38 protein-coding genes are annotated in these 47067 nt (G+C 60.3%); 9 read left to right on the top strand and 29 right to left on the bottom strand.

Translation table 11 applies throughout. The features are described 5' to 3' along the window. The coding region (locus tag VGY55_19205; protein ID HEV2972109.1) for an MG2 domain-containing protein at positions 1 to 5878 on the top strand (5878 nt) is incomplete at its 5' end. A 325-nt stretch (positions 5879 to 6203) separates the two neighbouring features. On the opposite strand, the gene VGY55_19200 is transcribed toward VGY55_19205, so the two are convergent. The 7 genes from VGY55_19200 to VGY55_19170 form a co-directional block, all read right to left on the bottom strand. Continuing rightward, a complete protein-coding gene (locus VGY55_19200) occupies positions 6204 to 7652 on the bottom strand; it encodes an HD domain-containing protein (GenBank protein ID HEV2972108.1) in 1449 nt (482 codons plus the stop codon). 474 nt (positions 7653 to 8126) lie between these two features. Further along, positions 8127 to 11117, bottom strand: coding sequence for a M56 family metallopeptidase (locus VGY55_19195; GenBank protein ID HEV2972107.1), 2991 nt, complete (start codon positions 11115 to 11117; stop codon positions 8127 to 8129). A gap of 93 nt (positions 11118 to 11210) precedes the next feature. Next, positions 11211 to 11600, bottom strand: a complete 390-nt coding sequence (locus tag VGY55_19190) for a BlaI/MecI/CopY family transcriptional regulator (GenBank protein HEV2972106.1) — start codon at positions 11598 to 11600, stop codon at positions 11211 to 11213. 148 nt (positions 11601 to 11748) lie between these two features. Next, the gene (locus VGY55_19185; GenBank protein ID HEV2972105.1) at positions 11749 to 12168 is read right to left on the bottom strand and encodes a type II toxin-antitoxin system VapC family toxin; all 420 of its coding nucleotides are present in this window, start codon (positions 12166 to 12168) and stop codon (positions 11749 to 11751) included. After that, the gene (locus tag VGY55_19180; protein ID HEV2972104.1) at positions 12165 to 12485 is read right to left on the bottom strand and encodes a type II toxin-antitoxin system prevent-host-death family antitoxin; all 321 of its coding nucleotides are present in this window, start codon (positions 12483 to 12485) and stop codon (positions 12165 to 12167) included. The genes VGY55_19185 and VGY55_19180 overlap by 4 nt, the downstream gene beginning before the upstream one ends. An 87-nt stretch (positions 12486 to 12572) precedes the next feature. Beyond that, positions 12573 to 13760: a 3-oxoacyl-ACP synthase III gene (locus VGY55_19175; GenBank protein ID HEV2972103.1), complete on the bottom strand. Its 1188-nt coding sequence runs from the start codon at positions 13758 to 13760 to the stop codon at positions 12573 to 12575. A gap of 230 nt (positions 13761 to 13990) precedes the next feature. Then, the gene (locus VGY55_19170; protein HEV2972102.1) at positions 13991 to 14380 is read right to left on the bottom strand and encodes a hypothetical protein; all 390 of its coding nucleotides are present in this window, start codon (positions 14378 to 14380) and stop codon (positions 13991 to 13993) included. Between the two features lie 42 nt (positions 14381 to 14422). Here VGY55_19170 and VGY55_19165 point away from each other — a divergent pair, with 42 nt between their 5' ends. Continuing rightward, entirely contained in the window at positions 14423 to 15169 is a 747-nt protein-coding gene (locus tag VGY55_19165; protein HEV2972101.1) for a gamma-glutamyl-gamma-aminobutyrate hydrolase family protein, read from the top strand. Between the two features lie 84 nt (positions 15170 to 15253). Here VGY55_19165 and VGY55_19160 read toward each other — a convergent pair whose 3' ends face one another. From VGY55_19160 to VGY55_19150, 3 genes are all read right to left on the bottom strand, one after another. Then, a complete protein-coding gene (locus VGY55_19160; protein ID HEV2972100.1) occupies positions 15254 to 15583 on the bottom strand; it encodes a type II toxin-antitoxin system PemK/MazF family toxin in 330 nt (109 codons plus the stop codon). Then, entirely contained in the window at positions 15580 to 15837 is a 258-nt protein-coding gene (locus tag VGY55_19155; protein ID HEV2972099.1) for a hypothetical protein, read from the bottom strand. The genes VGY55_19160 and VGY55_19155 overlap by 4 nt, the downstream gene beginning before the upstream one ends. A 64-nt stretch (positions 15838 to 15901) precedes the next feature. Beyond that, complete coding sequence (locus tag VGY55_19150; protein HEV2972098.1) at positions 15902 to 16594, bottom strand: methyltransferase domain-containing protein; 693 nt, start codon at positions 16592 to 16594, stop codon at positions 15902 to 15904. A gap of 226 nt (positions 16595 to 16820) precedes the next feature. Here VGY55_19150 and VGY55_19145 point away from each other — a divergent pair, with 226 nt between their 5' ends. Both VGY55_19145 and glgB read left to right on the top strand, forming a co-directional pair. Then, the gene (locus tag VGY55_19145) at positions 16821 to 17483 is read left to right on the top strand and encodes an RNase H family protein (GenBank protein HEV2972097.1); all 663 of its coding nucleotides are present in this window, start codon (positions 16821 to 16823) and stop codon (positions 17481 to 17483) included. A gap of 57 nt (positions 17484 to 17540) precedes the next feature. Next, a complete protein-coding gene (glgB, locus tag VGY55_19140; protein ID HEV2972096.1) occupies positions 17541 to 19751 on the top strand; it encodes a 1,4-alpha-glucan branching protein GlgB in 2211 nt (736 codons plus the stop codon). Positions 19752 to 19763: 12 nt separating this feature from the next. Here glgB and VGY55_19135 read toward each other — a convergent pair whose 3' ends face one another. Then, positions 19764 to 22355 carry a hypothetical protein gene (locus VGY55_19135; protein HEV2972095.1) on the bottom strand — a complete coding sequence of 864 codons (2592 nt, stop codon included), beginning with the start codon at positions 22353 to 22355 and terminating at the stop codon, positions 19764 to 19766. A 432-nt stretch (positions 22356 to 22787) separates the two neighbouring features. Between VGY55_19135 and topA the strand changes: the two genes are divergently transcribed. After that, positions 22788 to 25562 (top strand): type I DNA topoisomerase, encoded by a 2775-nt coding sequence (gene topA / locus VGY55_19130; GenBank protein ID HEV2972094.1) that lies wholly within the window; start codon positions 22788 to 22790, stop codon positions 25560 to 25562. A gap of 16 nt (positions 25563 to 25578) precedes the next feature. Here topA and acpS read toward each other — a convergent pair whose 3' ends face one another. The 16 genes from acpS to VGY55_19050 all read right to left on the bottom strand — a co-directional run bounded on the left by acpS (position 25579) and on the right by VGY55_19050 (position 39843). Continuing rightward, entirely contained in the window at positions 25579 to 25983 is a 405-nt protein-coding gene (gene acpS / locus VGY55_19125) for a holo-ACP synthase (GenBank protein ID HEV2972093.1), read from the bottom strand. Beyond that, complete coding sequence (trpS, locus tag VGY55_19120) at positions 25980 to 26951, bottom strand: tryptophan--tRNA ligase (protein HEV2972092.1); 972 nt, start codon at positions 26949 to 26951, stop codon at positions 25980 to 25982. The genes acpS and trpS overlap by 4 nt, the downstream gene beginning before the upstream one ends. 62 nt (positions 26952 to 27013) lie before the next feature. Then, positions 27014 to 27952 carry a dihydroorotate dehydrogenase gene (locus VGY55_19115; GenBank protein HEV2972091.1) on the bottom strand — a complete coding sequence of 313 codons (939 nt, stop codon included), beginning with the start codon at positions 27950 to 27952 and terminating at the stop codon, positions 27014 to 27016. A 214-nt stretch (positions 27953 to 28166) separates the two neighbouring features. Next, the gene (locus VGY55_19110) at positions 28167 to 28385 is read right to left on the bottom strand and encodes a hypothetical protein (protein ID HEV2972090.1); all 219 of its coding nucleotides are present in this window, start codon (positions 28383 to 28385) and stop codon (positions 28167 to 28169) included. Between the two features lie 531 nt (positions 28386 to 28916). After that, complete coding sequence (locus tag VGY55_19105; protein ID HEV2972089.1) at positions 28917 to 29345, bottom strand: HU family DNA-binding protein; 429 nt, start codon at positions 29343 to 29345, stop codon at positions 28917 to 28919. A gap of 536 nt (positions 29346 to 29881) precedes the next feature. After that, positions 29882 to 30298, bottom strand: coding sequence for a YkgJ family cysteine cluster protein (locus tag VGY55_19100; GenBank protein ID HEV2972088.1), 417 nt, complete (start codon positions 30296 to 30298; stop codon positions 29882 to 29884). Continuing rightward, entirely contained in the window at positions 30295 to 31503 is a 1209-nt protein-coding gene (locus VGY55_19095; GenBank protein HEV2972087.1) for an aminotransferase class V-fold PLP-dependent enzyme, read from the bottom strand. Before VGY55_19095 ends, VGY55_19100 begins: the two co-directional genes overlap by 4 nt. A 6-nt stretch (positions 31504 to 31509) precedes the next feature. Beyond that, a complete protein-coding gene (gene moaA / locus VGY55_19090) occupies positions 31510 to 32541 on the bottom strand; it encodes a GTP 3',8-cyclase MoaA (GenBank protein ID HEV2972086.1) in 1032 nt (343 codons plus the stop codon). 16 nt (positions 32542 to 32557) lie between these two features. Next, a complete protein-coding gene (locus tag VGY55_19085; GenBank protein HEV2972085.1) occupies positions 32558 to 32977 on the bottom strand; it encodes a molybdenum cofactor biosynthesis protein MoaE in 420 nt (139 codons plus the stop codon). Positions 32978 to 33056: 79 nt separating this feature from the next. Then, the gene (locus tag VGY55_19080) at positions 33057 to 33239 is read right to left on the bottom strand and encodes a hypothetical protein (protein HEV2972084.1); all 183 of its coding nucleotides are present in this window, start codon (positions 33237 to 33239) and stop codon (positions 33057 to 33059) included. A gap of 316 nt (positions 33240 to 33555) precedes the next feature. Further along, positions 33556 to 36525 (bottom strand): anaerobic glycerol-3-phosphate dehydrogenase subunit C, encoded by a 2970-nt coding sequence (locus VGY55_19075; GenBank protein HEV2972083.1) that lies wholly within the window; start codon positions 36523 to 36525, stop codon positions 33556 to 33558. Between the two features lie 120 nt (positions 36526 to 36645). Continuing rightward, the gene (locus tag VGY55_19070) at positions 36646 to 37113 is read right to left on the bottom strand and encodes a hypothetical protein (protein ID HEV2972082.1); all 468 of its coding nucleotides are present in this window, start codon (positions 37111 to 37113) and stop codon (positions 36646 to 36648) included. 14 nt (positions 37114 to 37127) lie between these two features. Continuing rightward, positions 37128 to 37874, bottom strand: coding sequence for a hypothetical protein (locus tag VGY55_19065; GenBank protein ID HEV2972081.1), 747 nt, complete (start codon positions 37872 to 37874; stop codon positions 37128 to 37130). A 92-nt stretch (positions 37875 to 37966) separates the two neighbouring features. Next, positions 37967 to 38617: a GTP cyclohydrolase I FolE gene (gene folE, locus VGY55_19060; GenBank protein ID HEV2972080.1), complete on the bottom strand. Its 651-nt coding sequence runs from the start codon at positions 38615 to 38617 to the stop codon at positions 37967 to 37969. A gap of 103 nt (positions 38618 to 38720) precedes the next feature. After that, positions 38721 to 39401 carry an LON peptidase substrate-binding domain-containing protein gene (locus VGY55_19055; protein ID HEV2972079.1) on the bottom strand — a complete coding sequence of 227 codons (681 nt, stop codon included), beginning with the start codon at positions 39399 to 39401 and terminating at the stop codon, positions 38721 to 38723. A gap of 52 nt (positions 39402 to 39453) precedes the next feature. Continuing rightward, entirely contained in the window at positions 39454 to 39843 is a 390-nt protein-coding gene (locus VGY55_19050) for a DUF309 domain-containing protein (protein ID HEV2972078.1), read from the bottom strand. 204 nt (positions 39844 to 40047) lie between these two features. On the opposite strand from VGY55_19050, the gene nth reads away from it, so the two are divergent. Then, positions 40048 to 40773, top strand: coding sequence for an endonuclease III (nth, locus tag VGY55_19045; protein HEV2972077.1), 726 nt, complete (start codon positions 40048 to 40050; stop codon positions 40771 to 40773). 95 nt (positions 40774 to 40868) lie between these two features. Further along, entirely contained in the window at positions 40869 to 41444 is a 576-nt protein-coding gene (dcd, locus tag VGY55_19040) for a dCTP deaminase (GenBank protein HEV2972076.1), read from the top strand. Between the two features lie 118 nt (positions 41445 to 41562). Here the strand turns inward: dcd and VGY55_19035 are convergent, their stop codons facing one another. Continuing rightward, the gene (locus tag VGY55_19035; protein ID HEV2972075.1) at positions 41563 to 43122 is read right to left on the bottom strand and encodes an AAA family ATPase; all 1560 of its coding nucleotides are present in this window, start codon (positions 43120 to 43122) and stop codon (positions 41563 to 41565) included. 341 nt (positions 43123 to 43463) lie between these two features. Between VGY55_19035 and VGY55_19030 the strand changes: the two genes are divergently transcribed. Both VGY55_19030 and VGY55_19025 read left to right on the top strand, forming a co-directional pair. Beyond that, positions 43464 to 43829: a hypothetical protein gene (locus VGY55_19030; GenBank protein ID HEV2972074.1), complete on the top strand. Its 366-nt coding sequence runs from the start codon at positions 43464 to 43466 to the stop codon at positions 43827 to 43829. 177 nt (positions 43830 to 44006) lie between these two features. Then, positions 44007 to 44957 (top strand): hypothetical protein, encoded by a 951-nt coding sequence (locus tag VGY55_19025; protein ID HEV2972073.1) that lies wholly within the window; start codon positions 44007 to 44009, stop codon positions 44955 to 44957. A gap of 195 nt (positions 44958 to 45152) precedes the next feature. Here VGY55_19025 and VGY55_19020 read toward each other — a convergent pair whose 3' ends face one another. Beyond that, positions 45153 to 46829, bottom strand: a complete 1677-nt coding sequence (locus VGY55_19020) for an AMP-binding protein (GenBank protein HEV2972072.1) — start codon at positions 46827 to 46829, stop codon at positions 45153 to 45155. Positions 46830 to 47067: the final 238 nt, after the last annotated feature.

The following is a 47067-nucleotide window of genomic DNA, read 5'->3' as shown; positions in this document are numbered from 1 at the left end:
CCGAGAGGCGGTTATCCGCGCTCACTTAAGAAACTGGCGGCTGCTGTGGAGAGCCGCCGAGACCTACCTCTCGTACGACAACTACGGCTTCCTTGTCGCCGGCAAATTCTATCGGGGCCAGCATCGCGGTGGCGGGCAGGCGGTCAACTCCTTCGAGCGCGATCGAGTTCGGGCCTTGCAACTCATGGTGCAGGCCATGCACCTCGCGGCGGCCGATTCCGTGAAAAATGACATCGCCGGATTTTACTTCGATTTTGCTCGCTTGCTTTTGGGCAATCGCGGCTATGACGAGGCCTGGCGGCTTCAGAACCTTACCGATCTGAGTCAACTTCCGGATTTCGTCGAAGGCTGGTATTACGGACACACGCCAGAGGGCGCGCCGGTTGGCGTCGATGGCAATCCCATCTTTTATCGCGTTCCCAAGTCATTCGACAAAGCGGTCAGCGACGGCGAACTCTGGCGTTGGGCATTGGAGCAAGCGACAGAGTTAGCTCCGAGCCGAAAGAACGAATCCCGTTGGCAGCTTGCCGATTTTCTGCAGAATCAGTTCGGCGTGCAAACGATGGCCTACTATGGCCGCTTCTTCGCCCGACAAGACGAAGCCGACGACTCGAAAAAGAATGGAAGTGGGACGTACGCCCTGCAAACGCTGGCCGACGGCGAAACGATCGCCCGGCTGGCGATCGGGATCAAGCGCTTCAAGCTCCCGGCCGAATTCGACTTCATCAATATCTTCGAGCAGATCGCCGCCGAACCTCAATCGGGCTATGGTGCGCAGGCGCTCGAGCAATTGTCCCAAATCTATGAAAACCGCCGGCAATATCCCAAAGCGGCAGATTACTGGCGGCGCGCGATCAAGCAATACGGCCCCGGCGATCGCAACTATCGCCAACAACGGCTCGATCAGATCGTCGGCAATTGGGGCCGCTTCGAGCCGATCATGTCGCAGCCGGCGGGCAAGGGAGCGACCGTCGAATTTCGCTATCGAAACGGCAGCAAAGTCAGCTTCGAAGCCCACGAGATCAAGGTCGCCGAGCTGCTGGCTGATGTGAAGGCCTATCTCAAGACTCGCCCCAATCAACTCGACTGGCAAAAGACCAACATTGGCGACGTCGGCTATCGGCTCGTCACCGAAAATCAGCAGCAGTATCTGGGCGCCAAAGTCGCTGATTGGGACCTGGAATTGAAGCCGCTCGCGGATCACTTCGATCGGCGCGTCACCGTAAGCACGCCACTGCAAAAAGCCGGGGCCTATCTGCTCACCGCAAAAATGGCGGACGGAAACACGAGCCACATCATCATCTGGCTGGAAGACACAGTCATTGTGAAGAAGCCGCTCGACAAGGGAATGTTCTACTTCGTTGCCGATGCGATCACTGGCGAGCCGATTCCCAAAGCGAATCTCGAATTCTTCGGCTTCCGCCAGGCGCAGGTCCGCGACAAGAACCAATTCAATCTCGAGATCAGCTCCTTCGCCGAATTCACGGATGCTAACGGTGAATTCATCGGGCACCCGAAGCAGGACGACAACCAATTTCAGTGGATGGTCACCGCGACCACTCCCTCCGGCCGCTTCGCTTACCTAGGCTACACGAGCGTCTGGTATCCGACCTATTTCGACGCCGAATACAATGAAACAAGAGTTTTTTCGATCACGGATCGGCCCGTCTATCGCCCCGAGCAAAAGGTGAAGTTCAAATTCTGGATTCGGCACGCAAAATACGACGAACCAGACGTCTCCGACTTCGCCAATCAGCATTTCACCGTCGAGATCCACGATCCGCTGGGACAGAAGGCCCTGTCGAAGGTCTTCACGACTGACGCTTACGGTGGGCTGGAAGGGGAATTTCCGCTTCCGGCCGACGCCAAGCTCGGCACCTATCAATTGTCGGTCGTCAACTTTAGCGCCGGCGGCAGCTTCCGCGTCGAGGAATATAAGAAGCCCGAGTACGAAGTGACCGTCGATGCGCCCACCGAGCCCGTCATGCTCGGCGAGAAGATCACCGCCAAGGTGAAGGCGAAGTATTACTTCGGCTCTCCGGTCACCAAGGCCAAGGTGCACTACAAGGTGCTGCGAACCAACTACTCGCAGCAATGGTATCCGACGGGCGAATGGGATTGGCTCTACGGCCCCGGATATTGGTGGTTTTCTTACGACGATCCCTGGTATCCCGGCTGGCTGGATTGGGGCTGCCGCCGGCCAATCCCATGGTGGTGGAATCAGGGCCAGGATCCGCCGGAGGTCGTCGCCGATCGACAGGTCGATATCGGCGCGGACGGCGCCGTGCCGGTCGAGATCGACACCGCCGTCGCCAAGCTGATCCATCCCGACGAAGATCATCAATACGAGATCACCGCGGAAGTGGTCGACGAGTCGCGGCGAACGATTGTCGGCGTCGGCAAAGTGTTAGTCGCCCGAAAGCCGTTTAAGGTGTTCGCCTGGGTCGATCGGGGCTACTATCGAGTTGACGACGTGGTTCGAGGTGATTTCTTCGCTCAGACGGTCGACGGCAAGCCGGTGCAAGGCGAAGGAAAACTCAAGCTGCTCAAGATCAGCTACAAGGACAACAAGCCGGTCGAAGCCTCCGTGCGCGAGTGGGACCTACCGACCGACGCCGCGGGACAGGCCAAGATGCAGGTGAAGGCTTCCGAGCCGGGGCAATATCGGCTCTCCTACAATGTCACCGATGCCAAGAAGCATTCGATCGAAGGGGGCTATCTCTTCACGATCATGGGCGATGGCTTCGACGGGGCCGACTTTCAGTTCAACAATCTCGAACTTATCGCCGACAAGCGCGAATATGCCCCAGGGCAATCCGTCAATCTGATGGTGAACACCAATCGCTCGGGCGGCACCGTGCTACTCTTCGTCCGCCCGGCCAACGGCGTCTATCTGGAGAAAGAAACCACTCTGCACCGGCTGAAAGGCAAATCGCTCGTCCAAGAAATCGCCGTCGTTCAGAAAGACATGCCGAATTTCTTCGTCGAGGCGCTCACGATCTCCGGCGGAAAGCTCTATTCGGAAACCCGCGAGATCGTTGTCCCGCCGGAGAAGCGGGTGCTGAATGTGGCGGTGCAGCCGTCGCGCAACGAGTATAAGCCGGGGCAAAAGGCAAGCATAGCCATCAAGCTGACCGACATCGCCGGCAAGCCATTTGTCGGCTCGACCGTGGTGGCGATCTACGACATGGCCGTCGAATACATCTCGGGCGGCTCGAACGTCGAGGAAATCAAGTCCTTCTTCTGGAAATGGCGCCGCAACCACACGCCGACGACCGAATCGAGCCTGTTCCGAAGTTTTGCAAGTCTGGTTCGGCCGGATCAAGCCTGGATGCAGAATCTGGGTGTGTTTGGCGAGACGGGCGTTGAAGAAGCGGAAAATGACCGACTGTCGATGGACGCGAGCGGCGCATCGGGATTGGGCAGCCGGTTCGCTGAGTCACGTTTGGCCAAAGAGGCGCCCGCCGGTGCCGCATTTCCAGCCCCCGCAAGTCTGTCGCTGGCTGCTGGAATGGCCCATGCGCCGGCGAGCGCTGAGGGGAGAGCTGACAATGGCGCGGCCGCTCCGCCGCTCGTGCAGCCCACGATCCGCACCAATTTCGCCGATACGGCGCTCTGGGTCGGGTCATTGGCGACCAATGAAAACGGCGAGGCGGAAGTGAGCCTCGACATGCCGGAGAATCTCACCACCTGGAAAGTGAAGGTCTGGGGCATGGGGCATGGCACGAAAGTCGGCCAAGGCGAAGCCGAGGTGGTGACGCGCAAGGACTTGATCGTCCGCCTGCAAGGCCCGCGGTTCTTTGTCGAGAAGGATGAAGTGGTCCTCTCGGCCAATGTGCATAACTATCTCAAGACCAAGAAGAAAGTCCAAGTCGCTTTGGAACTGCCCGGCAAGGAACTCAGTGCCGAGACCGACGGCGTCAAGGAGATCGAAGTTCCCGCCGGGGAAGAGAGCCGGGTGGATTGGCGCGTCAAAGTGGTCCGCGAAGGCGAGACAACGATCCGCATGAAGGCGCTCACCGATGAGGAATCCGATGCCGTCGAGCAGAAGTTCCCCGTCTACGTTCACGGCATGCTCAAGATGGATTCCTTCTCCGGCGCCCTGCGGCCGAAAGATGAATCGGGGCACATCACGATCAATGTTCCCGCCCAGCGCCGGCGGAGCGAATCGGTGCTGGAAGTGCGCTACTCGCCGACGCTCGCCGGGGCGCTCATCGATGCCTTGCCGTACCTCGTCGATTACCCCTACGGCTGCACCGAGCAGACGCTGAACCGCTTCCTCCCCACCGTCGTCACGCAACATGTGTTGATCCGCATGGGGCTGGACCTCAAGAAGGTCCAACAGAAGCGCACGAACCTTAACGCTCAGGAAATCGGCGACGACAAAGCCCGCGCCGCCGGCTGGAAGCGGTTCGACCGCAATCCGGTTTTCGACAGTGAGGAAGTGGGCCGCATGGCGCATGACGGCGCGCAAAAGCTCACGCAGATGCAACTTGCCGACGGTGGTTGGGGCTGGTTCTCCGGATTCGGAGAGCAATCTTGGCCGCATACCACGGCGGTTGTCGTCCACGGACTGCAAGTGGCCAAGCTGAACGACGTGGCCCTCGTGCCCGGCACGATCGAGCGCGGGATCGAGTGGCTTAAGCACTATCAAGAGCAGCAGATCGAATTGTTGAAAAACGCGCTGGTGAAACCAAAGCCAAAGGAGCCATACAAGACGGCGGCCGACAATCTCGACGCTTTCGTCTACATGGTGCTGGTGGATGGCGGAGTGAACAACGTCGAGATGCGCGAGTTCCTCTATCGCGATCGCACGCAGCTTGCCGTCTATGGCAAGGCGCTCCTGGGCCTCGCGCTCGAGAAACAAAATCAAAAAGAAAAGCTCGCGATGGTGCTCAAGAACATCGAGCAGTTCCTGGTCGAGGACAACGAGAACCAGACTGCTTATCTCAAGCTGCCGGAAGACAACTGGTGGTGGGCTTGGTATGGCAGCGAGATCGAGGCCGACGCCTATTATCTCAAGCTCCTCTCGCGCACCGATCCGAAAGGCGCCGTCGCCCCGAAGCTCGTCAAGTATTTGCTCAACAACCGCAAGCACGCCAGCTACTGGAACTCGACCCGCGACACGGCGCTGGCGATCGAAGCGATGGCCGAATTCCTCAAGACCAGCGGCGAGGACAAGCCCGATCTCTCCGTGGAAGTCTGGCTCGACGGCAAGAAACAGAAGGAAGTGAAGATCGCGTCCGAGGACCTCTTCACTTTCGACAACAAGTTCGTCCTGCAAGGCGACGCCGTGACCACCGGCAAGCACGATATCGAGCTGCGAAAGAAAGGTTCGGGGCCCCTCTATTACAACGCCTATCTGACACTCTTCTCGCTCGAAGACACCATCCCGCGGGCGGGCTTGGAAGTGAAGGTCAACCGCAAGGTGTACAAACTGATCCGCGACGACAAGACGATCCAAGTGGCCGGCTCACGCGGGCAGTCCGTCGGCCAGCAAGTCGAGAAATACCGCCGCGAGGAATTGAAAGACCTCGACACGCTCAAGAGCGGCGACTTGGTCGAAGTGGAACTCGAAATCGACGCGAAGAACGACTACGAATACTTGGTTTTCGAGGACATGAAGGCCGCCGGATTCGAGCCAGTCGAAGTCCGCAGCGGCTATGGCGGCAACGCCCTGGGTGCGTACATGGAGCTGCGCGACAACCGCGTGAGCTTCTTCCTCCGCACGCTGGCCCGCGGCAAGCACAGCGTGGCCTATCGCCTCCGCGCCGAAACCCCCGGCCGCTTCAGCGCCCTTCCCGCCCGCGCCTCGGCGATGTATGCGCCAGAATTGAAAGGCAACAGCGACGAGATCAAGCTGCAAATCGCGGACTGAAGCAGCGAAGAAAACGAAGCTCAGAAGTTTTTATGAGGAAGCCAGGAGCACAGGGAGGTAGTGGATTGCGATTGTCACCTCTCTCTCCAGGTTTCCTGGACTCCTCATAAGAATCATTAAGATTGTTCAATTAGTAGGGGGATAGGTTGCGTGAAGTCCGCGACGACGTACCGGATCTCTCTGGGCGTGCGAGCATCGAAATACGAAACAGATTGAAACGCGGAGGACGCGGAGTTCGCGGAGCAATTGAGAACTCTTTGATCGTCTCCGCGGTCTCGGCGTCCTCTGCGTTTCAATTTGTAGGGCCGTCGGGTCCACCCATCGGTTACTCGCCCAATGCCGGTGTTCGATCGATTGCCGCATTGAGCAGGTCCCCGAGCCTGCCGAGCCGCCGCAATTCGTTCGCGATTCGCGGATGCGCGAAGATGCGGACACGTTTGACGTAGTCGTCGAATTGCTCCTTGGCCAATGTGCGCACGACCGGAGAAATCTCGCCCAGCCGGCGGTAGCGGTGGTCCTTCGCAAAGAAGACCTCGAAATCGAATTCCACCTCGCGCTCGACAGGCGGGGCATCGAAGAGAAGCTCGTGCGGGGCGATCGGCTGGCCAATCGCACCGGCGGCGAGCGCCGCGAACTGCTCAGCGCAGCGCACGAGCCAAGGATAGGGCCGCCGCGCCAGCCGTCGGTACAGGTCCGCCTCCTCGAAGAGGCTATAACGGGCCAATCGCTTGTAGAGCCGCCGACTCGGGCCGAACAGCCCGTCGAGCAGCTCCGCGGCCGGTGTGCTGACGGCAGCGCGCTGGAGTTCGGCGATCATGGGCGCTTCGGCCAGCCGAAAGAGTTGCGTCAGGTCGAGCCCGCCGCGGAGTTGGTAAAACGCCCGCTGGAGCATCGCCGTCGCCGAGCGCACGCCGTGATGCCAATAGACTTCGCTGAACATCACATAGCGGGCGAAGACCATCATCTCGGCGGCCGTCTTTCCTTTGTCGGTGATCGCCAGCCCGTCCCCCTCCTCGTTCAAGCAAAGGCTGCCGATCAGCCGCTGCTGGTCGAAATTGCGGCCGTACGGGACCCCCGCGTGCAGGCTGTCGCGCTGCAGGTAGTCCATTTTGTCGACGTCGATAGGGCCGGAGAGCATGCTCGAAAGGATTCGCGATTTCGTGTCGGGACGCGCGGTGTCGGTTGCCTCTTTTGATACCAGAGCCGCCACGTCGCGCGGCTCAAGGTGCCACTCGCCGCGCAAGACGTTGGCAATTTCGCCCGAAAGCGGCCGGGGACTGTCCCCTTTTGTGAAGTCCTCGGAACAAAAGGGGACTGTCCCCTTCTCCGCAGGCCGCTTTTGGATCGGCTCGTCCAGCAAGTACCCGTTGGCAAACGACTCGTGACGCGGCACGTCGGGCAGGTGAATATCTTCGATCGGATGGCAGAACGGCCAATGCCCGATGTCGTGCAGGAGCGCCGCCGCGATGAACAACTCCGCGTCAGCCGGGCCGATCGTCGCGGCGAATCGCTCGTCGTGCGAAAGCTGCTGCAAGAACAGCAGGGCCGTCCGATAGACGCCCAGCGAATGCTCGAACCGTGTGTGGATCGCCGCCGGATAGACGAGCGGCACCAGCCCCAACTGGCTGATCCGGGCCAACCGGCGGAAATCGGCCGCATCGATCAGCCGCCGCACCCGCGGCGTGAGCGGCACGTCGACTTCCGGCGGAATCCGCACCATCCCCCGCCGCGCATCGAGCCCGGCAATCTCAGGCAAGTCGCGGATGGAGGACATGAATCGGACCCAGCAAGCGTCGGATGGTCGGCGTCAAGAACGACAGCCTAAACAAATCCCGCTTGAAAAACCACACAGGACGTCGCGCGACCGCTGGCTGCAACCGAGCGGATTTTTTATGAGGGGACCAAGAAGGCAGGAGTACGGCGGCCAGCGACGACTAGCGTCGGATTGGCCGGAAATGGACGCGAATGCACGGAGATTTGAGGGAGCCAAATGACGTCGTCATTTACGCGCATGCCATTCGCGTTCATTACCGTTCATTTCCGGCTCGCTCCTCGTAGTTTACTTGCGAGCGGCCGCGTCAGCCGCGCTTTTGGCGGGCGCGGGTTCGGGGGATGGCTTCTCGAATTTGTGCAGTTCGATTTTCACCGGCGGCGGGTCGCCATTTTCCGGAACGGTGACCGTCGCCTCGCCCGTGAATGTCGGTTGGTAGAACTCATTCGGGTGCCATTCCTTCCCTCCGTCAAGCGATTAATTCCAAGCGTCATATGCAAAGATTCGTGCCGCGAGAGTGTATTGCCCAGGGATGAGGCGCTCGGTAGTGAATTTTCCGTCGGCCGGCATTCCGTCTTTGTCGATCCGGGACAAAAGAATCTCATCGATCCTATTTTCGACCGAATCGTCGGCGTCTACTGCCTTTCGGATGGTCACGATCATCGCATAGGGCTGGGACTTGACGACCTCATCTCGATTGAGACCGACGACTTGGCCGGCGATCGGCGCGCCGCGATCCCTCACAAAATCTGCTACCGCCGTCTTTCCAGACGCGACTTTGACAACGTGCCGGCCAAGTGTCACCATCGTCCCCTCAAAGCGAAAGCCAACTTGTTTTGTTCGCAGGATCGTGTAGTCGCCCGGCGGGAGATTGTCGAAGACCACTTCGCCGTGCTGTTCTAGAACCGCATTGCGGCCGTAAATGACATTGCTCGCCAGGTCGAGCGGTCTTCCTTGCTGATCCCGGCGCGAGAACCAACCCGGCCCTGTGGGTCCGACGCCCCCGGCATACGGAAGATTTGTGACCGACGGCCACAGAGTCACTTCGGCTTCGTCGGGAGCGCCGGCGATGTCGTAGTGCGCGACCAGTTTTCCAGACTGCGGCAATCGAATCTCGAAATCATCCTGCGGCCCGCTGGCCCGTGGCGCAGGCACGACCCAGATATCGAGTTTCGGGCAAGAAACGGCGATGTAATTCGCATCCCAGCCAATTCCGGTGAGGGTGAATTTGCCGTCGGCATCGGTCGTGAATCTCGTAATGGAATCGTCCTCTGTCCAACCATCGCCTTGTTCGGTCATCGCTTTGCCACCGCCGATTTTGACTCGGGCAAGAGCCCCGACCACAAATAGACTCGCGCCGGAGACTGGTGTGCCCCGGTAATCGAGCACGCGCCCCGAAACCTTCCGACCGCGCTTCATGCGGACGACGAGTCCTTCGATTGTCGTCGCTCCGGGTTTCGGCCGTTCGGCCAGGATTCGTTGAGGGACATAACCGCCAGCCACGATTCTTGCTCGCTGCCCGGCTTCCCAGTTGAGATCCACCGTCGAAAGTGGATTGATGTACTCCATCGTGCCCCAGGTGATTCGATTCGATTCAACAAAGCCGCCCTGCTGATGAAAGAGTGCAACAGGCTGGTCGGTCTCGTCGTCAACGACTCGGAAATGCACGTCAGTTTGATTCGGCCCCCCGTGCCAAGTTCGCTTTTCGCGCAGCTCGGGCGCTTCCGGCGGCTTTTTCGGCATGTTAACGTCGGTCACGGCGATCTCGGTACGAAAGTCGTTGGCAAGCGCCTCGATTCTCGCGTTCACTTCAGACACTTGCGCGCGGTGCTCCGGGGAGCCGTCTTTTGGGATATCGACGCTGACGAGGAACTCGTTCACGCGATGCTCGGCATGTGTGAACTCCTGGAGATCCGCGAGCGGCATCAGGATGGAGTCGTTTAGGAGTGTCAGCGGGCTTTCGACGACACCGATCACTTGCACCTTGTCGAATAGTTTCATCGTGTCGCCGACCTTATATCCGGCCTTGTCGGCGACTGCTTTGCCGACGATCACCACATGCCGATCCGCAGCCACCGGCAATCTACCCGACAGCACTTTCAACGCTTTGAAGGGCGGAGAATCGGAAGGCACCCCGAATACGCATGGCCACATATCGAACATGTTTAACGAGCCCGTGACGGATGTGACGTGAGGAATCTGTTTGATGCGATTCCCCAACTCTTCCGGCAGCAAATCGTCCGCGTCGCTGTTGCCGAGTTTCTGGACGCTCAGGTCGAATGGGTATTGATGCGGGGCTTCTTGCGACTTGGGCAACTCGGCGGGCTTGGCGGTTTCGTTTGATTTGGCGGGCGGCGAATCGGCGGACTTCGGAGTTGGTTCGTCGCCAGTTGCGAAGTTTGAAACCCCAAGCGCGATGACCAGCGCTAATAGCGCCGCTGAAAGCGCGGTCCCGAGAAGCCAATGACGGCTGCGGTTGTGCCGTATCGACGGCAGGCCGACGATTCGTCTAATTCGCCCGAGCAACGAACTCCCGCTTGCCGCCAGCGCCAATTGCCGCGGCCGCGGGCGGAGTTCTTCGAGCGTCGCCAGCGCGCGGGCGTAGGAGAGTCGATTGCCGCAGGTGGCGATGGCGAGGTCGTCGCAGCAGGATTCGCGCTCCTGGCGGATTCGGCTCGAAACCCACCACACGGCCGGATGGTAGAAGAGGAGCGTTTCGATCGCCGTTTGCACGAGATTGACGAGATAGTCGTGCCGGCGCACGTGGGCCAATTCATGGGCCAGGAGCGCTTCGAATTGCTCGACCGACAGTCCCGCGAGCACGCTGGGCGGCCAGAGGATCACCGGCCGGAGCCAGCCGATCATCGTCGGCACGTCGACGAGCGACGATTCGAGCAGTTTGACCGGCCAGCGGATGCCAATTCGTTGGCTCAGGCGCGACTGAATGGATTGCCGCGCGTCGTCCAATGGCCGCGAAGCGGTGCGGCGCAGGCGATGCACGGCTGACCAGCCAATTGCCAGCCGCAACGATAACGCGAACACGCCAGAGAGCCACGCGACCGCCAGCCAGGGCAAATACGTGGCGAGCCGTTGCTGCCAATTCATTTCGGTGGAAGCCATCGGAGGCCGTGCCTCGGGCTGGCTCCGCTCCGCGACCGGCCGCACGGTATTTTGCGCGAACTGATCGGCGTTACCTGTTGGCGCTGCCGCGGCAGAGTCCGACGAATAACCGGCCACGGTCGGGACTTCGCGAAGCATCACGAGCCAAGTCGTCGGCAGACACGCGGCCATTGCCATCAGCGTAGCGCATGCCGCGAAGTATCGGGAATTGGCCGATGCGCGCCGTAAGGCAAAGAGAACGATGGACAAGAGAGCGGCGCCAATCGTCCCTTGCCAGAAAAAATGGAGCAGCACCCAGCCGAGACGCTCAACCTCGGGCCGGTTCAATAGAGCTTCAATCGCGTGCATGACTCACCTCGGTTTCTAATGCTTGCCGCTGATTTCTTATTATTTGCGAGGGCCTCACCCCGTCCCTCTCCCAAAGGGACGACGCAATCGGCCTCAATCCCGGTTTTTTTCTAGGGCATCGAGCAGTTCGCGAATGTCGGCTAGCTCAGCCTTTGAGGCCTTTTTTGCCGAGAGGGCTTGCATGACCAATTGCCGCGCGGAGCCGCCGAACGCCCGGCCGAGAAGGTCGCGGACCAATTGCCGCTGAGTGGCTTCGGCCGGGAGCACCGCGTCGAAGACATGCCTCCGCTGGCGGTCGTCGCGGCGAACGAGCCCCTTCTCGGTCATGATCTGCAAGAGCTTGAGCGCGGTCGTATAGCCGGTGCCACGCTCCTCTTCAAGCGCCTGCTGGACGTCGCGCACCGTGCTCGGCCCCCGGTGCCACAGCACGCGCAGAATCGCCAACTCAGCCTCCGTCGGCCGCGGCAGGTCTTTCTTGGCCATGGGATTCGACTCCTAAGCCCAACCGTTCAAGACCGCCGCATCATATACGAACATCTTCGTAATGTCAACGAAGCGTTTCGTAGGATTCCATTCCGCGAGGGTGCCTGCGTCGAGATATGGGGTGGCAACCGCCGTTATAATCGGTGGCTCACTTGCCCAGAAGCTTCACGCCTACCTTCTTCGCCGCCTTCCGCAACGGCTCGTCGAGCGTGGCCAGCGGCAAATGCCGGCGGATGGCGAGATCGAGATAAATTGCGTCGTAGCTAGTCAGGTTATGAGTGCGACAGAGCGGCAGTAGAAAGTCAAACGCCCGACGCGGCGCATCATTGTCGATTTCCAGCTTGAACCGGGCGATCAGCGAAATGAATTCGGCTGTCTTCGCGGGAACGATGCGACCTTTGCGCTCGGAAAGCGCCAAAACATTGGCAATCTCAATGAACCACCAACCCGGAATCGCAGCCGACTCTTTCTCCATGCGGTCGTAAAGCCGCACGGTTTCGCGCGTGGCCTCGTCGGCAAAACACCACGCGAGCGCAACCGACGAGTCCAGGACGAAGCTCGCCGTCATGGCCGGCCATCATTGATAAGGTCACGGATTTTCAATCCGCCGAGAGTCGGCCGATCCGGCGCATTGATCCAACGGTCCATCGCAGCACGCCGCTCCTCGGCCGTCGACTCTTGGTGGATGGGCACGAGCTTGGCGACGGGTTTCCCGTGTTTTGTAATTGTGACCTCGTCCCCTTTTTCAACTCGCACGAGAAGCTCCGAAAAATGCGATTTGGCGTCAAACGCCCCGATCATGTTCTCTGGGCCAATTGCCATCGTACACCTTTGTGATCTTAAAATACCGTGGATCAACCTGTCTGCAATATTCTGACTAGACATAATCTAGTTTACATAATCCATCGCGGCGGTCAATTGACGGGCGAGCAACCGTCCGGTTTGCGCTCGAATCGTCGATGGCGGCCGCGCTCAGCGGCGCCCCTCTTCGATCAATTGGCGTATCGTCAGGTCGGGACCCAACGTAACTTTGCTCTTAAGAATCCGGTCAATGGCGGCCTCGCGCGCTTCAACAGTCGATTCTCGTCTGCTCGATCCCTGCCACTGCATCCCCAGCATCAGCGCGTTGATCCCCGAGCCGATACCGAGGAGGGCCACACGGTCGTTCTGCTTCAGATGGCCCTGCTCGATTCCCAGAGCCATCGCCAGCGGCAGCGCGACGGAGCCGGTGTTGCCGAGTGTTTCGACCGTGGGGAAGTCGATCCGTGGATCGAGACCGAGCGCCGCGAGCATCAGCTTGCGATGGGCCGTGCCGACTTGATGGCAGAACGTTTTGTCGACGTCGCCTACCGACCAACCGGCCTCGTTGAGAAAAGCGGCGAAGGTCTCCGCACCCGCCCGGATCCCTTCTTCCATCAGCCGCTCGGAGTCGGTGTCCATTAGCGGCCGCATGTCGCCGGCGACCGATTCATCTCGGCCGCTGTGGCAGAGCGCGTGATGCTCCGTTGCCGTGCGGGCGACGGCGCCAAGAATCCGGTTCTGCGTGCGGCTATATTCCGAATGCGTGAGCAGAACGGCCGCACTGCCCGAGCCGATGGTGAGCGAAGCGATGGCCCGCTTGAGATCGGCGCGGCTGAGAGAAACGTCGGAATTGAGTTGCTCGATCGTCGTTTCGACGAGCTGCCGGCTCCCCTCGGTGCCGACGACCAGCCCGGCGCGAATCTGGCCGAGTTCAATCATGTTGGCCACTTGCACGATGCCGTTGAGAATGCCGAGGCAGGCGTTCGAGACGTCGTAGACGAGGCAATCGCTCGGCAGCCCGAGCCGATGATGCACGCTGCACGCCGTGGCCGGCTCGAGATAATCGCGGCAGACCGAGGCGTGAATCAGCGCGCCGACTTCGGCGCGGTCGATCTCGGCGGCAGCGAGCGCTCGTTCCCCCGACTCGACGCTCTTCTCGCTCGGCAACATCCCGCGCGGCCAGAACCGCCGCTCGCGAATACCGGTCATCAACTCCAACCGTCCTGGCGATAACCGCAGCCGCGTATAGAGCGGCGCGAGCCAGGATTCGATCTGCTCGGAGGTGACGATTTCCTCGGGCAGCGAGTAGCCGATGCTTTCCAAACAAACGTGTTGATACTTCATCATGCCGTCGGCCATAATCAAACGGAATTTTTATGAGGAAACCAGGAAGGCAGGAGTAAGGATTCGCAGGTCATGCGTGCACACTTGACCAGCGCCGAATCAGCCGCAGTCAGGCGACGACGCCTGACCTACTGCATGATCAATCTGAAGTCGTTTCCTGCATTCCTGGTCTCCTCATAAACAAAACCGGTCCGTGAGTTCCTCAACATTGTATACCGCTTGCCGGCCGCTTTCCGCAACTCTTGCTAGCACATCATGTTGTGCTTGCATTCGCGCATCCCTCCAAAATGAGGGAAATCCTTGGCGATCACCACGCGCGTTTGTAGACTCAGCCGCGGATTTGCAAGCCGCGCGGCGACTTGCGACAAGGATGTTTCGAGGCTAACGGAAAAGGAATTCCCTTCGGCGAAGTGCCAGGAATGGATTTCGATCGATCGGCATGAACCCTGCCCGGCTGTCGCCGCGGGGTAGCCGACGGCGTTAAGGACGACGCATCGCGACAAGACCGCAGTCTCCTCGCCGTATTTCGGCTGCCGCCACACGCTCCGTGCGACACACCGGCGGTTCTCGACCGCATCAACGAATCCTTCCGTCACGAGCGAAGAGGGGGGCCTCGACGGAATGTTTCGTTTCATGGTCTTGCGAAGGACAAACGACATGTCCAGGAGAAAACTCGAATGCGATCGAAACCCATGATTGGTTTGAATGCGGATTACCGGGCGGCCAAGAAGGACGCTCCCGCGTTTACATTCGTCAGCGCCGGTTACTACGATGCGATCACCGCGGTGGGAGGCATCCCAATTGTACTTCCCCCGTTGGCCAACGAGGTCGACCTGAAGCGAGTTCTTGACCTACTCGATGGAGTCGTCATGGTCGGTGGGGCCGATTTGGACCCCCGCCGCGACGGCTTCATGCTCCATCCGACGATTCGTCCTATGGAAACCCGCCGAGAGGATTTTGACCGCTTGCTGATGGGAATGGTGGCCGATCGCCGGCTGCCCTTCTTTGGCATCGGCAGCGGAATGCAATTGCTCAATGTGTCGCAGGGGGGCAATCTTTTCCTGCACGTGCCCGAGGATCTGCCGAAGGCCCTGCCGCACAAGGACCCGCTCGACGCGGCCCATCGGCATGGGCTGACGGTCGTGCCTGGCTCGCTGATGGAGCGGGTCTACGGCGACGGCGAAATTCGGGTGAACAGCATGCACCACATGGCCGTGGACATGGTGGCCCCCGGGTTCCAAGTGACCGCTCGCTGTCCGGACGGCGTGATCGAAGCGATCGAAAGCGTTCGGGAGGATTGGTTCGCCCTCGGCACCCAATTCCACCCCGAGGCCGAATCCGCTTCAGCGCTCGACATCCGCATCTTCGAGGAATTCCTCTGCGGAATCACCGGCGAGGCACTCGTCATCTCGATGGCGGCGTGAGACTGTCACGCGATAATGCGGCGTAGGGCGCCTCGAGCTCGAGGCGTCCTACGCCTGCTGTCAAATTGAAGTCTGAGATAGCGATCAGATTATTCCGAGTGATACCTTCAGGCACGCGTCAATTTGCTGCATTGCCGCAGCCGATAGCGACCCGATCTTTCGTTGGACATCGGCTTGAAGAATCGTGTGCAGTCGTTCGCTTTGTCGTCCGTCGGGCGCGGCAACGTCGATCAGAATTTGCGTTTGCTCAACGTTTGCGCGCCGGATGTTGCTCGTGATGATGGCGACGATCGTATCCGCGAGACGAACGTTATTGTGGTCCGATTGGACGACCAGCACGGGACGGACCTTCTGCCCTTGGCCAGACGAAAAGCGAACGGGCACAAGAACGATCTCGCCGCGATGGACGTTCATGGGCGATGGGCGTCGTAGTCGTCGTACTCGTCCATTTCGGGGCTGTCCGAACCGGCCCGCTTGCCGGATTCAGCCAGCAGAAGCCGCTTTTCCTCGCTGGAAAGATCGTCCGTCTCAAACAGCGATTTGACCCGCTGGTACAAGTCCGCACGAACCACAACGTATTCGATCCCGGTCTGGGGATTAACGACGGTGACAGGTCCGCCGCCCGCTTGTTGAAGCGCCTGAATAAGTTCTGGATTGAGAATGGTCATGCGATGCCTCCAACGCTACAGCAATCTTCGCACCCCGCCCTAAGAATGGCAAGAACAAGGTGCATCATGCCTTGCGGAGTTCATAGAGATCGATGAACTGCCGCTTGGCCGAATGTTCGATCTGGATCGCTGCCGTGCCGGCGATTTCCAGCCCGCGGCGGCGGCATTCTACGGGAAATGCCGCGGCATTCTGGCGTTGCGGATCGGCCAGGATGCCGAGGCCGTTGGGCTTTAGCGTTGCGGCGAATGCGGCGGCGACGAACGCTGCGTTCGGGCGCTCATAGAGAACGTCGGAGGCGACTACCACGTCGAACCGCCCCAAATCTTCGGGAAAATCGCGCCAATCGACATGACGAGTCGCGGAAATAGCCGCACGGTTTCGCAGCGCGTTTAGTTGAGCGAACTCCAACGCATCGGCATAGTAGTCAGTCGCGGTGACGTCGAATCCCACGCTCGCGGCCACCGTTGCCACGAGTCCCGTGCCGCAGCCGAATTCCAAGAGCGACCTCCCCTGGCCCGATTCTGACACCAGCCGCTGGGCCAGCGCGATCGAACTGGGCCAGAACTCGGCCCAGTAAGGCAACCGCTCGTCGCGGTTGAATTCCGCTTCGGAGATCAGGTCGTCGGCACTGAACGGCCGAAGAATCTCAAATCGCTTGCCGCCGATCTCGACGATTGTGGAAACGACATCGAAGCGACGATTCAACGCTGCGAACAGACGCTCGTCGCCAATCGATTCAGTCGGAGCGCTCGGCATAATCGAAAACGAAACGGCGGCGCGTGGATCACTGACACTCGGCAAATGCCTGACCTAGCGAATTTACCGCGCGTCGCCCTCAGCGAACAGTGCTGCAGCGCGCGCTTAAGCTAGCGAAGCCGCGAAGCCGTTGACGATAAGTGAAAGCGATTGGTCATCGGCTCCTCCTGAAGGCCGTTGACCAGACATCGGTTTTCCTCCCCACCCGAGTCGCGGCTGCCGTCCCATGAGCGCGCGTGCGCCCCATTATCTCTTGTTCTCTGCCTCGGCTCCCGCCGCGCCCAGCGATCAGCCGGGCGACTGGCGATTCGTCCTGGAGGCCGTCGACGGCTCGTCGAAGGTCGAGATTGCCGACAGCGAGCCGGATGTGCGCGGCGAGCGGCTCGAGCTGCTGGCCGTCGTGCGCGGCCTGGAAGCGATCGACGAGCCGGCGCGAGTGACGCTCGTCACGCCGAGCCGCTACGTCAGCCGCGGGATCAGCGACGGGCTGAACGACTGGCGCGAGAACGGCTGGCAGTGGGAGCGGCATGGGGAGATGGTGCCGGTCAAAAACCGGGACCTGTGGCAGCGGGTGGATCGGGCGCTCGAGTTTCATCGCGTCGAGTGTCGCCAATGGCGGCTGGATGCTCCGCATGAACAAGCGGCGAACGGGGTTGGGGGCGATCGTTCCAACGCTGGCAGCGTCGGGTATGTAGGAGACGCTGCCTGCGTCGGGACCGCGTGCGAAGCCGCAAGCCTCGCCGCCGGACGCACTTCGCTCTCCGAGCACGGCCGACGAAATCCGCAAATGCTGAAGTGGCGGCGTGCCATTTGCGGGCTATTCGAGAGGATTTGGCTTCGGTCGCGAGAAATCGGTTCACCCCTCTTTCGCGCCCCGTGGCTTGATTAGACGAAATGCATCCGACCGCGGATTTGGCGGCATAGGATTTCTGAAGGGAGCGACACCGTGCGAACCTCTGTTGCTTTGGATAAACTAGGGGCACTGGTCGAAGGCCGCCACGAGAACCCGTTCGAAATCCTTGGGCCTCACGAGGTCATGGATTCCGGGCGGCGCGCTCTGGCCGTTCGAGCATTCCTTCCGAATTCCACCCAGGTGTGGGTCGTCGATCAGGCCCATTCCAAGACGCTCCCGATGCGGCGGATACACCCGGCCGGCCTTTACGAAGCGATCTGTCCTATGCCCGACCAACCCCATGCCGGAACCTATATGCTGCGAACGGCCGACCAGCGTGGTCAGCAGACCACCATTCACGATCCGTACGCCTTTCCTCCGCTGTTAACCGATTACGACCTGCATTTGCTGGCCGAGGGTCGGCACTTGCGGAGTTACACTCGGCTCGGCGCGCAATTGCGGACGATCGACGATGTCGCGGGAATCAACTTCGCCGTTTGGGCGCCGAATGCGGCCGGCGTGAGCGTCGTGGGCGATTTCAACAATTGGGACGCCCGATTCCACGCCATGCGGAAGCACATTCCCAGCGGTATCTGGGAGCTGTTCATTCCGGGGCTGAACGAGGGGACGATCTACAAATTCCGCGTCAAGCAAGGGGCCAACATCGTCGACAAGAGCGATCCCTACGGCTTCGCCGCCGAGGTGCCGCCGCGGACCGCCTCGAAGGTCGTGAACCTCGACACCTATCAATGGAACGACGCGGCCTGGATCGCCAACCGCACTAAGGCTAATGGGCTCGATGCCCCGATTTCGGTCTACGAGGTGCATCTGGGAAGTTGGCGGCGGCCGGGAGACGATCCGAACCGGTGGATGAGCTACCGCGAGATCTCTCCGCAGCTCGTGGATTACTGCCGGCAGATGGGCTACACGCACGTCGAGCTGCTGCCGGTGAGCGAGCATCCGTTCTCGGGAAGCTGGGGATATCAGACCGTCGGCTATTACGCGGCGACGAGCCGATATGGTTCGCCGCAGGATTTCATGTTCCTCGTCGATCAGCTTCATCAAAATGGCATCGGCGTGATCATCGATTGGGTGCCGGCGCATTTCCCGCGCGACGGGCACGGGCTATACCGCTTCGACGGCACCTGCCTCTACGAACATGCCGATCCGCGAAAGGGAGAGCATCCCGACTGGGGCACGCTGATCTTTAACTACGGGCGCAACGAAGTGCGCAACTTCCTGCTCTCGAACGCGATCTTCTGGCTCGACAAATATCACATCGACGGGCTGCGCGTGGACGCGGTCGCCTCGATGCTCTACCTCGATTACAGCCGCCAGCCGGGAGACTGGATCCCGAACCAATTCGGCGGCCGCGAAAACCTCGAAGCGATTTCGTTCATCAAGGAGTTCAACGTCCTCTCGCACCAGGAGTATCCGGGCGTGCTGACGATCGCCGAGGAATCGACCGCCTGGCCGAGCGTTTCTCGGCCCACATATGTCGGCGGGCTTGGCTTCAGTTTGAAGTGGAACATGGGCTGGATGAACGACACGCTGCGCTACTTCCGCCACGAGCCGATCCATCGCCAATATCACCACGACGAGCTGACCTTCAGCTTGATCTATGCCTTCCACGAGAATTTCACCCTGCCGCTCTCGCACGACGAGGTGGTTCACGGCAAGGGATCGCTCTTGGACCAGGTGCCCGGCGATCTATGGCAAAAGTTCGCCAACTTGCGGCTTTTGTATTCATACCAATGGACGCATCCGGGCAAGAAGCTGCTGTTCACGGGGTGCGACTTCGGCCAGTGGAACGAATGGAACTACGAGACGAGCCTCCAATGGCATCTGCTGCAATGGGGTTCGCACCAGGGCTTGCAAAAGTGCGTCGCTGATCTGAACCAGCTTTATCGCCGCGAGAAGGCCCTGCACGAAGTCGATTTCGACTACACGGGCTTCGAGTGGATCGATTGCCACAACTACGCCGACAGCGTGCTCTGCTGGCTGCGGAAAGCGAAGAACCCGGCCGACTTCGTGCTCGTCTGCTGCAACTTTACCCCCGTGCCGCGCGTCGGCTATCGTTTCGGCGTGCCGGAGCGGGTCTGGTATCAGGAGATCTTCAACAGCGATTCGGCGTTCTACGACGGCAGTAATCTGGGCAACGGCGCGGGAGTGATGGCCACCGACATCCCCAGCCATGGCCGCCCGTACTCGATCGAGCTAACGCTCCCGCCGCTCGGCGTGACGGTGCTGAAACCGTGTCGTTAGCCAGTTCGGAGTTCAATCGTCGCTGTCGTCACCGCTGGGCGAGGGAGTTGCGGCTTGGGCTGTCGTGCCTGGCGCGGGTTTGAAGTCGAATTCGGCGCGGATCGCGCTCATCTTGGCTCGTAGGGCCTGGTATGCATCCCCCTGCGCAGTTTGCAGCGAAACGTCGCCGAACGGATTGGCCATGCGGTTGAGGAATTCGCGGCGAAAAACCGTTTCCGCTGGATCGAAGCTGATTGCCTGGATCACGTAAGCGATCGTTTGTGGTTCGTTCATCGCGACGCCGGCCGAGCCGCCATCGAGACCAAATACGGTCCGCATGAACTCATCGCCGGCCTTATCGACGCCGGACAGTTGCGTCATTTGCAACGGGGCCGGTTGCTCTGGATTTTGGGCCACCGACAGTTGGCTCATCCAGGTGAACGGCCCGATCGGGCTCACGTGGAGATTCTTCTCGAACTGAAACATCTCCTTCAATTCGGAGTGTTGCTTGTTCGCCTGATCGGCATATTCCTTGGCCTGGGCCAAAGCGAGCTTGCGGGCTTCGACCATCTTCCAGGCCTCGATGACTTCCGGTTTTACTTTTTCGAAGTCCGGGACAAACGCTTCGCGATAATCGACCCGCCACCAGAGAAAGTTCAACTCGTCGTCGGAGCTAAACATCGTGTAGGGACTGTAATTGGGAATGTTGGCGTGAAACGCCTGCTGCACGAAGTAGGCCTGTTGCGGCTGTCCGTCCGCGCTCGCGTTGAAAGAGAACGATTTACCGAGTTCCGTCGTGTCGTAAGCTTGTTGGGCAGAAATCAAACCGGTTTCTTCGAACTTCAGCCCCTTGGCCTTGGCCAGCGCGCGAAAGTCCGGTAGTGTCGGCGCCTCGCCTTCCTTCTTGACTGCCCAAGCCGAATGCTTCCGCCGATAGGTCGAGATTTCGGTGGAGAGGGCCTTGAACGCATCGTCGATTTGCTGGCCCACCTTTTCGCGAGCGAGGCTCGTGCGAATCTCATCGCGGACCTTTTCGCTGTCGAGCGATTCGTATTCGACGATCGGGATTTTCTTCGGCGCCTCGTTGGGCTTGAGGTCCACATCGGGGTTACCGGTTCCCGGCACTGTACTCTTGGGAGTCTCCGTTTTTGGGCCCTCCGTCTTGGGCGCGGCGGGCTTTTCGCCATCCGGAGATTTGCCGTTCGCGCCAACGTTAGCAGCGCCGGCTACGGGCTTGTTGGCTGTCGGCGATTTGTCGGTGGTCTTGGTCGCCGGCGGCGCTGCATCCGGCTTCACGCCGTCTTTTGCTGCGCCAGAGGCGGGAGCAGCCGGCGGAGGTCCGTCCGCCAAAGCGATCAACTCTACTTCGGCACGATGCCGGGACGATGGCGCGAGCGCGGCGGACTTGCCGCTCCCCGTCGCAGCCTTGGCGTCATGCGCCTTGTTGTCCGCCGGCTCTTTATCCGCAGGCTTGGCGGCTGCCGGTTTGCCGATTGTGCCCGCATCCTTGTCCGGTGCCGGCTTCTCGGCTGACCGAGCGGCACCGGTCGCGTCCTTGCCCGCATCCTTGCCGGGCTCGTTGGTTTTCCCGCCCGCGCTGACGTCGGGCTTCTTTTCGGTAGTGTCCGACTTCTGGTCGGATTTTCCGGCCGCATCGGGCTTAATGGCCGCGTCGGGCTTGGCACTGGTATCCGGCTTCTTGGATTTGTCCGAGGAGTCGGTCCCTTCGTCAGCCGATTTGCGAAACTGCTCCTTGTGCTTCTCGTAATAGTCCTTTATCTCGTCGTTGGTGACCTTCGGCTTTTCTTCCTTGATCAGGTCTTCCTGCTTGGCAAGGAAATACTGAAACTTGGCGCGAGTCGGTTCCTTGAATCCTGGTTCGGGGCTAATTGGATTGCTGAGATCGTCCTTGTACTTCTCGAAAAACGCCCGCAGCTCATTGTCCGTCGGGTCTGGGACCTTGTCGGCAAAGTCCTTGACCGCCACCGGCATGACCTGAATGGTCGCCTTTCGATAAAGGCGGCTGAAATAGTCGTAGCGCTGCTCGGGCGTGCCTGGACTCCCAACATCGCTGATGAGCAATCGTTCGAGGTTTCTGGCCTGCAGCTCAAACCGTAGGGCGTCGAAAAGCTGATCTTGTGACAAGCGGGTTTGCGTAGGGGTGTTGAACTTTTGCAGGATCGCCAACTCTTCCGCGCCACTCAGCTTGTTGTCGGTCACTTCCGTGTCGATGAAGTCGTTGATCGCCGCATCGCTCACGGCGATCCCCATTTGCTCGGCCTTTTTCTGCAAAAGGATCGTCGTGAGCATCGACGAAGCGTCGTTCGGAAATGGTTGGGGCGGACGGCGTCCGGTCAGGAATCCACCTTTGCTCCGTGCTTCGCTAAACGCGTATTGGATGAACTCGTTCACCAAGCGGCGAGCGTAGAGGCGGTTATCGACGTCGGATTTGTAGATCGTGCCGAATTTCCAGGTGGCGACCTCGACGCCCTGCCCGCCTCCGCGCGGGCCGTTGCCACCTCGCCCGAACGGGACGAAGAACACAAAGCCAATCATCGAGAGGATGGTGACGGCGGCCAACATCAGCCGCTGGTTCTTGCGAAAAATGGAAAAAGGACTTGCCATGTGGAGTATTCCTTTAAAGAGGTCCGCCGCGCCGCGATGGGAAGACGGCTTGACAACGACGGCCTGTGACGGTTATGCGATTATAGCGGCGTTTACCTGCCCGACCCGGCGATTGGACCGCCAATGGGGCGCTGTGCTCGCGCGGAAAAGCCTTTGCGGCACGGCAGTTGGGTCACATAAGCCTAGTGATTCTAAGAGCCAAGCCGGCAAATGCAATCCCAATCGCGCCGCTTGAAAAAGGCCGAATTGACCAATTTTACCAATTATTACGACTGCCGGCGACGGTGCAACGAAGCATCTGCACCGGTTAACCGTGCGCCAGACCGGCTGGCTCAGAAATCGAGCGCCGCGCGGCGATATTTAGTGACAACTTCCCGCAGACCTTAAAGTTTAACAGGCACGTCAACCTCTCGATCATCTTTGGCTCCTCGCATGGCAAAACGCGCTACAGGGCGTTCGGGTAAATCGCTGGTGATCGTAGAATCACCCGCCAAGGCCCGCACGATCAGCAAATTCCTGGGGAGCGGTTTCACGGTCGAGGCCAGCATCGGCCACGTTCGCGATTTGCCCGAGAAGGCCGCCGAGATTCCGGATGAGTACCGCAAAGAGCAATGGTCGCGGCTGGGAGTCAATGTGGCTGAGGATTTCGCCCCGCTCTATATCGTTCCCCCCAAGAAGACTGCCCAAGTCCGCAAACTCAAGGGGCTATTGAAAGACGCCAAGGATCTCTATCTGGCGACGGACGAGGACCGTGAAGGGGAGGCCATCAGTTGGCACCTCAATGAGCTGCTCAAGCCGAAGGTGCCCGTCCATCGTCTCGTATTCCACGAAATCACCAAAGAGGCGATTGAAGACGCCCTCTCGCATCCCCGCGAGATCGACGCGGACCTTGTCCGGGCGCAGGAGACGCGGCGGATCGTCGATCGGCTCTACGGCTATGAGGTCTCGCCACTATTATGGAAAAAAGTGCGCCCCAAGCTCTCGGCCGGGCGGGTGCAAAGCGTGGCGGTTCGGCTGATCGTCGAGCGCGAGCGGCAGCGGATGGCCTTCCACGAGGCCGCCTATTGGGACTTGCTTGGCCTATTCGCGAATGCCGGCGGGCAGGAGTTTCAGGCGGAAATGGTTTCCGTCGGCGGGCGAAAGATTCCGGAGGGAAAGGATTTCGATCCGGCCACCGGAAAGCTGAAGAACGAAGAGCTGCTGCTACTCGACAGCCGGGGGGCAAACGAGTTGGCCGAGCGGCTTCGCCAGGCTTCGTTTCGCGTCGCCAAGATCGACGACAAGCCGTATACCTCGAAGCCCTATCCGCCGTTTACGACGAGCACGCTCCAGCAGGAGGCCAACCGCAAGCTCGGTTTCACCGCCCGCCGCACGATGCAGGCAGCGCAGAGCCTGTATGAGAACGGTCACATCACCTACATGCGGACCGATTCGACGAACCTCGCTAAGGTGGCGATCGACGCGGCCCGCGATCTGGTTGCCGAGCAATATGGCCGCGAGTACTTGCCCGATTCACCGCGAGTCTATCAGACCAAGGTGAAAAACGCCCAAGAGGCCCACGAGGCGATCCGGCCGGCGGGGCATCCGTTTGATTTTCCGGAACAACTTCGCGGCCAGTTGGGTTCCGATGAATTCAAGGTCTACGACTTGATCTGGAAACGAACCGTCGCCAGCCAGATGGCGGATGCCCGCGGCCGGCGCATGACAATCACGATCGAAGGCGACGGCGCTGTGTTTCAGGTGAGCGGCAAGACGATCGAGTTTCCCGGCTACCTGCGGGCGTACGTCGAGGGCTCCGACGATCCGGAGGGGGATTTGGCCGATCGAGAGGCGCTGTTGCCGGCCGTCGCGCAAGACGACCCAATTTCCTGCCGAGAGTTGACTCCCAAGGAGCATCTCACTCAAGCGCCGAGCCGCTTCAGCGAAGCGGCGCTGATTCGGACGCTCGAAGAAATGGGAATCGGCCGGCCGAGCACATACGCCTCGATTATCGACACGATCCAGTATCGCGAGTACGTGTTCAAGAAGGGCACTGCGCTCGTGCCGACGTGGGTTGCATTTGCCGTATCGCAACTCTTGGAGCTGCACTTGCCAGGGCTGGTGGACTATCAATTCACGGCGCAAATGGAAGATGACCTCGATGCCATCAGCCGCGGCGAGGCGCAGAGCGTCGATTATCTGCGGCACTTCTATTTTGGGAACGGGCAGACCGGACTCAAACCGCATTTGGAGAGCATCGGCGATCGAATTCAAGCCCGCGACGTGAGCCGGATAAAGATCGCTGAGATCGATGGGCAAGAGCCGATTTACGTGCGCGTCGGCCGCTATGGGCCATTCCTCGAGCAGGGAGAGCGGCGGGCGGCTTTGCCCGAGGGGCTGGCGCCCGACGAGGTGACGCTCGACCGCGCCAACGAACTGCTCGACCAATCGCAAAAAGCGGAAGAGCCGCTGGGAACTTGTCCCGAGACCGGCCGGCTAATCTATTTAAAGACGGGACGATTCGGTCCCTACGTGCAGCGTGCCGCGGCTGGGGAAGACGATAAGCCGAAAAATGCTTCGTTGCTCAAGGGCATGCGGCCCGAGGATATCGACCTGGCGACAGCGGTGAGGCTGCTCTCGCTCCCCCGCGAATTGGGCGCGCATCCGACGACAGGTGAAACGATCGTCGTATTCAATGGAAAATTCGGGCCCTACGTGAAGAGCGGCACGGAGACGCGCTCCCTGCCGGCCGACCTTTCACCGCTCGACGTGAGTTTGTCGCAGTCCCTGGAACTGTTGGCGCAGCCCAAGGCGGCCCGCCGGGGATTCGGCGCCAAGCGCGAGCCGCTCAAAGTGCTCGATGCGTCGCCGGTCACCAGCGAGAAGATTCAACTCTTCGACGGCCGTTACGGGCTGTACGTGACCGACGGTACGACGAACGCCTCGCTTCCCAAGAATACGACGCCCGAAGAGGTCACCCAGGAACTGGCTCTGCGGCTGCTCGCCGAGCGGGCCGCGGCCGGGCCGTCAAAGAAGGCGCGCCGCAAGGCGACCCGACCGGCCGCCGCGGTAAAGAAGAAGTCGGCCAAACCGCCCGCCAAGGCGAAAAAGCCAGCGACGAAGAGAGCCAAGACATCAAAGAAGAAATCCGCCGCCAAGAAGAAGTTCGCTGCCGTTGCAACTGTGGTCGGGCATCAAAATGCCGTAAGTGCCGACGTTCCGTTCTAACGATTGTCGCCCCTCGTCACTCGTCCGCTTCGCCTTCGATTCGCTCGAGAGCCAGGGCATACGCCGTCGCGTGGCTGCGGCAGTGGGAAATGCTGATAAGGATTTGGCCGATGCCGAGGTCCTCGGCAACGTCGCGCACGCCGCCATGCAGCGAGACCTGCGGCTTTCCACCGAGCAAGTTGCGAATCTCTACGTCGCGCCAACTTATGCCGCGACGCCAACCCGTGCCGACCGCTTTGAGCACCGCTTCTTTCGCTGCCCAGCGGCCGGCGAAATGCTGCGTCGCCTGCTTGCGGCTCTGGCAGTATTGAATCTCGTCTGGCGTGTAGACTCGCGTGATGAACAGTTCCCCGTGGCGCTCGATCATCTGCGCGATCCGCAAGCACTCCGTGATGTCGGTCCCGATGCCGATGATGTTCATGTCGCTGACGCGAGCCCGCAGGCGCGCTTGGCTCGCCGCAAAACTTCCTCGGCCTTGCCGCGGGCGCGGCTCGCGCCGTCGGCTAGTATTTCTCGGACCGTCTTGGAATCGGCGGCGAGTTCGGCCCGTTTGGACCGAGGCGCGGCGAAGAACCGCTCCGCGGCGTCAGCCAGGGCTTTCTTCACCTCACCATAGCCAAAACCGCCGCGTCGGTATAGCGCGGCCATCGCGTCGCGCTCCGCCTCGGTCGCCACGAGGGAGAAGAGTTGATACAAGTAGTCGCTCTCCGGCTCTTTCGGCTGCTCCATCGGCCGCGAATCGGTGACGATCTGCATGATCTTCTTCCGCTGCGCTTTGGGGTCGTCGAACACCTCGAGCGTGTTGTTGTAGCTCTTCGACATCTTTTCGCCATCGATGCCGGGCACCTTCTTCGAGGCATCGAGCAGCTTGGCCTTGGGCATGGTGAACACCTGGCCGAATTGATGGTTGAAGCTCGCCGCCAGATCGCGGCAGACCTCGATATGTTGCACCTGGTCCTCGCCGACGGGCACCGTATCCGAATCGTAGGCCAGAATGTCGGCCGCCATCAGCACCGGATACGCCAACACACCGGCGTCGGCCGGCAAGCCCTTCGCCTTCCTATCCTTGTAGGCATGGCACCGCTCCAAGAGCCCCATCGGCGCGCCGGTCATCAGGATCCAGCAGAGTTCGCTCACCGCCGGCACATCGGATTGCACGAACAACACCGCCCGCTCGGGGTCGAGCCCTAGCGCGAGCAAATCAATGGCCGCGTCGAGCGTCCAACCGCGCAACGCCGCCGGATCGCGCACGCTGTTGAGCGCGTGGAGGTCGGCGATGAAATAGAACGCCGCATCTTCACGTTGCAAGTCGATATACTGCCGAATCGCGCCGAAATAGTTTCCCCAATGGAATCGGCCCGTCGGTTGAATGCCCGAAAGTACACGCATGGCATGGGACTGGGGACGGGGGAAGGACTATGGACCAAGGACTAAGTGCGAAAGGCTCGGGTTCATTGTTTTTGTAGGGTGCCGACTACGTCATTGACGGAACGACAGCCGAGTTCGGCGAGAGCGGCCGGTAAGGAGTCGAGGATTTCCGTCGAGGTCGTGGGGTGATAGAAGTTTGCGGTGCCGATTTGGACGGCCGATGCGCCAGTCACCAGGAATTCCATCACATCGTCGACCGTGGCGATTCCACCGATCCCAATGATGGGAGTCCGCACGGCTTGGGCGACCTGATAGACGGCCCGCAGAGCGATCGGCTTGATGGCGGGCCCGCTCAAGCCGCCCAAAACATTGCCCAAGAGCGGCCGGCGGCGCCGCCAATCGACGGCCACGCCGAGGCAAGTGTTGATGAGCGAGATGGCGTCCGCTCCGCCGGCGGCGGCAGCCACGGCGATCGACGCAATGTCGGTGACATTCGGCGTCAACTTGGCAATGATCGGCAACGAGGTCGCATCGCGGACACCGGCCACGACTCGCTCGCACATCCTCGCGTCGGTGCCGAAATCGACACCATGACTGACATTCGGACATGAAATGTTCACCTCAATCGCCGCGATCGTGGGTACGCCTTCCAGCGCGGCCGCCATTTCGACGAATTCATCATGGGTCCGCCCGGCAATGCTGACGATGATCGGCACTCCGAGGCTAGCGAGATATGGCATGTGATGGGCGGCAAACGCCTCGAGGCCGTCGTTATCGAGGCCGATCGAGTTGAGCATTCCGGCCGGGGTCTCGATCGTGCGCCAGGGTGCGTTTCCGGCGCGCGGCTGGTGAGTGATTGTTTTCGGGATGATCGCTCCCAGCCGCTTAAGATCAACCAACCCAGCCATTTCGCGCGCGTAGCCGAACGTTCCCGAGGCCACGATGACGGGGTTGGCCAGACGGAGACGGCCCAATTCGACATGCAGGTCGACGACGGAGGCAGTGCTGCTCACAACGACAATTGGCTCAAATGCGAGGGATCGCGTCGGCCGCCGGGGGAAGGCGACAACTCAGATGCCAATGTACCGGTCGAAGCGGCGGCGGGCAACGAGTGCCGGGACACGTAGCGCGACGAAATGATGTTGCGGAATTGCCAGAATTCCGAGGCCGACAACGGAATGACGCCGGCTGAACTCCGGCGAGTTCCGCGACCGATTGCCGGCGACGGGACCCGGATTAGAGAACGCCGCCATGCGACCGATATTCGGTCATGTGCGAAGGTTCATCGAGGAACCAGAATCGCTCCCATTCGTCGAGCAACAGGCGAAGATCCTCCGATGTATTGAGCAATTCGGCGGTTCGCCGCGGCGGATCGCCGCTGTAAGCAGGAAGAATGCAGCCGCTGGTCGCGCCGAGCGAAAGCCCAATCGTCGCTGCCAAAAGTAGCCTGCGCATCTGAACAACTCCTCCCTGAGAGTCAGTACGCCGCGCCGCGCGCGGAACCTGATCGGTATACCTTGAGCTTCCTGCTCTCGCTCTCGACGCTCACCTGGCGAGCGATTGTTCACGCCGCGGTTTTCTTGCAGCGCAATCGCGCGACGGCGCATGCCTTCAGCGATGCCATCACTCCAAAGCAACGAAAGACGAATCGATCTGAATTAGCTGATTTGCTTAGGTCGAACGACCTATGCCGTGAAGCGTTGGATGAGTCGGACTGCTTCGCCGGCCACTGCGTATCTACTTAGGCTGCATTGACGTAAACTATCTTGAACACCGGGGTTGCCGTTCGGGCCGAACGGCCTGATTGCCGACAATACGAGGCTCCGTGCGAACATTAACGATTTCAGCGTTCCGCGCCGAGATCAAATCTCTCTGGAATCTGTCGCGAACGAGCGGTAATTCCGCCCTTATCTCATTGCCCATCGGGGTCGAATTCCGAGTCGAATCTTGCCTGATGCCGCCCTGGCAAGCTAATGATCGTTGAGGCTAAGTCTGCGCGCTCGGATGAGCGCCGTAAGCTGCTGCTGGTTCAGTATTTCCGCTCGTTGCCGGCCTGCTGGCCGGCATGTCGCTGGGTGCTGGCTGGACCGTTGGTTGGGGTATCGCCTGGCCCGCCGCCCTGGCGGCCGCTTGACGTTCCAGTTCGCGAACCCGCTCCTCCATCTCCTTGCCCGGCTTGAAGGTGACAACAAATTTCTCCGGCACATTGACCTTCGCGCCGGTTCGCGGGTTCCTGGCCTTTCGGGCCGCCCGCTGCTTGACCTCGAATACTCCGAAGTTCCGCAACTCGATGCGACGCTCTTCGACCAGTGTTTCCACGATGGCGTCAAACGTCTTCTGGACGATTTCCTTGGTCTTGAGTTGAGTCAGTCCGATTTCTTCGGAGATCGTCTTGACGATTTCTTTCTTGGTCACGACTTTAATTCTCCTCTCGAGAACTTGCGACGGAAAAAGGCCAACACGAGACCAGTTTCCGCTGCCTTCGTCATGCTCCAAGTGTAGGTGGCATAAGAAGTAGTGTCAAGCACAAACTCGGCGATCCAAATCCCGGAATCACCGCATCGTTAGGCGCGGAGTATAGTCAGGATCCGAAGCGGATGCTTCGGATCATCGGCAGTAACTTTCAGTTGTCAAAGAACTTAGCGATGAGACTTCAATCGGTTTCCCGGATTCTTGAACGTAAGTCGCTCGCTACAAAGGCTTTTAGCGCTCGCACGGCGACTCTCCGCCAAAGGCGCTCCCTTCGCGGCGGGCGATTGCGGCCAGCATATCGCCGTTGCGCAAACTCCTGCCTCCAGGAAACTCCTGCCAACCATTATCGGCGCTCTAATCGGAAAACTTCATCCAGATTGAGCATTCGATGATTCGAGCGGGGCAATCCTTTTTAGCCAAACTCGACCGACAGCATGTCGGAGGATCGGAAGCGGGGGCATGCTAGTGCCGAGCCGCCATCATAGTCGGAAGACGGCCGCCTGTTCCAAGACCTTCTCCAGCGGAACTAAGGGGCCGGTCCCGCTGCCGGGACAGACCTCGCAGGTCTGTCGCCAAGCCTCCTCCGAGCGGATATTCGATTCCCAGAAGGGCCAAGTCCGGCACTGCCGAGGGCGGGTGTCGTAAACCTTGCACTTGCGGGTTTGTCCGTCAAAAAAGACGCAATCGCCGTTCGCAAACTCGACTAGGCTTTTCCGCACCCCTACCTCTCGGACATATTTGCGCTGGAAATCGCCGACGTCGATCCCCAACTTAGCGGCTAACGCCTCGATTTCCGCCTTATTCACCCATACGTAACCAGGCGCTCCAGTGCAGCAATCGCCGCACTGCGTGCATTGAAACCGAAGCCCATCCTTAAACCAGGGATTGTCGTTCATGAAGTTGGTTTCACACTTGATTTTCCGCTAATTGGGGCCGCTGCTGAAGCGGCGATTCCCGCGATCGCCGCCAACGATGCGTCAACGTCATCTTCGGAAGTAAATGCGCCGAAGCTGAACCGAACCGTTCCGCCACCGTCCGCGGTTCCAAGGGCCTTGTGCAAGAGTGGGGCACAGTGCAAACCGGAACGGACTTGGATCCGATAAGTCGCATCGAGCACCGCAGCAACCTCTTGCGGATCATAACCGTCGATCCGCAGGCTGACAACGCCCACGCGGTCTGCGGCCTGGGCGGGTCCAAAGACGTAGACGCCTGGGATTTGTCTTAATCCCCCAAGAAAGCGGTCGGTCAGGAACGATTCGTGCTGGCGAATCGAGGAAACTCCTCGCGATTCAAGGAATTCGATCGCAGCCGCAAGGCCGGCTAGTCCGGGAACGTTCAGATTCCCCGCTTCGTATTTATCCGGAAGGCTTTCGGGTTGCCAGTGTTCCTCGCTCCGCGTGCCGGTGCCTCCTTGGCGAAAACTTTTGAGCCGCGACTCGATCCCCGGCCGAAAATAAACAATCCCAGTCCCCAGCGGTCCGAGCAGGCCCTTGTGTCCAGGGGCGGCCAGCAGATCGATCGACAGTTCATCGACCGAAATGGGCAGATGCCCCAACGATTGCGCGGCGTCGACCAGCAGCGTCGCGCCGTACTCATGCGCAATTCGCCCGATCTCCGCCAGCGGCTGAATCGCACCGGTGACATTGGACGCGTGGACGACGGCGACGAGCTTCGTCTCGGGCGACATTTCCTTGCGCAGATCGTCTGGATCGACACGCCCGGCCGCATCGCAGGCGATGCGCTTGACGCGCACGCCTTGGCGGCGTTCCAGCTCGCTCAGCGGCCGCAGCACCGAATTGTGCTCCGCGGCCGTGGTGACGACTCGATCCCCTGGCTCGAGCCAGCCGTGGATCGCGAGATTCAAACCGTCGGTGCCACTATTTGTGAAGACGATTCTCCGCGGGTCGCCGGCGCCGATCAGCCGCGCGACGCCGGCTCGTGCCCGATCCACAAATTGTCCGGCTTCCAGCGCCTCGGCGTACGAACCGCGCCCGGCCGCGGCCCCGATCTCGCGCTGATACCGCTCGACCGCCTTATAAACGGCCTCGGGCTTCGGCCAACTCGTGGCGGCGTTGTCGAGATAGATGCGACGCGGCGACATGTTTTGCTAACCGCCGATTTGATACATGGCCCGCTGCGGTTTGACGAAATCGGGCGTATCGATGCCGTGGCCGGGTTTTTTGGCCGCGATCGACGCGCGGACCAGCTTGACGAGTTGGTCGTCGCTGCCGCCTCCGCGAAGAATGGCTCGGGCGTCCCATTCGACGGTCGAAAAGAGACAATTGCGGACTTGCCCTTCCGCGGTGAGCCGCAGCCGATTGCAATTGCCGCAGAACGAGTGAGTCACGGGGTTGATGAAGCCGACCCGTCCGCCGCCATCGAGGTAGCGATAGTCAGTCGCGGGCTGGCTCGGATCGTCGACCGCGAGCGGTTCGAGCCGTCCGACTTGTTGCTCGATCATCGCGCGGACGCGATCGCCCGAAAGGACTTGATCCATTTGCCATCGGCCGTCGGCGTCCAGCGGCATGTATTCGATGAATCTCAATTCGAGCCCATGCTGCCGAGCAAATTGGGCCAGTGGCACGACCTCTTCCTCGGTGAGGCCGCGAATTGAAACGGCGTTAAGACGGATTCGCGTAAAGCCGGCCTGCTTGGCGGAGAAAATCCCTTCGAGCACACGGGTGATCCCTTGGCGGCGCGAAATCTTCTGGAATGTCTCTTCGCGCAGCGTGTCGAGGCTGATGTTCAGCCGATGCAATCCGGCCGAGCGAAGTTGGCCCGCCAATTCGCCGAGCAGCATTCCATTCGTCGTCAGCGCCAGATCGGTGATTCCCTCGACCGCGGCCAAACGTCGCACCAACTCGGGCACGTCTTTGCGCACGAGCGGCTCTCCGCCCGTGAGGCGAATCTTGTTGACGCCAAGTTTCGCGACAACCCGCACGAATCGCTCAATCTCTTCGTATGTGAGCAGATCATTCCGCGGCACGAACTGAACGGCCTCCTGCGGCATGCAATAAAAGCAGCGGATATTGCAGCGGTCCGTTATGCTGATCCGCAGATTCGTGTGAACGCGTCCATGCCCGTCGATGAGAGGGGAATGGCGATCGGCAGGTGACGAATTGAGATTTGGCGCCGCCATGACATGTTTGCTTCCACTACGATTCTATCCCGGGATGGACCCACTCGCTCGTCCCGTCGGCCCAGTTTTCGCGCTTCCAGATCGGCACGACCTGCTTGAGCGTATCGATCAGCCATTGGCCCGCGGCGAACGCGGCCGCTCGATGGGCCGAACTGACGGCAATCGCCACGCTCGCCTCACCGACCTGCAAATGCCCCAGGCGATGAACGATGGCGCAATCGACGATTGGCCAGCGCCGCCGGGCTTCGCTCTCCAGCTCGGCCAGCTTGACGCGAGCCATTTCGGGATAGCATTCGTAGTCCAGTGAATTCGTCGCCCGCCCCCCGGTCGACGCGCGAGTCGTGCCGATAAACAACACCGCGGCTCCCGCCGCGTTCGATTGAATCTGGGCAAGCACCTCCGCTGGCGCGATCGGCTCGTCCGTCAATCGAATCATGCATGCACCGCGTGCGGCGCCGCGATGTAATCGCGCTTGCAATAGGCCGCGATGAAAATCGCGCTTCTGAAGCCGCTAGCTAGCGTGGCTGTTTCGCCAGCCGTTCGTCGAATTCGGGCTTTGGCAATGGCTCCGAACGCTCGAAGTTCTTTTCCGGGCGGTCGGGGTTGGTGTCGGTAATCAACTCGTTGAGCAAATCGTCGTCGCCATCGACCAATTCTGGAAAACGCTCCAAGAGCGATAGCACTTCATTTCGCTTCATGACGTTGTCTCCTCCAAAAGACACTCGCGCTAGCATTGCTAGCAGACGGTTCTCGTCCACGTGTGGCTCCTCCTTTATCCACCACTGACCGGCGGGATGCAAGCCACTTCGTCTCCCTCTCTTAAGGGGAATTCGTCATCAACGAATTGAGCGTTAACCGCAAAGCACGAACTCCTCAAAAGGGTGGAAAACGCTGGGATTTGCCGGATTAAGACGTTCCGCACATCGCCAATTCGAGCATGTTCATTCACCACCAAATCGACCGTTTCGCGCCCGCAAATGTCCCTGGCCATCGCAAATAACTTAATGCTGATCCTCATGTTACGACCAACTCGGCGCCTCGTGCAGTCAGTTGCCCTGCCAACTCCGGCATCAATCCGTAGGCCATGGCTAGCAGTTTTAAGGGATGAAGTGTCGGCTTGGTGGTGCCCTGCTCCATCTGCATTTTACAGGCGCTGCATTCCGTGGTCCCGGCCTGAAGGCCAGGTTGACGCATATGCGAAATCAATTCCCAGCCGGCGCGCAGGCTGGTGCGATAGTTCGCCTTCTTCAGGCCAAACGTGCCGGCCATGCCAGAACATCCTTTTTCAATCCGCTGCACACTTAGGGCCGGAACAAGCCGCAGGAGGTTTTCGGTCGGCGAGCCGACCCCGAGCGCCTTGATATGGCACGGCATATGGTAGGCCAGCGCCGCGTTGACCGGCCGCAAGTCGAGTTGGAGGATGCCCTGCTGGTGCAGCCGCCAAAGATAGGTGCAAGCTTCCGTCGTGTTCTGAGCGACGAGTCGCGCTTCCTCATCGTCCATCAAATTGGGATATTCGTGAGTCAGGCAGACGGCCGTGGAAGGTTCCGTGACCACAACTTGGTATCCCTGCCGGACGGCTTCCGCCAAAAGCGCGACGTTCTTCGCGGCTAGGCGCCGGGCCCGCTCGACCGCTCCCATTGAGATCATCGCCATTCCGGAGGCTCGCTGATTCGGGGGGACATAAACGGCTACGCCATTGTGCTCGAGCACCGCGACCAGGGCCTCGGCCAATTGCGGATCGTGATAGTTCGCGTAGGTGTCGACAAAATAGACTACTTTCCGCCCGCTGCGGCGAGTCGGGCGCGTCAAACGTCGACGTGCGGCGCGGCGCAAGAAGCTTCGCGGGGCAAACCGCGGGAGCTTTCGCCCTTGGGCGATGCCGAAAGTCTTTTCCAGCAGCCAGCGCGCCTGGCGATTGCCAACCGCCCAATTCGCCACCGGACTAAAATGGCTCCCCAGCGCGCTCAAGATGTCGAATCGAGCCAGAATCCAGTCGCTCGGCTGCAAGCCGTTGGTGGCGACATAAGCGGCCTTCGCCTCGATCATCAGCTTGGGAATATCGACGCCTGCCGGACATTCCAGGCGGCACTGATGGCAGTTGACGCACAGATCGGCGACGTCCTTGAAGTCGTCGGTGGTCAGGAGCGCCGGATCGAGTTGGCCGCTGAGCAAGCCACGGAATAAATTGGCCTTCGCTCGCGGCGAGGCTTCTTCCGCCGGAGCGACGCGAAAAATCGGGCACATTCGCAGGTCGCCGGATTGCGCGCGGCAACTGCCGCAGCCGTTGCAGTGGCTCGCCACCGCGGCGATTTCCGCCGGCGTCCAGTTGAGCTGCACATCGACGAGCGCCGGCGGCGCACTGCTTCGGCCATTGGCCGATGGAACGACTTCCTCGGACGGTAGTCTCACCGGCCGCAAATGGCGCGTCAACGATTGACCGTCGCCGCCGACAATCTTGCCAGGATTGAGAATTCCTTGCGGATCGAAAACCTGCTTAACCTCGGCGAAGACATCGTAGAGTTCTCCGTACTGCCGCCGAATGAACGGGGTCCGGCTCAATCCGTCGCCATGCTCGCCGCTGATTGTCCCATGGACCTCGAACACTTCGTGATAGAGATCGGCCGCGAGATCCTCCATTTTCCGGACATCGTCGGCAATCGTCAGATCGAGGAACGGCCGGACGTGAAGTTGCCCGTGACCCACATGCCCAAAGAGCGAGGCGGTCACTTGATGTTTCTTGAGGGTATTCTGCATTCGCACCAGGAAATCGGGGAGCGCCGCTGGCGGCACCGCCAAGTCCTCGACAAACGGCAATGGCCGTGTTGTACCTTTGATGCGGTGCAACGTCGGCACGATGCGCGTGGCCAATTGCCAATAGAGATCGATCTCCTCGTGATCAAATGCCTGACGGGTATCAAAGGCCAAGCGGCACTTCCGCCGCACGCGATCGAGCATCTGCACCATCCGGTCGCGCACGGAAACCGGATCGTCGCCCATGTGCTCGACAAGCAACAACGCCTCGGCCTCGGCGGGAACCAGCAGGCTGTACTCAGGATAATTCTCCCGCGCCAGACTCAGATGCCGGCGGTCGAGCAGATCGCAAGCGCAGGGAGAAAACGGAAGAATCTCCTGCACGGCCAAGGCCGCGTTTTCAAGCGAATCGAAGAACAGAGCGCCAACCCCCCGATAACGAGGCAACGGCGTCGTGGCCAGCGTTGCTTCGGTGATGATGGCCAACGTCCCCTCGCTGCCGGCCAAGAGCCGACCCAAGTCGAGGCTGCCGGACTCCAGCACGTCGCCGAGCTGGTAGCCGCACTGGTTGAGCATCGTCTGCGGTTGGCGCTCGCTGATCAATTGGGCACGGCGGGTGAAGAGATCGGTGAGCTGGCTCACCAACTCCTGCCGGCGGGTGGTCGGCACGTCCACGTTGGCCAGCGACAAGGGCTCGCGGCCGACCTCCAGCAGTGTGCCGTCGGCCAGCACGATTTGCAGGCTCAGCACGTGCCGCCGCGCCGAGCCGTATTGCAGCCAGTGGCTTCCCGAGGCGTCGATGGCCACGACGCTCCCCATCGTCGTCACTTGGCTCATCGCCGGATCGGGACCGAACAACCGTCCGAACGAGCGGAGATGTTGATTGAGCTGGGCATGAACGACGCCCGGTTGCACTCGGACCCGATCGTCGTCGATCCGCAAGATACGCCGCATATAGCGGCTGAAATCGAGGATCAACCCAGCGCCGAGAGATTCGCCGGCCAGACCGGTTCCGGCGCCGCGGGCATGGATGGGGATCTTTTTCTCCGCCGCGTACTGCAAGGTGGCCACCACGTCGGCCGAGTTCCGAGGGCGGACGACCCCCAGCGGCCTGATTTGGTAAACGCTCGCGTCACTGGCGTAGAGCTGCACGAAGACGTCGTCGCAGCGCACATCGCCGCTCACGAGCCCGCGCAAGTCGTCCTGAATTCTTTGCCGCTCTTGATCCATGAAAGAAAACTGTCGGCCTGCGATCGCCAACTGCCCGGCAGTGTGCCGGCCGCCAACGGATTCGCGCCTCGCCGTAGGAAGGGTGAAACCGACGCTAGCCTCGTGTGCCGTCCGTGCCGGTCACGCCCGCCGGTGCTCGACCAGCCGGGCTCTCTGCTGCCGATGACGCTCGTGGGTTTCCAGATTGAATGACAAATGGGAATCGACCCCAGGGGCGCCCCGATATTGAGCCCCGCAGCGATAGCACATCAGCGCATTGGGGACCACGATATACAGCACGACATCGATCAAGGCCGTTAGAAACAGGATGAGAAAGGTGAGAAGCAACTCGTGATAACCCCATGCCACGCAACTAGCCACGATTCCCAGCGTGACGATCGCCACGCCAAGCCGCTGAGGGAAATCCTTCCGCACGAACAAATCCGTGCTCGGACAAACTAGACAGCGATGCAGTTGCACGTTGTCCATTGCGCCGGGCGGAAGAAGGACCTTCTCGCCACAATCCGCGCAACAAAAATCGCTCGCCGCAGGCGACACCTCGGCCCGGCTCGCTTGCTCACAATGGGGACACAGAAACTCAATGTTCATGGAATCTCCCTCTATCATACTGGAAACCATGTCCTGGCGGACAGTAGCTGAGAGGTCAATTCCCCGAGAAAGACGGCGATTACGCCTACGTAAAGAATTCCGGTGGCGCTTTGCGTGTTGGGGATTCTGAGGATTTTCCAGGTCATTATCGTGAGCGCGAGCGCGCCAAACAGGCCGGAAAGCCAGCGCAATCCGACGAACGCTGGTTGCGGCATGCCGGCGTAGTCGAATTGCATGGCCAGGCCGGCACCGCAAACAACGGCTCGCGCGATCACTGCACCACCCATGAGCAGAACCAATCGCCGGAGCGGAGCGAGTTCCATCGTCGGGGTGTTCAGATACCAATGGCCAAGAAACATTGCCGCCAAAGTTGAACCGAGCAGCAATCCACTCGTGGGCGCATCGAGCCAGCGCAATGCCGCGGCCGCATTGGAAGTTAGAATCGGCTGCGGCTTGGCCAGCCAGGCACCGGCCAATCCGGCAATTGCGACGAGCAAGAGCAACGCGATTCCCGCGCGAGGCTTCGCATACAGCCAGGCGACAGCGCCGGCGTAGCTCAAACAAGCGCCCGCGAGTGGAGGCCAGAGTTCGAACTGCTCTGGCGCGGCTAGCGCTACGAGCATCGCCAATACGTTCAGCCCGAGCAGCACGTAAAGATGATTGCGATAGTAGCCACTTGTCACTTGGCGCGGAGACGTAACGGCCATCGAGAGCGATAGTCCGAACGAAAGCCGGAAGAGAAATTCGATCAGGATCAGCATTGCCGGATTGCGTTCCGCTGGGATGAGTTCGTATCGGACGCTGCCGGCGTCCTCCGACCGCCTCGGCCGCGCGCTTCACTCCTGAATGACCGCTAGCCTCGCGTGCCGAGCGTGTCGCCGTAGATCAAGGTCATGATCTCCGAGCGGCTAGAGAGATTGGCGCGGAATGTACCCTTCATGGCCGAAGTGACGCAGACGCTCCCCGGCTTTCGCACCCCGCGAATCGCCATGCAGGAATGTGTCGCCTCGATCACGACCGCGACCCCCTTGGCATCGAGTTCCTCGACCAGAAGATTGGCGATCTCCTCGGTCATGCGCTCTTGAACTTGTGGACGCTTCGAGACCACCTCAACCACTCGGGCCAACTTGCTCAAGCCGATCACCCGGCCGTTGGGAAGGTACCCAATATGCGCTTTGCCCATGAAAGGGAGCATGTGATGCTCGCACATACTGTTGAAGCTGATATCGCGCACCAACACGATCTCATCGTACTTTTCCGTGAAGCATTTTTGCAGATGGACGCGCGCGTCTTGATGCAACCCGGCGAAAAGCTCGGCGTACATTCGGGCGACGCGGGCCGGCGTCTCTCGCAGGCCTTCACGGTCGGGATTCTCGCCGATGGCGGCGAGGATTTCGCGCACGGCCCGCTCGATTCGCGGCAGATCGACGGCCGCCGACGCGGCGGAAATGCCGTCCTCGTCGGCTAGGCAACGCGGGATGGAAGTCTTGGAATCGGTTTTCATTGGAGCGATGTCTCCCTACCCCTCTGGACTTCGGCGAGTTCAGTCGAACCGGAAAGGGCCGGAGTGAGGGGAACTGCGCGCGGGTTTCCGACTTGCAAATACATCAATTAATGCTGAATTCCGGCGGAAAGATTGCCTTGCGCAGCCGATTAAGGTGCTCGAGCAGCAATTGGGCTCGTTGATCGACGCCCGCCTCGGTCAACAGCCGCTCTTTGAAGTCCAGTTCGATGTCCAGCGTATAGGCGACGATGTCCGTTAGCATTCCCAAGGGGATCTCGCTGCCCAAGAGTTGATCCAGTTGTTCGTAGGCTTCTGGGATTCGCGGCAAGACGCGCTTGAATGCCGCCAGCAAGCGGCGCTGCAATTCGGGACGTTGCGCCGCAACCGCGTCGGGATACCGGTCTTCGCAGAGTTGGACTTCCGCAACGCGGAAGGTTTTTTCGGCGGGCAGCTCACGCTCGATCACCATCCGCCGCAAGCCGAGCACGAGCACGTTGTATGAACCCTCATCCGTTTTGTGATAGGTCGCCACCCGACAGAGACAGCCAACCGGCCGCAGCGGAGGACGACCTTCATAATCCTGTTCCCAGCCAGGGGCCAACAAGCTCATCCCAATCAAGCGGTCATCGGCCAAAGCCTCTTCAAGCATGGCGCGATATCGTGGCTCGAAGATGTGCAGCGGCTGCATCACGTGTGGAAACACGACGAGATTCGGCAGTGGAAACAGCCGCACCCGACCCGAAAAATTTTCAGGCGAAAACGACAAGTTTTCTGATAGCGACATGCTTCGCTCGATGCGCGTTGTTTGGAAACGGACTCGAAAACCCTTTCCGCGCTCACGTCGCCGGCGGATCGAGATGGATTTCTGGTATGAGTTCGGGATCAAGGTCGATGGTTGGAAATTCCTCCGTCGCGGCCGCGACCTCGGCGAAACAACGGTCGAATTCGGCGATGAATTTCTCGAGGTCCAAGCCGATGTGCTTGGGGCCGTAAGGGACCAAATAGCCCCGCGAACTGTGAAACAACTTCTTCGCCCCGCGGATGTTGCCGTTTCCAAAATGATAGAGGGCCACCGCCGCCTGGATCAGCCCCTGATAGAATTTCCGCGACGGCCCACGATATTCGGTCCACAAATCCTCCCAAACCTCGTGACTCTCAAAGAAATCGCACACGTTAAAGTGCTCGATCCCCTTGAGATACAGCGGGTCGTACGGACCATCATCCATCGCGCGATCCCAAATTGGCCGAGCCAAACGTTCGCGGCATTCACCGATCGCAAAATTATAGGCAGCCCGGCCGGTTTCTGCCATGACGCGATCCGCGGGGGCGAACGGCGCACAGGCTTGACAGCGCGTGCGAACCCTCTGAGAATTGGCGCTTCGAGTTGGCCGCATGCACCTCGTTCGGCCCGAGCGATTCCGGGGCAATACATGGCTGTCACTGCCGCCGACAAGCGCCGATCGACGGAAATCGTAAAGCGCCTTCGCCGGGCGTATCCAGAGGCGCATTGCGCGCTCGAATTCAACGACCCGTTGCAGTTGCTAATCGCGACGATCCTCTCGGCACAATGCACCGACGTGCGGGTGAATATGGTCTCGCCGGTGCTGTTCAGGAAGTATCCGACTGCCGCGGCGCTGGCCGCCGCGGAGCGAAAGGATATCGAGCGAATCATTCTGAGCACCGGTTTTTTTCGGAGCAAGGCCAAGAGCATTCAAGGTTGCTGCGAGAAGCTGGTCGCCGAGCATGATGGCCACGTGCCGCGGACATTGGAAGAGTTGATCAAGTTGCCAGGAGTCGGCCGGAAAACGGCCAACGTCGTGCTCGGGACGGCCTATGGGATCGCGACCGGCATTGTCGTCGACACGCACGTCGCCCGGATCAGCCGCCGGCTCGGGCTTACCAAAAAGAACGACGCGGTGAAAATCGAACAGGACCTCATGGCGCAGATCCCGCAGCGCGACTGGATCGACTTCAGCCACGAAATGATTTTCCACGGCCGCGCGATCTGCATAGCCCGGCGGCCCAAATGCGAAATCTGCCCGCTGGAGCCCATTTGTCCCAGGATCGGCGTCGAGGAGAGGGGCGAGGGACGAGGGGTGAGGGGCGAGAGGACGCGCAAGCGGAAACCCCGCTTCTCGTCGAACAATGGCCGGTAATGAGAGAGGCCGCGCCGTATGAACTGCCCTAACCTGCCACTCGCCCTCTGTCGCTTGCTTCCCTCGCCCCTAGTCCCTCGCCCCTCGCCCCTGCCATGATTCTCACCGGCCAAGAAATTCGGAAGCAGTTGGGAGAGAACATCGTCATCGATCCGTTCGACGACGCGAATCTCAATCCCAATAGTTACAACCTCACGCTGCACCACGAATTGATGACGTACGAGGAAGTGGTGCTCGACATGCGGCGCGCGAACCGAGTGCGCCGCATCGAGATTCCGCCCGAGGGATTGGTTCTCAGTCCGAATCAGCTTTATTTGGGTCGCACGATCGAGCGCACCGAAACGCACAACCATGTGCCGATGATCGAGGGGCGGTCGTCGGTGGGACGGCTGGGGCTATTCGTGCACGTCACCGCCGGTTTCGGCGACGTCGGCTTCTGCGGTTACTGGACGCTCGAGATGTTCGCCGTACAGCCGGTGCGGATTTATGCCGGCGTGCCGATCTGCCAAATCTTCTATCATCAAGTATGCGGCGAGATCATCGAATACGTCAGCGACAAGTATCAACACAATCACGATATCCAGCCGAGCTTGCTCTTCAAGGAGCTGAATCCCCAGCGCGACGACGACCTGCAACTGCAGCTCGAATTCGGCATGGAACGATCGCATTAGAACAGCTAACAAATCCGGGCGGGGACTATCTCCCTTTTGCGGAGACCGCGCAGCAAAATGGGGACTGTCCCCTTCTCCCTGGCCGGATTTGTTAGGTGTTCTTACGTTCGAGAGTCGATCACATCATCGCGAAGTAGTTTTCGACCGCCATGTCGAAATTCTCTTTGGTCAATTCCTGGGTGCGCTTCTCATAGAAGCAACGATTGCGCACTTGCATGAGCAAGTCGCGGGGCTGGCAATTGCGGAACGGCCGGCCCGCGGCAAGATAGTGCTGCTGGATGAGATAATTGACCGGTTCTTCTCGATATTCGAAGCCCAGTTTTGGGGCCACGATTTCGAATAGTCGGCGGAATTCGTCCTCGGTTGGATCGATCACGTCGATCTTGTAGGGAATGCGTCGCAGAAAAGCTTCATCGACCAGGTCGCGGGGCTGCAAGTTCGTCGAAAAGATGATCAACTGATCGAATGGGACTTGGATTTTCTTCCCGTTGGGCAGATTGAGAAAGTCGAATCGCTTTTCCAGCGGCACGATCCAGCGGTTCAGCAGTTCATCGGTGCTCATCCGTTGTCGGCCGAAATCGTCGATCACCAGGGTGCCGCAGTTGCTTTTGAGCTGCATCGGGGCTTCGCAAGTGCCGGTCGAGGTGTTGCGCACGACTTCAAGATTGTCCATCGTCAACTCGCCACCGACAACGATCGTCGGCCGGCGGATGCGAATCCAGCGTTTGTCGATTTTCCGATTATCGAGCAGCCCGCCGGTGCTCTCCAGGGGCGCCTCTTCGTGGTTGCTCGGATCGAAAAGGCGGATGATCTCGCCGTCGATGCCGATGGAGCGAGGGACCCAGATAAACTGGCCGAATGCCCGCGTGACCCGCTCCGCGATGCTCGTCTTGCCGTTGCCGGCCGCGCCGTAGAGAAACAGTCCGCGGCCGGAGTTGATCGCCGGCCCGAGCCGGGCCAGCATCCGCGGATTAATCAACAAATCGTCGAACGCGCGACTCAAGTCGTCCGTGGTGGGATGCTGCATGGTCAGCGATTGAGCGGCCACGCAGGCGAGATAATCGCTCAGCGCGACCGGGGCCGAACCGTAGTACGTGCAGTGTTCCACCAGCCGTCGCGCCCGCTCGCGGCCTTTGTCGGTCAACTGATATTGATAGTCGTTCATCGCCGCGGCGCCGCGATGGACGATCCAATGGTCCGACTTCAATACTCGGAGCAGTTCCTCGAGCAGGATAAACGGCAGCTTGATCTGCTCGGCAATGTCTCGGCCGCTCGCGTCGCCGCGGGCCAAGAGAAACTTGAACACCAGATCCTCGACGTCGCTTTCCGTCAGCTTCGCTTGCACCAGGGTGGTCGGTTCGGCGGGAAAGAATTCGTTCACAGTTGCCGGCGCGGATCCCTCGCCGGAAGCGGGCTCCGGCGGAGCATCGGCGCCGTTTGTCGCGCCAACGGCGGTCGGGTTATTGGCCGCAGTGGCGGCGCCGGTCAATTGGGCGATTCGGCCGAGGAGTTGATCGAGCTTGTCTTGCCGCGCCTTTTCCGCATGCTGGACGGCCGCGGCCTTGGGAGCAGTGTGGTCGGGCTCGGTGGCGGCAATGACGGAATAGGGATCGGCGTCCGCATCACCACCGCGCCCAGCCAATCGCGCCAACAGGTTTTCAACCGCATTCTCAGACATATCCCCACATCGCCTTGTACGGATTCCTGGCTTGCGTCTGGCGGAAGAGGGGGCGCGCTCGTCGCGGATGCCGACGCGGAGCTGTTGCCTTCAAACGACTCGCCGTCCGTCCCCTCTTCCGCCAAGCACGAGCGGAAAACATGGATTCAAACCAACTCTACGTTGACTTGGTCCGGCGTCAAACGCGGTCACCGTCATCCGCAAATGCCGCGCGAAGCGCCCCCCGATTTTGCCGATCATGCCGGATCGTCGCGTGGCGGACCGAGAATTTGAGCTATGATTCACGTGGGCGAAGCTAGCAGCTCTTGAACCGAATGATGGAAGAAAAGAGACATCCGCAAATGGATCGCAAGAACAACTTCAGGCGCCTTACGATCCACCTCGGCGCGCCGATGATCGCCATTAGCACTCTTTCCACCGCGACATTCTTCGGATCGCGGAGCGCATTGGCACAAACGGGTGCGGCGCCGGCGAGCGTCGAAAGCCAGCGTGCGCCGCCGGACACCGCTCGCGCGAGCCCGCCGATTTCGTTTTTCGCATCGGAGCGCAATGCTGCAACGCCAATTGCCCCAGAAGCTCGTCCTTCTTCACCAGGCAGCACTGGCTCGCTCATCCTCATGGAAATCCGCACGCAGCGCGGCACGGCGAAATCCTCGCTGCCGCTGATTCCCAATCTCGATCCCCGCCTCAAGCCGCTCGGCTGGTAGCTCGCAAAAATCGCACTTGGCATAGCCGGCCTCCCCCAGTAGATTACTCACGCGAGGCGGCAAGGGCTGCCGCCGAAGGGCGTCTCGCGCCTCATCAAGTTGGTGGCCGAAGTTGACGGCGCTGCCGGCGAGCGCAGGCGTTTCTCAGTTCGAAACTCTTTCGCAAGGGTGGCATTCATGCGCGTTCGTTTCCCTTCGATTCCAACATCGCTGCTGGCCGTCGCGCTGATCGCCACAGTGGCGCGCCAGGCTGCCGCCCAGGTTGTCGTTCCCGGCACGGGTAAACGGGTCGCGGAGGTCGGGGACGATTTTGAGGACCCCAAATGGAATTACATCGCTAATCTCCCCAAGAGCAGCCAAGAGAACGACGGTCAGACGCGCTTGCCCGGCGGAATTGCCGCCAATGGCCGATGGTTTGAGCCGGAAATGCGCGGGGCGCCGGATATCGTGAAGCGCGTCGATACACCTCCCGACGGTATTCCGGGGAGCAAGGGATCGATGCTCATGAAGACGCTCTTTTCGGGCGTTCCTGGAAAGCCGAGCTACAAAGTCCAGCAAGACGATTTCGTCGCCAACGTGGCGTCGAAGATCGGGACGACTTCGGTCTCGCGGTCGCCGAGCGTTGTGACGCGAGTCTACCTGCCGCCGTTTGACGAATGGGAAAAGCGGACTGGAAACACGTTCGGCTTCCGCACTGCGGCGCTCACGACCGTCAACAAATCCTCGGGCCGCTGGTTCGGAGGGATGTCGCGCAAATCGGAAACCTATTGGCCGGGCATGTTCATCTGGTTCAAGACCAAAGCCGGCGGGCAAAACAAGGAAGACTCCGCCCGCTTCATGATCCGAGCCGACGAGTTGGGCCACGATGTATGGGGTCCTGAAATCAAACAAACCGGGTGGTGGACGCTGGGCATGTCGTTCAGCCCGGACGGCAAAGTGCATTATTTTATCAAGCAGGGGGTCGAGGACCTCACGTCGAAGGATTTCGTCGCCACCTACAACCCCTATGGCTATCGCTGCGAGCACCTCGAGACGATGTTTTTCGACGTCTTGAACATGGATGACGGCAAATCGTGGTCCACTGAGTGGGTCGTCGATGACACGATGCTCTATGTGGACGGGCGGTAGAAGTCTGCGCGATCACCTTGCGTAGGGTGCCATGCCCACGGCTCGGCGTGGGCATGGAGGTGCAGGTTGGCCGAGTCAGCTCTCATGCCCACGCGAGCGGCGGACGCGGTTGGTTCGATCCAATCCTGTGGCGCTCGCGTGAGCATGGCACCCACCGCGCGGAACTCGTCTCCGATACTCGGCGGTCGGAATCACCTATGCCGTCGGTAGCTCATCGAGCCCGAGTTCCTGCCGCATCTGGTCGCGGATCTTGAACTTCTGAATCTTGCCCGTTACCGTCTGCGGGAAGCCGTCTACAAAGCGCACGTACCGCGGGATCTTGAAATGAGCCAGTTTCGCGCGGCAGAAATCGCGGATTTCTTGCTCCGTCGTTAAGGTTCCTTCCTTGAGCTTGATCCACGCGCAAAGTTCCTCGCCGAACTTCGGATCGGGAACGCCGACGACGGTGGCCTGCTCGACCGCCGGGTGGGTGAACAGGAATTCTTCGATCTCACGCGGATAGATGTTCTCGCCGCCGCGAATGACCATATCTTTGATCCGCCCGGTGATCTTGTAGTAGCCGTTTGGCAGGCGGAGCGCCAGATCGCCGGTGTGCAGCCAGCCGTCGGAATCGATCGCCGTGTGAGTCGCTTCAGGATTCTTGTAATAGCCGAGCATGACGATATGCCCGCGGGCACACAGCTCTCCCTGCCGGTTTTCGGGCAGCACTTCGCCGGTCGCCGGATCGATGATCCGCACCTCGACGCCTGGAATCGGCCGGCCGACGGTCTCGACGCGCAATTCGAGCGGATCGTCGGTTCGCGTTTGCGTGATGATCGGCGACGCTTCCGTCTGGCCGTAGCCGATCGTAATATCGCGGCAGCCGAGATCGTTCACGACCGCCCGCATCGTCTCGATCGGGCAAGGGCTTCCCGCCATGATTCCTGTTCGCAGCGAAGACAGATCGCGACCGGGCCGGCCGGGATCGTGCAATTCGGCGATGAACATCGTCGGAACGCCGTAGAGCACGGTCGCCAGCTCCTTTTCGATCGCGTCGAGCGTGCCCGGAGCGTCGAACGATTCAGCCGGCACGACCATCGTCGCTCCATAGACGGCGGCGCAGATCGTTCCCAGGACGCAGCCGAAGCAGTGATAAAACGGCACTGGGATGCAGACCCGATCTTGGTCGGTGAGCTTCAAGCATTGACCGACGTAGTACGTGTTGAGGAGCAGATTGCGATGGCTGAGCGTCGCGGCTTTGGGAAATCCAGTCGTGCCTGAGGTGTATTGAATATTGATGGCGTCGGTGTGTTTAAGAGCGGCCGCGGCGGCATCGACTTGAGCGGGCTCGACGCCGCGGCCGCGGCGACACATCTCGTCCCACGAAATGCTGCCCACCAGATCGTCGCCGCGCAATCGCACGACCCAGCGGAGCCGCGGGAACTGCGCCGCCGCAAGTTGACCGGGCGCGGCGCTCGCCACTTCCGGACATACCTCGCGGAGCATGGCGAAATAATCCGACGACTTGAAACGATCGACCAAGAAAAGCGCGGCCGCGTCGCATTGATTCAGCACGTATTTCAGCTCGAACGGCCGATACGCCGGATTAATCGTGACGAGCACGGCCCCGATCCGCGCCGTCGCGAATTGCAGCACCACCCAATGCGGCACGTTCGTCGCCCAGGCGGCGACATGCTCGCCCGGCTGAATGCCAATCGCCAACAACCCGCGGGCCGCTTCATCGACTTCTGCCGCGAATTCGTCGTACGAGAGCCGCAGGCCGAGCTGCGGGAAAGCGAGCGCGTCATTCGAGCCATGTGCGGCGACGGTCGTCTCCAGCACATGGCCGATCGTTTTGCCGTCCACCCAAGGCGCCGCCGATTGGTCCGCCATCAGTCAACTCCCGCCAGAAACGCGTCTCGCCGCTTCGTAACTCATGGAATTATAACCGCGATTAACAGCTATTCTCGCAGCGGCTCGGACATTGCCATCGCCGCTGGGGCGAATAGCAGCAGTGGGCACCAGGCGGCGAGATCGGGCGGGATCAGGTAGCTCGAGCCGAGATATTGCATCGCCGCGACGACCAGCATGAAGCCGACGACGACCGACAGGCAAAGGCCGACCGCCATGA

This window comes from Pirellulales bacterium (assembly GCA_035939775.1).
Classification (GTDB): domain Bacteria; phylum Planctomycetota; class Planctomycetia; order Pirellulales; family DATAWG01; genus DASZFO01.
Note: the sequence above shows the minus strand (reverse complement) of the source record. Positions and strands in the feature narration are given on the sequence as shown.

What these genes read in the sequence shown, in the direction of transcription:
- VGY55_19200 (HEV2972108.1), bottom strand. Translation starts at nt 7,652, where the DNA reads ATGTCCTCCATCCGCGACTTGCCTGAGATTGCCGGGCTCGATGCGCGG.
- VGY55_19195 (HEV2972107.1), bottom strand. Translation starts at nt 11,117, where the DNA reads ATGCACGCGATTGAAGCTCTATTGAACCGGCCCGAGGTTGAGCGTCTC.
- VGY55_19190 (HEV2972106.1), bottom strand. Translation starts at nt 11,600, where the DNA reads ATGGCCAAGAAAGACCTGCCGCGGCCGACGGAGGCTGAGTTGGCGATT.
- VGY55_19185 (HEV2972105.1), bottom strand. Translation starts at nt 12,168, where the DNA reads ATGACGGCGAGCTTCGTCCTGGACTCGTCGGTTGCGCTCGCGTGGTGT.
- VGY55_19180 (HEV2972104.1), bottom strand. Translation starts at nt 12,485, where the DNA reads ATGTCTAGTCAGAATATTGCAGACAGGTTGATCCACGGTATTTTAAGA.
- VGY55_19175 (HEV2972103.1), bottom strand. Translation starts at nt 13,760, where the DNA reads ATGGCCGACGGCATGATGAAGTATCAACACGTTTGTTTGGAAAGCATC.
- VGY55_19170 (HEV2972102.1), bottom strand. Translation starts at nt 14,380, where the DNA reads ATGAAACGAAACATTCCGTCGAGGCCCCCCTCTTCGCTCGTGACGGAA.
- VGY55_19165 (HEV2972101.1), top strand. Translation starts at nt 14,423, where the DNA reads ATGCGATCGAAACCCATGATTGGTTTGAATGCGGATTACCGGGCGGCC.
- VGY55_19160 (HEV2972100.1), bottom strand. Translation starts at nt 15,583, where the DNA reads ATGAACGTCCATCGCGGCGAGATCGTTCTTGTGCCCGTTCGCTTTTCG.
- VGY55_19155 (HEV2972099.1), bottom strand. Translation starts at nt 15,837, where the DNA reads ATGACCATTCTCAATCCAGAACTTATTCAGGCGCTTCAACAAGCGGGC.
- VGY55_19150 (HEV2972098.1), bottom strand. Translation starts at nt 16,594, where the DNA reads ATGCCGAGCGCTCCGACTGAATCGATTGGCGACGAGCGTCTGTTCGCA.
- VGY55_19145 (HEV2972097.1), top strand. Translation starts at nt 16,821, where the DNA reads ATGAGCGCGCGTGCGCCCCATTATCTCTTGTTCTCTGCCTCGGCTCCC.
- VGY55_19135 (HEV2972095.1), bottom strand. Translation starts at nt 22,355, where the DNA reads ATGGCAAGTCCTTTTTCCATTTTTCGCAAGAACCAGCGGCTGATGTTG.
- topA (HEV2972094.1), top strand. Translation starts at nt 22,788, where the DNA reads ATGGCAAAACGCGCTACAGGGCGTTCGGGTAAATCGCTGGTGATCGTA.
- acpS (HEV2972093.1), bottom strand. Translation starts at nt 25,983, where the DNA reads ATGAACATCATCGGCATCGGGACCGACATCACGGAGTGCTTGCGGATC.
- trpS (HEV2972092.1), bottom strand. Translation starts at nt 26,951, where the DNA reads ATGCGTGTACTTTCGGGCATTCAACCGACGGGCCGATTCCATTGGGGA.
- VGY55_19110 (HEV2972090.1), bottom strand. Translation starts at nt 28,385, where the DNA reads ATGCGCAGGCTACTTTTGGCAGCGACGATTGGGCTTTCGCTCGGCGCG.
- VGY55_19100 (HEV2972088.1), bottom strand. Translation starts at nt 30,298, where the DNA reads ATGAACGACAATCCCTGGTTTAAGGATGGGCTTCGGTTTCAATGCACG.
- VGY55_19095 (HEV2972087.1), bottom strand. Translation starts at nt 31,503, where the DNA reads ATGTCGCCGCGTCGCATCTATCTCGACAACGCCGCCACGAGTTGGCCG.
- moaA (HEV2972086.1), bottom strand. Translation starts at nt 32,541, where the DNA reads ATGGCGGCGCCAAATCTCAATTCGTCACCTGCCGATCGCCATTCCCCT.
- VGY55_19085 (HEV2972085.1), bottom strand. Translation starts at nt 32,977, where the DNA reads ATGATTCGATTGACGGACGAGCCGATCGCGCCAGCGGAGGTGCTTGCC.
- VGY55_19080 (HEV2972084.1), bottom strand. Translation starts at nt 33,239, where the DNA reads ATGAAGCGAAATGAAGTGCTATCGCTCTTGGAGCGTTTTCCAGAATTG.
- VGY55_19075 (HEV2972083.1), bottom strand. Translation starts at nt 36,525, where the DNA reads ATGGATCAAGAGCGGCAAAGAATTCAGGACGACTTGCGCGGGCTCGTG.
- VGY55_19070 (HEV2972082.1), bottom strand. Translation starts at nt 37,113, where the DNA reads ATGAACATTGAGTTTCTGTGTCCCCATTGTGAGCAAGCGAGCCGGGCC.
- VGY55_19065 (HEV2972081.1), bottom strand. Translation starts at nt 37,874, where the DNA reads ATGCTGATCCTGATCGAATTTCTCTTCCGGCTTTCGTTCGGACTATCG.
- folE (HEV2972080.1), bottom strand. Translation starts at nt 38,617, where the DNA reads ATGAAAACCGATTCCAAGACTTCCATCCCGCGTTGCCTAGCCGACGAG.
- VGY55_19055 (HEV2972079.1), bottom strand. Translation starts at nt 39,401, where the DNA reads ATGTCGCTATCAGAAAACTTGTCGTTTTCGCCTGAAAATTTTTCGGGT.
- VGY55_19050 (HEV2972078.1), bottom strand. Translation starts at nt 39,843, where the DNA reads ATGGATGATGGTCCGTACGACCCGCTGTATCTCAAGGGGATCGAGCAC.
- nth (HEV2972077.1), top strand. Translation starts at nt 40,048, where the DNA reads ATGGCTGTCACTGCCGCCGACAAGCGCCGATCGACGGAAATCGTAAAG.
- dcd (HEV2972076.1), top strand. Translation starts at nt 40,869, where the DNA reads ATGATTCTCACCGGCCAAGAAATTCGGAAGCAGTTGGGAGAGAACATC.
- VGY55_19035 (HEV2972075.1), bottom strand. Translation starts at nt 43,122, where the DNA reads ATGTCTGAGAATGCGGTTGAAAACCTGTTGGCGCGATTGGCTGGGCGC.
- VGY55_19030 (HEV2972074.1), top strand. Translation starts at nt 43,464, where the DNA reads ATGGATCGCAAGAACAACTTCAGGCGCCTTACGATCCACCTCGGCGCG.
- VGY55_19025 (HEV2972073.1), top strand. Translation starts at nt 44,007, where the DNA reads ATGCGCGTTCGTTTCCCTTCGATTCCAACATCGCTGCTGGCCGTCGCG.
- VGY55_19020 (HEV2972072.1), bottom strand. Translation starts at nt 46,829, where the DNA reads ATGGCGGACCAATCGGCGGCGCCTTGGGTGGACGGCAAAACGATCGGC.